Source organism: Nocardia alni (assembly GCF_019038435.1).
GTDB classification, from domain to species: Bacteria; Actinomycetota; Actinomycetes; order Mycobacteriales; family Mycobacteriaceae; genus Nocardia; species Nocardia alni.
Genome location: NZ_JAGPOX010000050.1, coordinates 1 through 57,671 on the forward strand (window position 1 = coordinate 1; position 57,671 = coordinate 57,671).

The window sequence follows — 57,671 nt, forward strand, 5'->3', positions numbered from 1 at the left end:
AATACGGCTGGACCACCAAAACCCGCACCCCCTTCGACTTCACCGCCCGCTACGGCTGCCCCCTGTCCCCCGAACCCAACGACGCCCTGGCAACCAACCGCTGGGTATTCGCCCAGAAACTGGGCACGGAATCCGCCGACCGGAGCATCTGACCAGGGGCCTCCCACGGAACGCGTTGGGCCCCCGCTCCGATTCGGAGCGGGGGCCCAACGGTGTTGTCTCCTACCGGATTACCGGTAGTCGCTGAAACCGTAATCGTCCAGCGGGACAGCCGCACCCGTGGTCTGGCCGAAGCCCTCCGGGGTGTAGTAGGTGTCGTCGTAGGACGGCACCGCGTAGGCGGCCGCGCGGGCCTCCTCGGTCGGCTGGACCTGGATGTTGCGGTAGCGGTTGATACCGGTACCGGCCGGGATCAGCTTGCCGATGATCACGTTCTCCTTCAAGCCGATCAGCTTGTCGGAACGGCAGTTGATCGCGGCATCCGTGAGCACGCGGGTGGTCTCCTGGAAGGAGGCCGCCGACAGCCACGAATCCGTCGCCAGCGACGCCTTGGTGATACCCATCAGCACCGGACGACCCGCGGCCGGCTCGGCGCCCTCGGACACCACACGGCGGTTCGAGTTCTCGAACTCCGAACGCTCCACCAGCGAACCGGGCAGGAACTCCGTCGCACCCGAATCGATGATCGTCACGCGCCGCAGCATCTGCCGCACGATGACCTCGATGTGCTTGTCGTGGATGGACACACCCTGCGACCGGTACACCTCCTGGACCTCATGGACCAGGTGGACCTGCACCTGACGCGGACCCATCACACGCAACACCTCGTGCGGATCGGCCGAACCCTCCAGCAACTGCTGACCGACCTCGACATGGTCGTTGTCGGTGAGCAGACGCTCGGACCCGTCCTCGTGCTTGAACACCCGCAGCCGCTGACGCTTCGACAGCTTGTCGTACACGACTTCTTCCGAACCGTCGTCCGGAATGATCGTGATCTTGTAGAAGCGGTCGTCGTCCTCCAGCCGCACCCGGCCGGAGACCTCCGCGATCGGCGCCTTGCCCTTGGGCACACGAGCCTCGAACAGCTCCTGCACGCGGGGCAGACCGCCGGTGATGTCGTCACCCGCGACACCACCCTGGTGGAAGGTGCGCATGGTCAGCTGGGTGCCGGGCTCACCGATCGACTGCGCGGCGACGATACCCACAGCCTCACCGATGTCGACCAGCTTGCCGGTCGCCATCGAGCGGCCGTAGCAGGTCGCGCACACGCCGGTACCAGTGGTGCAGGTCAGCACGGAGCGGACCTTCACCTCGGTGATACCGGCCTCGAGCAGCGCGTCCAGCGACGGGTCGCCGAGATCGTGACCCTTCTCCACCACGACGTTGCCCTTGGCGTCCACCGCGTCCGTCGCCAACGTGCGGGCGTACGTGGAGGTTTCGACGTGAGCATCGCGAATGATGGTGCCGTCGGCCAACTTCTCCGCGATCGGCACGATGATGCCGCGCTCGGTGCCACAGTCGGTCTCGCGCACGATGACGTCCTGCGACACGTCCACCAGACGACGGGTCAGGTAACCCGAGTCGGCGGTGCGAAGCGCGGTGTCGGCCAGACCCTTTCGCGCACCGTGGGTGTTGATGAAGTACTCCAGCACCGTCAGGCCCTCACGGAACGAGGACTTGATCGGCCGCGGGATGAACTCACCCTTCGGGTTCGTCACCAGGCCCTTCATACCCGCGAGGGTACGAGTCTGAGTGAAGTTACCCGTGGCGCCCGAGTCGACGATCGTGATGATCGGGTTGTCGGCCGGGTAGTGCCGCCGCAGCGCCTGGCCGACCTCTTCGGTGGCCTCCTGCCAGATCTTGACCAGCGCGTTGTTGCGCTCCTGGTGATCGAGCGCACCACGCTGGTACTTCTTCTCGATCCCGTCGGCCAGACCCTCGTAGCGCTCCATGATGTCGGCCTTCTCCGGCGGAACGAGCACGTCCGACATGGAGACGGTGACACCCGAACGCGTGGCCCAGTAGAAGCCGGCGTCCTTGAGCTTGTCGACGGTCTGCGCGACCACGATCATCGGGTAGCGCTCGGCCAGATCGTTGATGATCGCGGCCTGACGCTTCTTGGGCATCGGCTCGTCGATGAACGCGTAGTCCACCGGCAGCAGCTCGTTGAACAGCACCCGGCCCAGCGTGGTCTTGAGGATCCACGCGTCACCGCGCTGCCAGCCGTTCTCCGGGAACAGCTCGGTCTCGAGGTCCCTCGGCGGACGCTGGTTGGTCACGCGGATCTTGACCAGCGACCGCACGGTCAGCTCGCCGCGGTCCACGGCCATCTGCGCCTCGGCGGGCGAGGAGTAGACGCCGAACTCCGCGGAGTCCTTGGTGGCCGCGCGGTATTCGCCCTTCGCGCCCTCTTCCAAGCGGGTCAGGTAGAACAGGCCGGTCACCATGTCCAGGCGGGGCATGGCCAGCGGGCGACCCGAGGCCGGGGACAGGATGTTGTTCGAGGACAGCATCAGGATGCGGGCCTCGGCCTGCGCCTCCGCGGACAGCGGCAGGTGCACGGCCATCTGGTCACCGTCGAAGTCGGCGTTGAAGGCCTCACACACCAGCGGGTGCAGCTGGATGGCCTTACCCTCGACCAGCAGCGGCTCGAAGGCCTGGATACCCAGGCGGTGCAGGGTGGGCGCGCGGTTCAGCAGCACCGGGTGCTCGGCGATGACCTCTTCGAGGACATCCCACACCTGGGGGCGCTGACGCTCGACCATCCGCTTGGCGGACTTGATGTTCTGCGCGTGGTTCAGGTCGACCAGGCGCTTCATCACGAACGGCTTGAACAGCTCCAGCGCCATCAGCTTGGGCAGACCGCACTGGTGCAGCTTGAGCTGCGGGCCGACCACGATGACCGAACGGCCGGAGTAGTCGACGCGCTTACCGAGCAGGTTCTGACGGAACCGGCCCTGCTTGCCCTTGAGCAGATCCGACAGCGACTTCAGCGGGCGATTACCCGGTCCGGTGACCGGACGACCGCGACGACCATTATCGAACAGCGCGTCAACGGACTCCTGAAGCATGCGCTTCTCGTTGTTGACGATGATCTCGGGCGCACCCAGATCGATCAGTCGCTTCAACCGGTTGTTGCGGTTGATCACGCGGCGGTACAGGTCGTTCAGGTCGGAGGTCGCGAAGCGGCCACCGTCCAGCTGCACCATCGGGCGCAGCTCCGGCGGGATCACCGGCACCGCGTCCAGCACCATGCCCATCGGCGAATTGCCGTTGGTCTGGAACGCCGCGACGACCTTCAGTCGCTTGAGCGCACGCAGCTTCTTCTGGCCCTTACCCGTGCGAATGGTCTCGCGCAGATTCTCGGCCTCGGCCGGGATGTCGAACTGCTCCAGCAGCTTCTGGATCGCCTCGGCGCCCATCGCGCCGACGAAGTACTCGCCGTAGCGGTCCTGCAGCTCGCGGTAGAGCACCTCGTCCACGATCAGCTGCTTGGGAGCCAGCTTGGTGAACGTCGACCAGATCTCGTCGAGCCGGTCCAGCTCGCGCTGGGCGCGGTCGCGCAGCTGACGCATCTCGCGCTCGCCGCCGTCCTTGACCTTGCGGCGCACGTCGGACTTGGCGCCCTCGGCCTCCAGCTCGGCCATATCGCCCTCGAGCTTCTGCGCCCGAGCCTCGAGATCGGCATCGCGCTGATCGGCGACGGCCTTCTTCTCGACCTCCATCTCCGCCTCGAGCGTGGACAGCTCGTTGTGGCGCAGATCGTTGTCGACAGCGGTGATGACGTACGCGGCGAAGTAGATGATCTTCTCGAGATCCTTCGGCGCCAGGTCCAGCAGGTAGCCCAGGCGCGACGGGACGCCCTTGAAGTACCAGATGTGAGTGACCGGAGCGGCCAGCTCGATGTGGCCCATCCGCTCGCGACGCACCTTGGCGCGAGTCACCTCGACGCCACAGCGCTCACAGATGATGCCCTTGAAGCGCACGCGCTTGTACTTGCCGCAGTAGCACTCCCAGTCCCGGGTGGGACCGAAGATCTTCTCGCAGAACAAGCCGTCCTTCTCCGGCTTGAGCGTGCGATAGTTGATGGTCTCCGGCTTCTTGACCTCACCATAGGACCAGTTGCGAATGTCCTCGGCGGTGGCCAAACCGATCCGGAGTTCATCGAAGAAGTTGACGTCTAGCACGTAACTTCCTTTCCCCTGTTCGGGTTGAGTATGAGCATAAGAAGAGTTGATTTCGTTGCCCCGCAGCCCGCTTCGTTCGAATCAACTCAGCAGGGCTGCGGGACCTCATCGCTCTACTGCGCCAGGTCGTCGACCGTCGCAGCCTCGTTGCGGGACAGGTTGATACCGAGGTTCGCCGCGGCGCGCTCCAGATCCTCGTCCTCGCCCTCGCGCAACTCGATGGCCGCGCCGTCCGAGGACAGCACCTCCACGTTGAGGCACAGGGACTGAAGTTCCTTGAGCAACACCTTGAACGATTCCGGAATACCCGGCTCGGGAATGTTCTCGCCCTTGACGATGGCCTCGTACACCTTCACACGACCCACCACGTCATCGGACTTGATCGTCAGCAACTCCTGCAGCGTGTACGCCGCACCATAGGCCTGCATGGCCCAGCACTCCATCTCACCGAAACGCTGACCACCGAACTGCGCCTTACCACCCAGCGGCTGCTGCGTGATCATCGAGTACGGACCCGTCGACCGCGCATGGATCTTGTCATCCACCAGGTGATGCAGCTTCAGGATGTACATATAACCCACAGCCACCGGATACGGGAACGGCTCACCGGAGCGGCCGTCCAGCAGGATCGCCTTACCGTCGGCGTTGACCATGGTCTCGCCGTCACGGTTCGGCAGCGTCGAGGCGAGCAGTCCGGTCAGCTCCTCCTCACGCGCACCGTCGAACACCGGGGTGGCGATGTTGGTGTCGGATTCCTGACCCCACATCTCCTCCGGCAGGTTCTGCGCCCACTCGGGCATGCTGTCCGTATCGGAGCCCTCGACCTTCCAGCCGGTCTTGGCGATCCAGCCCAGATGGGTCTCGAGCACCTGGCCGATGTTCATACGACGCGGCACACCGTGCGTGTTCAGGATGATGTCGACCGGGGTCCCGTCGGGCATGAACGGCATGTCCTCCTTGGGGAGGATCTTGCCGATGACGCCCTTGTTGCCGTGCCGACCGGCGAGCTTGTCGCCGTCCTGGATCTTGCGCTTCTGCGCCACGTACACACGCACCAGCTCGTTCACGCCCGGCGGCAGATCGTCGTCGTCGTCGCGCGAGAACACGCGGATGCCGATGACCTTGCCGGACTCGCCGTGCGGCACCTTCAGCGAAGTATCACGCACCTCACGCGCCTTCTCACCGAAGATCGCACGAAGCAACCGCTCCTCCGGAGTCAGCTCGGTCTCACCCTTCGGAGTGACCTTGCCGACCAGGATGTCGCCGTCACGAACCTCGGCGCCGATCCGCACGATGCCGCGCTCGTCGAGATCGGCCAGCACCTCGTCGGAGACGTTCGGGATATCCCGGGTGATCTCCTCGGCGCCGAGCTTGGTGTCGCGAGCGTCGATCTCGTGCTCCTCGATGTGGATCGAGGTGAGCACGTCTTCCTCCACGAGGCGCTGCGACAGGATGATCGCGTCCTCGTAGTTGTGGCCCTCCCACGGCATGATCGCCACGAGCAGGTTCTTGCCCAGGGCCATCTCACCGTTCTCGGTGCACGGGCCATCAGCAAGGACCTGACCGTTCTCGACGCGCTGGCCCTCGTCCACGATCGGGCGCTGATTGGAGCAGGTGCCCTGGTTGGACCGGTTGAACTTGCGCATGCGGTAGCTGCGGCGGGTGCCGTCGTCGTGCATGACGGTCACGTAGTCGGCCGAAACCTCCTCGACCACACCGGGCTTCTCGTTCACCACGACATCGCCCGCGTCGACCGCGGCGCGCAGCTCCATACCGGTGCCGACCAGCGGCGACTCGGAACGGACCAGCGGCACGGCCTGACGCTGCATGTTCGCGCCCATCAGGGCGCGGTTCGCGTCGTCGTGCTCGAGGAACGGAATCATGGCGGTCGCCACCGACACCATCTGGCGCGGCGAGACGTCCATGAAGTCCACCTCGCTCGCGGGAACGAGCTCGTTCTCCTCGTTGCCCTTGCGAGCGAGCACCCTGTCCTCGAGGAAGTTGCCCTCCAAGTCGACCGGCGAATTCGCCTGGGCGCGAACGTGGCGATCTTCCTCGTCGGCGGTGAGGTACTTGACCTCGTCGGTCACCCGACCGTCGACGACCTTGCGGTACGGCGTCTCGATGAAACCGAACGGGTTCACCCGCGCGTACACCGACAGCGACCCGATCAGGCCGATGTTCGGGCCTTCCGGGGTCTCGATCGGGCACATGCGGCCGTAGTGCGAGGTGTGCACGTCGCGGACCTCGAGGCCCGCGCGCTCACGGGACAGACCACCCGGGCCCAGCGCCGACAGGCGGCGCTTGTGGGTCAGACCCGACAGCGGGTTGTTCTGGTCCATGAACTGCGAGAGCTGCGAGGTGCCGAAGAACTCCTTGATCGCCGCCACCACGGGACGGATGTTGATCAGGGTCTGCGGGGTGATGGCCTCGACGTCCTGAGTGGTCATGCGCTCACGCACGACACGCTCCATACGCGAGAGGCCGACGCGGATCTGGTTCTGGATCAGCTCGCCGACGGTGCGCAGGCGACGGTTGCCGAAGTGGTCGATGTCATCGACCTCGACGACGACCTCCGAGCCGCCGGGGGCGGTCATCAGCTTGTCGCCCTGGTGCAGGCGGACCAGGTACTCGATGGTGGTGACGATGTCGTCGCGCGTGAGCACCGAGCCGATGACCGGCTTGTCGAGGTTCAGGCCGAGCTTCTTGTTGACCTTGTAGCGGCCGACACGAGCCAGGTCGTAGCGCTTGTCCTTGAAGAACAGGTTCTCCAGCAGGGTCTGCGCCGACTCCTTGGTCGGCGGTTCGCCCGGACGCAGTTTGCGGTAGATGTCCAGCAGCGCCTCATCCTGACCGGCGGTGTTGTCCTTCTCCAGCGTCGACATCATGATCTCGGAGAAACCGAAACGCTCGGCGATCTCCTCGGTGGTCAGGCCCAGGGCCTTGAGCAGCACGGTGACAGGCTGACGACGCTTACGGTCGATGCGAACGCCGACGGTGTCGCGCTTGTCGACGTCGAACTCCAGCCACGCACCGCGGCTCGGGATGACGCGCACGCTGTGCAGCGTCTTCTCGGTGGTCTTGTCGATGGAATCGTCGAAGTACACACCGGGCGAACGAACCAGCTGCGAGACGACCACACGCTCGGTGCCGTTGATGATGAACGTGCCCTTGTCGGTCATCATCGGGAAATCACCCATGAAGACCGTCTGAGACTTGATCTCACCGGTGTTGTTGTTGATGAACTCCGCGGTGACGAACAATGGCGCCGCGTAGGTCATGTCCTTGTCCTTGCACTCCTCGATGGAGGCCTTGACCTCTTCGAAGCGCGGATCGGAGAAGGACAGTGACATCGAACCCGAGAAATCTTCGATCGGCGAGAGCTCCTCGAGCACCTCCTCGAGCCCGCCGACGGGATCGACGTCACCGCGGGCGATCGCCTTCTCCCGCCACAGCGGCGAACCGACCAACCAGGCGAACGAGTCGGTTTGTAGATCGAGAAGACCCGGAACCTCCAGAGGCTCTCGGATCTTCGCAAAAGACACCCTCTTCGGGGCTCCGGGAATACCGGCCTTGGTCTGGGTGGAGACTGCCAAGATGCGTCCTTCCAGCACCTCACGCGCGTCGCATGTGGGCCTGCGACCGTCGCTTGTCTGCTACGTTCTCGTTGAGATCATTGCTGGTCGCAACCCGAACGAGCCCAGACAGCCAACAACGGAAGTAACACCGGTCGGTGGAACTTTCGTCGTGTGCGATCAAGGTGTGGACAGGAGGCAGCCAGCGCAAAGTCTAAACGTACACCCAACCAGAAGGGGTGTCAAACGTACCACCAAGCAACAGTTCCGGGTGGCTGGCGCGCCGTACCGATTATCGCTGGCTGCGTTCGGTATGACATGTCGCTCGCTACCTGGGTGCTGACGCCCTGTGACAGCTGACGCTGCTGTGAATAGCGTGACTGCTCGAGCGAGCGTCGTCAAGTGGCGAGGCCGAGCCGTAAGCATCGAGATCGCCTGTGGCGCTGCGCCTTCACGTGATCAGGTATATTATCTTGGCCCGAATATGGCCCTGAGCAGGCGTTTAACAGTGATTACAGGCTCAGCGGTCGGCAATCTCGCTGGCCAGCCAATGTCCGTTGACCTTCTGCATGCGCAGCACGATCGGACCCGAGGCACTCTCCTGCGGGACGCCGTCCTTCGTCGCGGCGACGGTCAGGTCGACCAGCAGTTCGGCGCGGTCGTCGGTGAGTAAGGTCACACCGATCGGATCGGGGGTCGCCGTCGCGGTGGACTGGGCCTGCTGCACGGCCGAGACGGTGGTGTCGGCGAATTTGTCGAAATCGCCCAGCATCTTGCCGGTGACGACCTTGTGCACCGCGGCCTTGTAGCCGCCGATGGTCTTGACGTCGTAGGAGTAGATCGTCTTCAGGGCGTTGACGCCGGCGGCGCTGACCTCCTGCGTGGCCTGCGTGTCCACGAACGCCTTGTTGCTGTCCTCGACGCCGGGACGCAGGGCGGCGACCACGGCGAATGCGGTGACCACCACCGCGGCGACCAGCAGCCCGATCGCCATGGACCAGGAGGAGGCTCGGGTACGGCCGAGCGAGGGCAGGCGCGGTGAGCGGCGGACCTTGGGCATGTCGGACACGTCCGAGTGCCGAACCGTGGGCGCGTCGACCGCAACGCCCTGCTTGACGGTCGCCTCGTCGGCGACTGTCTCGGTGGCTGTCGTGGCCGCTGCATCGCCCGAGGCGGCCGCGGTCTCGTCCGTGACAGCCGACTTGTCGTCCGTGACGACGGCGTCGGTATCGGTCTCCGCTACGGTCGCGTTCTTCTCCTCGACGGCCGCGTTGCCGGCCTCGACAACGGTCTCGGACTCCACAGGCTGGTCACGACGCGTATCACTGTCCTGACCGGCGGTGACGCGCGTGGCACGCCGACGGGTCGAATCGTTCGCACCGGGACGCCGCAGGCCCGAGGAAGCCTTGTTGACGACACGACGAGGTTTCTTGTTCTGCTCGCTCATGCCTCCGCTCCGCTCCGGCACGAGCGAGGGCTCGGCTGTGTCATCGGTCGCTCGCTTCGCTCGCTCATTGTGATCTCCTACGACCCCGGAGGGCCCTGCGGCGCGGGAGCCGCGGAGGGGGCGGGCGTACCGGCCGAGGGGCCGGGCTGCGGCTGCCCCGGCTGTTGCTGACCCGGCTGTGACGAGGACGGGCCGGTATTGTCCAGCGGCACCAGCTGCCCCAGCGAATTCGCCTGATCGGCCTTCCAGGTGCCGCCGACCTTGGTCATATCCAGCGTCCAGGTCGCCCGGAACGACTGCACCGGAGTGTTCGGCGCGGTCTGGGTCTGTTTCACCACCACGATCGCCGACGCCTTGTCCCGCTCGCTGTCCAGCGTGGTCAGCGACGCGCCGAGCACCTGCGAGCCCAGCCGGGTCTTGGCCTGTTCGGCCGTCTGCTTGATGCGGTCGTGGTTCTGGTTGAACTCGCCCAGCATCTGCCCGGTCATCGAGGATTCCATCAGTTTCATGGAGCCCTCGATGTCGTCCGGATTCATCGAGGTCAGATTCAGCGCCGCCTGACGCGCCGCGTCCAGCGCGCTGTCGCGGGCCGCGGCGCGCGGGGCGTCGGTGAAGAAGCCCGCGCGCACCCAGCCCACGCCGAACCACGCCGCGGCGACGACTGCGAGGATGAGCCAGGCGGCGGCCACGTAGGTCACCACCGTGCGCAGCGTAGAGGTAGTCACAGCGGCCACCCTAGGGGTCGTCGGATTTCCGGACTCACCCGCATCACTCGCTCATCGCTTCGGGGTCACCCCGATGAGCGCGGCCATCTGGGTGGCGACCGGGTTCAGATTCAGTCGGTCCGGATCGGTCTTGGGCTTGTGATCCCACGGCTGCGGCACGTTCGGATCGGCGAGATCCGCGCGGGCCCCGCCGCGCACATCGGCCGGATTGCCCTGCGGCGCGGCACAATGCGCGCCGGTGTTGAACGGGAAATCGTCGCGCGTGTCGTCGAAGTCCGGATTCTTCGCCTTCATCTCCTTCAGGATCTTCTGGGTGCCCTCGTAGCCGAGCGTGCAGGCGGGCGGGTTGTTGGTCTCGAGCACCAGGCCGAAGTGGCTGGTGCCGTCGGGGTTCGCGGTGGCCGAACCACCCCACGACAGCAGCGGCAGCATCTGCAGCAGCGGCCTGAGCGCGTAGTACTTCGGCGACACCGCGAGCAGCAGGCTGCGCAGATTCGTCAGATCCGTGGTCAGCGGGTCGCCGCTGGTCTTCAGCAGATTCGAGATCGAATTACCGGCGTCGGTGCCGGTGCCGATCAGCCTGCGGATATCGGGATCGTTGGCGCGCAGCTGCGTGGCCACCTTGTCCAGGCCGTCGCTGAACTCCCGGATGTCCCCGCCCTGATCGACCTGGGTCTGCAGGACCGTCTGCGCGTCCTTGATCAGCTGGATCGTCGGCTGTATCGAATCCGCGCCGGTCACCGAGAACTTGTTCAGCGAGTCGACCAGGACGCGCAGGTTGTCGCCCTGGCCGTCGAGCGCCTTGCCGAGTTCGGTGACCGTCGTGGTCAGATCCTTCAGATCCGTGGTGGAGGCGAACGTGTTCACGCTCGCCAGCAGGTCCTGTACCGGCATGGGCGTTTCGGCGCCGTCGATGACCGAACCGTTGCGCAGGTACGGACCGCCGGCCCGCGAGGGCACCAGATCCACGTACTGCTCGCCGATGGCCGAGCGATCGGCGACGACCGCCTTGGCATCCGAGGGCACCTTGGGCTTGGACGAGTCCATCTCCAGGATCACCACGACACCGTCCGGGGTGATGTCCGACGTGCCGACCGTGCCGACCGGGACGCCGCGGTAGGTGACCTCGGAGCCCTTGGAGACGTTTCCGGTCTCCTTCATCGTCACCTTCACCTGGTACTGGCCGAAGCCGAGCATGTAGTTCAGGTGGACGTACCGCGCGCCGACATAGACCACGCCGAGCACGGCGATGACCACGAACGCGATCAGCTGATAACGCACAAGCTTGCTCATCGCGGCTTCACTCCCAACTGATTCAGGATCGAGCCGATCGGGTCGCCCGGCTTGCCGTCGGCCGGAGACACGACGGTCGGGGGCAGCGGCAGCACTCCCAGCAGCGGCCGCGGGCCGTTGCCGTTGTAATACGGATTGCTCGGGTTCACCGCGACGGGCGGGCCGTACTTCGGCGGAACGTACACCGGATTCGGTTGTCCCACACCGAGACTCTTCAGCGTCGTGGCGATCTGCAGATCCACCGACAGCCAGGTGTTGACCGAGCCGCCGAACGCGGACTTGATCGACTCGTCGGGGAACGGATAGGTCGGGATCAGCGGCAGGGAGGTCACCACGTCCGGCGCCGCACGACCCAGCTCCTGCAACGTCGGGCGCAGCGCGACCAGGTCGTCGATCAGGTTGTCCTTGGAGCGGTCCAGGATCGTGACGCCGGCCTGGCCGACCCGATCCAGCTGCTGCAGCATCCCGATCAGTTCGGGACGCTGCTGGTCCAGAATGTGGATACCCGCGGGCAGTTCGTCCAGGACCTTGGCGATCTGATCGGTCTGCTGGCCCACGCGCTCGGACAGCGTGCCCAGGCCGTCCAGGGAATGCTGGATGTCGTCGACCTGCTGATTCAGGCCGTCGATGAGGGTGTTGGCCTGGGTGAGCAGATCGCGGACCTTGTTCTCGCGCCCGCCGAGGGTCTTGTTCAGCTCGCTCACGATCGGCTGCAGCTGGGCCACACCGCCACCGTTGAGCAGCAGCGACAGCGCACCGAGCACCTGCTCCACCTCGGTGGCGTGCATGGTGTTCTGCACCGGGATGACCGAGCCGTCCTTCAGCGGCTCCGCCGACGGATTCACCGACGGCGGATCCAGCTCGATGAACTTCTCGCCCAGCAGGTTGGTCTGCTTCACCTCGGCATGCGCGTTGGCGGGCAGCTGCACCGAATTGTTGACCACGGCCTGCACGCTGGCCGTCCAGCCGTCGGGCGCGATGGTGATCTTGTCGACCCGGCCGACCGCGACGCCGTTGACCTTGACCGCGGACTGCGGCACCAGATCCAGCACGTCGTCGAAGCGGATATCCAGATGCATCGGATGGGAGCCGACGTTCGCGCCGCCGGGCAGCGGGATGCTGTAGATCCCCTGCGAGCCACAGGAGGTCACCAGCAGCGCGGTGACGCCCATGACCGCCGAGCCCACCATGACGCGAGCGGCCGTGCGCCTGCTACCGCCGAATGCGTTGCGGCGGGCGCTCATCGTGCTCCAGCGTGCGATCATCGCGTGCCACCCGGGGTCTGTGACTGCGGCTTCTCATTGGACGGGGTGCCCGGCACCGTGCCCGGAACCGGGGCGCGCTCCTGGTTCTCACCGGACAGGATGCCGAACGGCAGGATCAGCGAGGGCGTGACGACGCCGGACCTGATCTGGTCGGTGATGTTGCGGCACTGATTCAGGATCGGGCCGAGCTGGTGGCTGATCGCCTCGAACTTCGGATCACCCGGACGCAATTGGCCCAGATCGAGCAGCTTGCAGATCGTGCCGAACGGGTTCTGCAGATCGGTGAAGTTGGTGCGCATGTCCAGGGTTCCGGACTCGCCGTTGTGCACGTTGATCAGGTCGCTCAGCGCGGTCGGCAGCACCGGCAGCGCATTGGCCAGATCGTCGCGCTGATTCGCCAGCGTCTGGGTGAGCTTGGTCAGCGCCTGCGCGTTGCTGGCCACCAGATCCCGGTTGTTGTCGACGAATCGGGCCACATCGCCCAGCGCCACCGACAGCAGGTTCAGCGCCTGCCCCAGATCCTGACGCTCCGAGGCCAGGAATCCGGCCAGATCCGCCAGCTGTGAGTTGAAATCGCGCACCTGGGCGTCGTTCACCGCCAGGGTGTGCACGAAGACCTGCAGGTTCTTGATGGTGCCGAAGATGTCGCCGCGCGCGTCGGACAGGTAGCTGGCCGCGTGCGAGAGCTGAGTGATGCTGTTGGCCAGCGCGTCCCCGTTACCGGCCAGGTTGGCGGCGCCGGTGCGGACCAGCTGATTCACCGCGCCGTTCTTGTTGGCGCCGTTGGGGCCCAGGTCGTCCGAGAGCTTCGCGATCGACTTGTAGAGCTGATCCACCTCGACCGGGGTCGCGGTGCGATCCTTCGGAATGGTCGCGTCGCGGCCCATCTTCGGACCGCCCTTGTAGACCGGGGTGAGCTGGATGTACCTGTCGGACACCACCGACGGGGTGATCTGCGCGGCCTCGGCGTCGGCCGGAATGCTGTACTTGCGGTCCACGCTCATGACGACCTTCACCTGGTCGCCCATCGGTGTCACCGAATCCACCTTGCCCACCGGCACACCCAGGATCCGCACATCCGAACCCTGGTAGATGCCGATCGACTTGTCGAAGTACGCGGTGATCCGGGTGGTCTCCAGGGTGTCGAACATCCACCAGAGCACCCCGGCCAGCACGATGACCAGGACCAGGCCGCCGGACATGAGAATCTTCGCACCCCGGGAGGATCGGCGAATCACGGCCAGTGGGTCGAAGCGCCCGGATCCGCCGGACCCGGACGCACCCCCGCCGCCCGAGGTGGGCGGCTGTCCGCCCGACCCCGATGCCGTCACCGGAAGCAGTTCGGTGGGCGATTCGGCGTTCTCCGGCTCGTGCGACGCGTCCGCGGCGCTCGACGCGGCGGACTGCACCGCGAACTGCTGGGTCGGCGCGTCGTCGGAGTTCGCCGCAGCCGCCCCGGCCCCAGCCGATGCGGCCGCACCCGTCTCGGCTGCCGCGGCCTCGTTCGCCTTCGATCCCGCACGGGCACCCGATGCGGACGGCCGCACCCGGAACTGCTCGGTGGGCGGGTCGGCGGAGCCCACGTCGGACCCTAACTCGGGTTCCATCAGTTGCCTCCCACGTTCAGGTTCCGGATCGGCGGGCGGTCACCCGGGATCTCCGGCAGCGCGGGCGGGATCAGGTTGACGATCACCGCGTCGAACCAGCGACCGGTGCCCAGCACGTTCGCGTACAGGTTGTAGAACGGTGCGGCCAGCGTCAGCGTCTTGGAGATGTTCTGCTGGTTGTTGTTCAGCAGGTTGATGGCCCCGAGCAGGTTGGTCAGCGCCGGGCCGATCTGCTGCTCGTTGTCGTGGACCAGCGTTTCCAGCTCGATCGCGATGGTCTTGGCGCCCTTGAGCAGCTGTGCGATGGCCTGCTGGCGAATGTTCAACTCGGCCAGCAGCTGACCGCCGTTGGCCAGCAGCCGCTCGAATTCCGCGTTGCGGTCGGCCAGCACCTTGGTGGTCTTGTTGGTCGCGGCGAACAGCTGCTTGAGCTGCTCGTCACGCTTGGCCAGGGTCGCCGACAGTCGCGCGACGCCGTCGATCGAGCCGCGGATCTCCGGCGGGGTCTCGGAGAACGCGTCCGAGAGCACCTCCATGCTCTTGGCGAGCTGGGCGGTGTCGGTCTGCTCGATATCCCGGGCGGTCTGCTCGAACGCCTCGGTCACGTCGTAGGGAGATACCGTGCGCGACAGCGGAATCGCCTTCGAAGGGTCGGCGGTGCCGGAACCCTGCGGGTCCAGCGCCAGATACTTCTGCCCGAGCACGGTCTTGATCTGGATCGAGGCCGTGGTGTCGTTCCCGATCCAGGCGTCCTTGGTGCGGAAGGTGACGACCACGTGATCGCCGTTCAGATCCACACCGCTGACGTCGCCGACCTTGACCCCGGCGATGCGCACCTCGTCGCCCTTCTTCAGCCCTGCGGCCTCCGAGAAGTCGGCGGTGTACTTGGTGCCCGCGCCCAGCAGCGGTAGCTGATTCAGATAGAACACGGACAACGTGATCAGTAGCACCAGGAACAGGCTCAGCGCGCCCATGAACGCGGGGCTGCGCTTGCCCAGCAGAGTCCGCTCGTCCATCAGCGACCACCCTGCCCATGGCACCGCGGCGCGGGGTTGGTGTAGACCGGCTGGTTGACCGTCGGCATATTCGCGATGGCCGGAGGCATGTTCAGGTTCCCGGCGTCCTTCATTCCCGGTCCGGCGACGACGTCGATGCCGCACAGATAGAACTGGAACCAGGAGCCGTAACTGGCCGCTCGGCCCAGCTTCTCCATCTTGATCGGCAGATTAGTCAACGTCTGGTTCACATCGTCGGAGCGGTTGTCGATCGTTCCGGTGAGCTGGCTCAGTCCGGCGATCGACCCCTGCAGGGTCGGCACGGTCGGCCTGAGCAGGTCCGCGGTCGCCGAGGCCAGGTTGCCCAGCGAGCTCACCGCGGAACCGATGGTGCCTCGCTCGGCGTTCAGCCCGCTGACCAGCGCCTCGGTATTGACGATCAGATCGTTGAGGGCGCCGTCCTTCTTGTTGACAGCGTCCAGGATGGCATTGAGGTTCTGCACGATCTCGCCGATCACCGCATCCTTGTCGGCGATCTTGTTGGTCAGGATCGCGGTATTGCCCACCAGATCCTTGATGGTGCCCTTCTCCCCCTGGAACACCTGGATGATCTCGTAGGACAGCTTGTTCACGTCATCGGCCGACAGCGTCTGGAACAGCGGGCGGAACCCGTTGAACAGCGTGGTCAGGTTCAGCGCCGGACGGGTGTGGTCCAGGCCGATCGTCGCGCCCGAGTTGAGCTTGCGGCCCTGTTCGCCGGTGCCCTCGCTCAGTGAGATGTAGCGCTGGCCGACCAGGTTCCGGTAGCGGATGGTGGCGATCGTCGAGGCGGGCAGCGAGTCGCGATCGTTGAGCTGGAAGTCCACCTTCGCCTGATCGCGATCGACCACGGCGATCTTGGTGACCTTACCCACCCGCACTCCGGCGATACGCACCTCGTCACCTTTGTTCAGCGAGGTCACATCGGTGAACATCGCGTGGAAGGTGGTGCCGCCGCCGGTGTAGTTGGCGATCGTCAGGCCCAGTACGGCCGTCAGGAAGACCGTCACCACGATGAAGATGACGAGTTTGGTCAGCGGTCCGCTCATGCCGCGCAGTGCGTCCTTCACTTCACACTCACCTCACTCCCACGCAGTGCGGGTGCGCCGATCCGCGACACCCAGGCCGGTACCTGACTGGGCGACACTCCGTTCGCCGCACCATAGATCGCGCCGAGCGCGTGCTCTTCCGCCGGCGAGCCGGCCAGGCTGGCGGGTTGCGCGCCGAACACGGAGAACTGAGCCGGCGGGAGCTTGCCGATGTTCGGATCACCCGGGAAGCGGGTCGGCGTCTGGTAGGAGCCGTCGTTGAGCGAGCTGCCGGTCGGGTACTGGCCGGAGTCCTCACCGTTCGGGAACTCCGGAAAGCAGACCGGCGGCGCCGAGCCGTTGAACCAGCGCGGCTCGTCCTGATTCGGCAGATACTTGCCGCGGGTGTTGACGAACTTGATCGAGACGCGCGAGCCGGGCATATCGGTGCCCTTGCCGAAGATCGCGTCGATACGCGGCTTCTGCTGCGCGAAATTCTTGAAGGTGCAGGCGTATTCGGGCGAGTAGTAGGCCAGCATCTGCAGCGCCTCGTGCGAATCGGCGGCCACGTCGATGATGTTGTCGCGGTTGGCGTTCAGGAAGTCCGCCGTCTGCGCGGAGGCCGGGGTCAGCGTCTGGTACAGCGTGTCGAGCTGCGAACGCTTCTGCACCACCGTGGCGTTGAGCGCGCGCAGGTTGTCGAGCGAGTCGACCAGCTGCGGCAGCGCGTCGGCGTAGGTGTCCGCGACGGTGGCGAAGTTGTGGATATCGCCCTGCAGCGCGGGCATGACGGAGTTGAGCCCGTGGAAGATGGTGTCCAGCCGGTCCACCGTGTGGCCGAGCTCCTCGCCCTGCCCACCGAGGGCCTGCGACAGCGCGCCCAGGGTGGAGGACAGGTACTGCGGCGGAATCGCCTGCAGCAGCGGCATCACGCTGTCCAGCAGCTGGCTGACCTCGACGGCGTTACCGCTGGCATCCTGATGCAGGGTCATCCCCGCCTCGAGATGCCCGGCCGGCTGCTTGGGCCACGTCAGATCCACATAGCGCTCGCCGAACAGCGTCTTGGGCAGCAGCCGCGCAGTGACGTTCGACGGGATCTCGCTCGCCTTACTCGGATCGATCGCCAACTGCAGGGTGACCTGATCACCGGAGGGCTCGCTGCCGCGCACCTCCCCGACGACGACCCCACGCACCTTCACGTCCGCGTCGCGCGTCAGCGCGTTGCCGACCGAGTCCGTGATCAGATCGACCTTCACCACGGGGGTGAAAACCTTGTTGTAGATGGCGATCGTCGTCCAGAGGAATAACGCCATCACCACGAAGAACAGCACCCCGAGCGTGCGCGTGCGCAGTTTCTCGGTCGACCGCCAGAACTGCACGCCGGCCGCGCTCATGCTTGTCCGCCTCTCCGCGACTTAAGCGCACAGCTAGGAGCCGTCGACTGGCGTGCATGCGTGCCGGCGGTTGACAGCCGAGCCGATTTCGGGGGTACCCGGCAGCTTGCCGTTGTCCCGACCGCGGTGGTTTCTCTGGCATTGCTCATCCGGCGACCCTCACAGTCGTCGTGGTTCCCCAGATGGCGAGGCTCAGGAAGAAGTCGAGGATGTTGATCAGGACGATGGACGCGCGGACTGCGCGGCCTACCGCTACGCCGACGCCCGCTGGGCCGCCGGTGGCGGTGAAGCCGTAGTAGCAGTGGATCAGGATGATCACGAAGGCGAATATGAGGACCTTCAGGAATGAATACAGGACGTCCTGCGGTGGCAGGAACAGGCTGAAGTAGTGGTCGTAGGCGCCGGAGGATTGGCCCTCGAACCACACGTTGATCTGGCGTGAGGCTACGAACGTGCCGAGCAGACCCACGATGTACAGCGGGATCACCGCCACGAATCCGGCGATCACCCTGGTGGTCACCAGGAACGGCACGCCCGGCACCGCCATCACCTCGAGCGCGTCGATCTCCTCGGAGATCCGCATCGCGCCCAATTGCGCGGTGAAACCACAGCCGACCGTCGCCGACAACGCCAGGGCCGCGACCAGGGGCGCCAGCTCACGGGTGTTGATGTAGCCGGTCAGGAAGCCGGTCAGGACCGAGGAGCCCAGGGCGTCCAGCGCCTTGAAGCCCTGCAGGCCCACCACGACGCCGACCGAGGCCGACATCATCACGACCACGCCGATGGTGCCGCCGATGACCGCGAGCGCACCGGAACCGAAGGTGACCTCGGCCAGCAGCCGCGTGACCTCCTTGCGGTAGTGCACAAGGGTGCGCGGAATCCACGCGATCGCCTTGGAGTAGAAGGCCATTTGATCGCCCGCGCGGTCGATGAGATCGACCGGCGAACGCACGATACTGCCGATCCGGCGCAGACTCTTGGAGGATCGGTGCGCAACAACCATGTTCAGGAGCCCTTAGCCGGGACGATCTGCAGGTAAACCAACGTCAGCACGAGATTGACGAAGAAGAGAACCAGGAAGGTGATCACCACGGATTGGTTCACCGCGTCACCTACTCCTTTCGGTCCCCCCTTGGGATTCAAGCCTTTGTATGCGGCGATGACCCCGGCGAGCAGGCCGAATATCAGCGCCTTGATCTCACCGATCCACAGGTCCGGCAGCTGGGCCAGTGCGTTGAACGACGCCAGGTAGGCGCCGGGCGTGCCGCCCTGCAGCAGGACGTTGAAGAAGTAGCCACCACAGATGCCCACAACCGACACCATGCCATTGAGCAACAGCGAAATCAGCATCATGCCCAGGACACGCGGGACGACAAGGCGCTGGATCGGATCGATGCCCAGCACCTCCATCGCGTCGATCTCCTCGCGAATGGTGCGCGAGCCCAGATCGGCGGCCACGGCCGAACCCGCGGCGCCGGCGATGATCAGCGCAGTGACCACGGGTGCGGCCTGCTGGACGGTAGCCAGCACGCTCGTCGCACCGGTGAACGACTCGGCGCCGAGCTGTTTGATGAGCGAACCGGTCTGCAACGCCACCACGGCGCCGAACGGGATTGCCACCAGTGCCGCGGGCAGAATCGACACACTCGCGATGAACCACGACTGCCCGATGAACTCGCGCCACTGGAACGGACGGACGAACGTCTTACGGGCAACACTCAGTAAGAGCGCAAAGATGTTTCCGGCCTGTGCAAAGCCCGACTCGACCGGGGTGCGTAGCCGCGTCAGGGTCTGATTCACGGTCGCGTATGTTACCCGTTAGTCGGGTTGTGTCGCACGGTGGCCTCGGTCGCGTTGCCCGGGTATTGTGCTGGGTTTCCGGAGTAGGCGGGCAACACTTGTGTATCGCCGTTCTCCTCCATGGATTCCTGGATCGCGACCTGGGCCGCATGCGGCAGGGTATGCATGATTTCCATGACCCTGCGGCGACGGCGATCGACGCCTTGGCGCACCGGCATACCGGGCGTGGCCTTCATCTGCGGGATGATGCCCTCGATCTCGTCGGTGCCGTTGTCGTAGTGACCCGCCTCGGCCAGAGCCTGCTCGCGGGCCATCTGGGCCTCGTCCTTCTCCTCCGACATACCGATCGGACCGACCATGTAGCCGTTGAGGAACTGCTTGACCACCGGCTCCTCCGAGGTGAGCAGCACCTCGCGCGGGCCGAACATGACCAGCTGGCGGCGGAACAGCATGCCGATGTTGTCCGGGACCGAGCGGGCCAGGTTGATGTTGTGCGTGACGATCAGGATCGTCGCGTCGATCTGCGCGTTGATATCGATCAACAGCTGCGAAAGATAGGTGGTGCGCACCGGATCCAGGCCCGAGTCCGGCTCGTCGACCAGGATGATCTGCGGGTCGAGCACGAGCGCACGGGCCAGGCCGGCGCGTTTGCGCATACCACCGGAGATCTCGCCGGGCAGCTTGTTCTCCGCGCCCAGCAGACCGGTCAGTTCGAGCTTCTCCATGACGATCTGGCGGATCTCGGATTCGCTCTTCTTGGTGTGTTCGCGCAACGGGAACGCGGTGTTGTCGAACAGATTCATCGAGCCGAACAGCGCGCCGTCCTGGAACAGCACACCGAACAGCTTGCGAATTTCGTAGAGCTCCTTGTTGGAGCAGGTGGTGATGTCGGTCCCGTCGATGAAGATCGACCCGCGCTCGGGGCGCAGCAGGCCGATCAGCGACTTGAGGAACACCGACTTACCGGTACCCGACGGGCCCAGCAGGGCGCTGACCTCGCCGGACGGCAGCGTCAGGGTGACATCCTGCCAAATACGCTGGGAGCCGAAGGATTTGGTAACACCCTCGGTCCGGACTTCGACGCCCACGCCAACCTCCACTATTTCTTCGCTACGAGCGACCCCCCGACGCGCCGAGCGACCGATCGAAAGGACTCGACCGGAAACCGCCGCCGAGCTGGGGCGATCCATCACAGAGCGATGTGACGCGTCGCACTGGGTGCGGTCACTGTATCGCATGAAATCCAGCAATCCCAGACCAACCTACCGGTGAGTAAGAAGTAATCTACTCCTTTTTATTGCCTCGGCAGATCTGACCTGCGAGAACGTGTTTCAATCAGGAAAACGCCGAGGCGGGCGGCTCCCCCATAGGGAACCACCCGCCTCGTGAGGTTTCACACCGGGGGTTTCAGAGCAAACCTCCAGGTGAATCCTAAATGCCTTCTGTCCCGGGGGTTTCAGGGGTGAAGCCCCATGAGAGTCCGAGAGTTGGAGACAGTCCTACTTGACCGAGACCTTGGCGCCGGCCTCTTCCAGCTTCGCCTTGGCAGCCTCGGCGGCATCCTTGGCGACCTTCTCCAGGATCGGCTTCGGGGCGCTCTCGACGAGGTCCTTGGCCTCCTTCAGGCCCAGGCCGGAGACGATCTCACGCACGACCTTGATGACCTGGATCTTCTTGTCGCCGGCGCCCTCGAGCACGACGTCGAACTCGTCCTGCTCCTCGACGGCGTCGACCGGAGCAGCGCCACCGGCGGCAGCGGCCACCGCGACCGGAGCAGCGGCGGTAACCTCGAACTTCTCCTCGAACTTCTTGACGAAGTCCGACAGCTCGAGCAGGGTCATGCCGCCGATGGTCTCCAGCAGCTCGTCAACGTTGGCCATGTTGGCTTCCTTTCGATGTAATTCCCGCGTGAACGGGAAAAGTATTGGGGTGGTGGGTTATTCGGCGGCGTCGACCGGAGCGGCTTCGCCGCCGGCAGCGCGCTGCTTGTCCTCGAGCGCGGCGAACAGGCGCACGACCTGCCCGGCGGGCGCGGCGAACAGACTGGCAGCCTTGGACAGGTTGCCCTTCATGGCGCCCGCCAGCTTGGACAGCAGGACCTCGCGGGACTCCAGGTCGGCGATCTTCTCGACCTCGGACACGGACAGCGGCGCGCCGTCCATGTAGCCGCCCTTGATGATCAGCGACTTGTTGTCCTTGGCGAAGGTCTTGAGCGCCTTCGCGGCGTCGACCGGCTCACCCTTGATAAAGGTGATGGCGGTCGGCCCGACGAACAACTCATCCAGGCCAGTGACGCCGGCCTCGGCCGCCGCACGCTTGACCAGGGTGTTCTTGGCGACGGAGTAGGTGGCGTTATCGCCCAGGGCACGACGCAGCTCGGTGATCTTGCCGACCGACAGGCCACGATATTCCGTGACAACTGTGGCGGTAGAGCCCTTGAAATGCTCCGTGATCTCCGCGACTTCCTCGACCTTCCAGCTTTTAACCATACTTCGCCTCCTCTCTGGATGTCGGTTCGAATATGTTTCGTCGTCCCGGCGAACCAGGACCCAGCTACCGATTCACGCAAGAGGTGGCGGTACGAAAAACGCCCCGAACGCAGAGCGTTCCGGGGCGCACAAGAATTCACGGACCTCGAGCCCGTAGCCTTCCCGACCTCGGCTCTCCCTGCGTGGGCCGCCAGCGATAACGCCGGACCTTCAGCTGCCTGCACTGGAACCAGCACCGGCAGCGACCAACGGTCTTCGGTAGAACGATTGGGGGTGATCGCCGGACGAGCCAACGACCGTCGACCAGCATAGCAGCGACCTGTCTATCCAGCCAAAACGAGGTTCCGGCAAAGACTCGGACCCTCTTGTCATCCCGGCATACTGTTGGCCGTGATCTCGAAACACGAAGGGCCGGTACGAGATTCGTACCGGCCCTGACGAGTCTTACGCGACTACGCGTCCTCTTCGGTAAAGTTGCGGGTGCGGTTCGGGTCCACCGGGATGCCCGGGCCGGTGTTCGTCGAAATCGTCACCTTCTTGACGTAGCGGCCCTTCGCGGTGGAGGGCTTCACACGCAGGATCTCCTCGAGCGCGGCGCCGTAGTTCTCCACCAGCTTGGCGTCGTCGAAGGACGCCTTGCCGATCACGAAGTGCAGGTTGGCCTGCTTGTCGACGCGGAAGTTGATCTTGCCGCCCTTGATGTCGTTGACGGCCTTGGTCACATCGGGGGTGACCGTGCCCGTCTTCGGGTTCGGCATCAGGCCTCGCGGGCCGAGCACGCGCGCGATGCGGCCGACCTTGGCCATCTGGTCCGGGGTGGCGATCGCGGCGTCGAAGTCCAGCCAGCCGCCCTGGATGCGCTCGATCAGATCCTCGGCGCCCACGGCGTCCGCACCGGCGGCCTCGGCCTCGGCGGCCTTGTCGCCGACCGCGAACACGATGACGCGGGCGGTCTTACCGGTGCCGTGCGGCAGGTTGACGGTGCCGCGGACCATCTGGTCGGCCTTGCGCGGGTCGACACCCAGGCGCACGGCGACCTCGACGGTGGCGTCGGTCTTCTTGGTGGAGGTCTCCTTCGCCAGGCGCGCGGCCGTCAGCGGGGAGTACAGCGCGGCGCGGTCGACCTTGGCGGCCGCCTCGAGATAAGCCTTGCTTCGTTTTGCCATGATTATCTGTCCTGTTCTGGAGTCAGCAGTGGTACGGGACTGGCCGTCCCTCCCACCTTTCGTCATCCCGGCATACGTGTGGCCGGGCGGCGAATCAGTCGGCGACGGTGATACCCATCGAGCGAGCGGTGCCCGCGATGATCTTCGACGCCTGATCGAGATCCTTGGCGTTCAGATCTTCCTGCTTGGTCTTGGCGATCTCCCGGATCTGATCCATGGTGACCTTCGCGACCTTGGTCTTGTGCGGCTCGGCCGAACCCTTCTGCACACCGGCGGCCTTGAGCAGCAGCCTGGCGGCGGGGGGGGTCTTCAGCTTGAAGTCGAACGAGCGGTCTTCGTAGACCGTGATCTCGACCGGGATGACGTTGCCACGCTGCGACTCGGTCGCGGCGTTGTACGCCTTGCAGAACTCCATGATGTTGACGCCGTGCTGGCCCAGCGCGGGACCGACCGGCGGAGCCGGGTTCGCGGCGCCGGCCTGGATCTGGAGCTTGATGAGCCCAGAGACCTTCTTCTTCTTGGGGGGCATCTTTCTTCCTTGGTTAGGTTCCTTACGAATTCCCGTAAGCCTTATCCGGGATGTGCGCCCACGGCCCAGCCGAGACGCAACCCGACAAGTCTAGTAGGCGACCGACCAGGGCAACGAATTGCCCCGGCGTCAGATCTTGGAGACCTGGGTGAACGAGAGTTCGACCGGGGTCTCGCGACCGAAGATCGACACCAGCACCTTGAGCTTCTGCTGCTCGGCGTTGATCTCGGAGATGCTGGCGGGCAGCGTAGCGAACGGGCCGTCCTGCACCATGACCGACTCGCCGATCTCGAAATCGACCTCGATGGCCGGCTTGGTCAGCGGCTCGACGGCCGAATCGGAGGCGGCGGCACCCGCCGAGGCGGCGGGCTTCTTCTGCTGCTGATCGGCCGGGACCAGGAACTTCACCACGTCGTCGATGGACAGCGGCGAGGGACGCGAGGTGGCGCCGACGAATCCGGTGACGCCCGGCGTGTTGCGCACCGCGCCCCACGATTCGTCGTTCAGATCCATGCGGACCAGGATGTAGCCCGGCAGCACCTTGCGCTGCACGTTCTTGCGCTGGCCGTTCTTGATCTCGGTGACCTGCTCGGTGGGCACCTCGACCTGGAAGATGTAATCCTCGAGGCCGAGGTTCTGCACGCGAGTCTCGAGGTTGGCCTTGACCTTGTTCTCGTAACCGGCATACGAGTGGATGACGTACCAGTCGCCGGGCGCGCGACGCAGCGCGGCCTTCATCGCGGCGACCGGGTCGATCGTCTCGTCGGCGGATTCGGCGGGTGCGGCAGGTGCCTCCTCGACGGGCTCGGCCTCCGGGGCCTCGTCGACCTCCGGCGCGGCGAATTCCTCCACGTCGTCGATCGCGAATTCCTCGGTTGTGCCGTTCTCCGGGGTGCTCACTGCGCACTCGCTCCTTGTGTCGTCACTAACTTCCTCCGTGCGTGCCGGAAATGGACTATACCTATTCCCACCTGGGTGGGATGGTATCCGGCGCCGACGGTCAGCTAGCCGAACAGCCAGTTGACACCCTTGATGAGCGCCAGATCCAACCCGGCGATGAACGCAACCGTGAAGATCACGAACACCAAGACCACAGTCGTATAGGTGACCATCTGCTTGCGGTTCGGCCAGATGACCTTGCGCAGCTCCTGGAAAACCTCTTTCAGGAACTTCACCAGGCGTTTGAGCGGATTACCACCGCCCTTGGCCGTCTTCTTCTTGTCGGACGGCTTGGACGTCTTCGGCTTGACCGCGTCGTCCCGGGAACCGCGCTCGATCGTGGCGACCGAACCCGTGTCGTGTTCCGACGAGGCAGTGCGAGCCCGCCGAGACGACCGCTTGCCGCTCGGACGAGTCACCGCGTCGGTGTCATCGTCATCGGACACGTCGATCCTCTCTCGTCGCTGGCGTGCTGACCCTTTCGAGCGACCTGCAAGCAGTCACTACGAGTGCAGGGGCGACAGGACTTGAACCTGCAACCTGCGGTTTTGGAGACCGCTGCTCTGCCAATTGAGCTACGCCCCTTCGGCTGGATCTATTCCAGCACCGTGCTATTCAGTTGTCTTGCATGCAGTTGTACACGCCTGGCACACAACACGCGCGCCGCCCCTGCGGTTACCGGCCCCGACGAACTATCCGCCGGAAACCAGCCCCTTCAGAGCAGCGCGCAGCGGCTGGTGATCCCCAGAGTCCCGAGTGTACGGTACGCCGCCCGCGCATTGCCAATCCGGGTGGTCGGGCGGCGAAACACCTCAGCCCAGCTGCACTGTCGCCGTCGCGCGCCCGAAGATCTTGCGCCCTTCGGACTTGGCGACGATCGCGACGACGGCGGTGCGAGTCTCGGGATCGACCGACTTGATCTTGCCGGAGTACTCGATCTCGGCCGGCCGATCGGCGCCCACGTAGACCGGGCTGGTGAACCGGACGTTGTACTCCTTCATCGCACCCGGATCGCCCAGCCACGAGGTGACGAAACCGCCGCCCAAGCCCATGGTCAGCATGCCGTGCGCGACCACGTTGTCCAGGCCGACGAGCTTGATCACGTCGTCGCTCCAGTGGATCGGGTTCGCATCGCCCGAGACACCCGCGTAGTTGACCAGATCGCCGCGGGTCAGCCTGACCACGCGCGTCGGCAGTTCGGCCCCCACGACCGCGTCCTCGAAACGCACAGCGTGCTTACTGGGCCGCACCTCCGGGACGCTGGCGACCGGCACCGGCGGCTCGCTGACCGGCGGCGTGGCGCGCTGCTGATCGTCCGGCCCCTGCCCGATCCCGTGCATCAGCAGTCCGCGCACGGCCTGGTCGATATTCGGGTCGACATCACCGCCGCTGCGCCCGACCAGGGTGGTGTAGGTCGTCATCACCAGCTCGTCGCGCGAGGTGACGATGTTCTTGGTCACGATCATGTCCGCGCCGCCGGGGGCCTGGCGGAACGAGTGCAGATACACGTCGCACACCAGCTGGTCGCCGACCCGGATCGGGCGGTGGAATTCGAGAATCTGGTCGGCCTGCATGATCTGGCTCAGGTCATAACCCGTCACGATCTGCTCGAACAGCTTCTGCTGGGCCAGGATGCCGACCAGCGAGATGAAGGTCACCGGCGCCACCATGCCGTCGTAACCGTATTCGGCGGCGGCGGCCTCGTCCCAGTGCACCGGGTGGTAGTCCTGCACGGCGCGGGCATATTCGCGCACCTTCTCGCGGCCGACCTCGTAGTAGTCGTCGACGCGGTAGTGGTGACCGACCATGGCCGCGGCGTGGGCCGCAGGATCGAACTTCTCCTCGGTGGGCGCGGCAGTGTCGGCTTGTGTTGTCACGGAGGCAAACCCTATCTGACCCGTTTACGGGATCGGCCGGAGCGCCGACGACCACGGATACGCCAAATGCCGGAGCGGGATTAAACCCTGCTCCGGCAGTGAAGATCGGCTCTCGTCACGACGCACGCGGGGACCTGGCGGCTACACGAGCTTCCTGTTCGGTCCGTCACCGGCGTCGCGCGCGGAAGTCGCACGCGAGTTGGAATACTAGCGAGATTCGCGGTGCGCGCGGTGCGTGCCGCAGTTCGGGCAGAACTTCTTCAGTTCCAGCCGATCCGGGTCGTTACGCCGGTTCTTCTTGGTGATGTAGTTGCGGTGCTTGCACTGCTCGCAGGCCAAGGTGATCTTTGGCCGGACATCAGTGGACTTCGCGGCCACGATATGCCTTCTTTCGGGTCAACCTGACGGGGAGGTATCGGTTGTTGTAGCGATGGCCGGACTTGAACCGGCGACACAACGATTATGAGTCGTTTGCTCTACCGACTGAGCTACACCGCCATAGGGTCGGCTTGCGATGGCGCCCGGGCCCTGGAGATGCCGACGGTCACCACCGGCAATCCGGCGAGCCCCCTAACGGAATCGAACCGTTGACCTTTTCCTTACCATGGAAACGCTCTGCCGACTGAGCTAAGGGGGCATGGCAACTCGCGCTCCTGATGTCGATCACTCACATCCGGGGCGCCGAAGCCTTGAACGAGGTTACACACTGACAAGCCCTCTCACCAAACCGTGAGGTCAGGCCCGGTTTCGCCGATCATCGCAGCGGGTGGCCGGATGCGGTGAAACGAAAGACCCCCCGTGGACTGGTCCACGGGGGGTCTTCGGTGGCGGATGAAGGATTCGAACCTCCGAAGCTTGCGCGGCTGATTTACAGTCAGCTCCCTTTGGCCGCTCGGGCAATCCGCCGAACACGCTCGATGAGCGCGCAGAGCAGAATACAACGATGAGGACCCCTGGATGCAAACCGGCAGGCCAGGGGCGTATTCTCAGGCCGTTCGCGACGATAACACCGATACGTTGACGGCGATAACGACAAGCTGGTCGAACGAACTAGCGCGCGGTCGTTCGCGCCAGTAGCGTCGAACCTCAACCCCCTAGTGAGACAGGAGCGCAGTGTGGCCGATTCCTCATTCGATGTCGTCAGCAAGGTCGACCGGCAGGAGGTCGACAACGCCCTCAACCAGGCCGCCAAGGAGTTGAACACCCGCTACGACTTCCGGGGCACGGAGGCGAGCATCGAGTGGTCCGGTGAGGAAAAGATCGTGCTCTCCGCCGCGTCGGAGGACCGCGTCAAGGCCGCCTTGGACGTGTTCAAGGAGAAGCTGATCCGCCGCGACATCTCGCTCAAGGCCTTCGAGACCGGCGACCCGCAGGCCTCGGGCAAGGTGTACAAAATCACCGGCACCCTGGTGCAGGGCATCTCGTCGGAGAACGCCAAGAAGATCGCCAAGAAGATCCGCGACGAGGGCCCCAAGAGCGTCAAGGCCCAGATCCAGGGTGAGGAACTGCGCGTCACGAGCAAGAACCGAGACGACCTCCAGGCCGTCATCTCCCTGCTGAAGAACGGCGACTTCGAGGTGGCCCTGCAGTTCGTCAACTACCGCTGACGGACCTCACCGTCAGTGCCGGGGGCCGCCCGCCATCGCCTCCAGCCGGGCGATTCGCTCGGCCATGGGCGGGTGTGTCGAGAACCAGCGAGCCATGCGGTCGCCGGCCCGGAACGGGTTGGCGATCATCAGGTGTGATTGCGCGGTGAGCTGCGGCTCCGGCGGGAGAGGAGCCGCGGCCACGCCGCGCTCCAGCTTGCGCAGCGCCGAGGCCAGTGCCAGCGGGTCGCCGGTGAGCTGCGCGCCGTCCTGGTCGGCCTGATACTCACGCGAGCGCGATACGGCCAGTTTGATCAGCGTCGCGGCGATCGGGCCGAGCAGCGAAACCAGCAGCACGCCGATAACGCCCGGACCTTCGCCGTCGCGGTTGTTGCCGCCGCCGAACATGCCCGCGAAGAAGGCCAGGTTGGCCAGGCCGGAGATCACCGCGGCCAGCGCACCGGCCACCGAGGAGATCAGGATGTCGCGGTTGTACACATGCGACAGCTCGTGCCCCAGCACCGCGCGCAGCTCCCGCTCGTCCAGGATCTGCAGGATGCCGCTGGTGCAGCACACGGCCGCGTGACGTGGGCTGCGACCGGTCGCGAAGGCGTTGGGTGCCGCGGTCGGGCTGATGTACAGCCGCGGCATCGGCTGGCGCGCGGCGGTGGCCAGTTCGCGCACGATCTTGTAGATGACCGGCGCCTCGAGTTCGGACACCGGCTGGGCGTGCATCGCCCGCAGGGCCAGCCGGTCGCTGTTGAAATAGGCGTAGGCGTTCATACCGACGGCCAGCACGATCGCGATCACCAAGATCGTCGGGTTACGGAACAGCGCGCCGATGACTACGATCAGCGCGGACATACCCACCATCAGCGCGAAGGTCTTGAATCCGTTCGCAAAGCCACCGTGCATCGCCGCCACCTCTCACCGAAATGCGTTACACCAGGTCAACGACTGACAACGGGATCAGGTTTCCGAACTGCGGCAGATCCTGCTCACAAACTCGCACGATACATCGACAACGTAACCACCGGAGAACGCGCCCGGCGGCGAAGGATGGGAACTTCCAGGCGGGTGCGGATCCAGCTCTAGCCGACCCGTTCGATGGTGTAGCGGACCAGTCGCTCGAGGGCCTCGTTGGCCGGGCCCGAGGGCAGGGCGGACAGCTCGGCGTGCGCGATATCGGCGTAGCCGTGCAGCTTCTCCTTGGCCAGCACCATGCCGCGCGAGCGCGACAGCAGATCCAGCGCCTCGGCCACCTCCGCATCGGATTCGAGGGGTTGGGCAAGCAACTTGCGCAGCCGGTCGCCCTCGGCGCCCTCGTCGCGCAGCGCGTAGAGCACCGGCAGGGTATGCACACCCTCGCGCAGATCGGTGCCCGGCGTCTTACCGGACTGCTCGGACGCCGAGGAGATATCGATGATGTCGTCGGAGATCTGGAATGCGGTGCCGACCGCATCGCCCAGCCGCGCCAGCCGTTCGACGTGATCGCGATCCGAGCCGGAGAACGTGCCGCCGAACCGCCCGGACGCGGCGATCAACGATCCCGTCTTCTCCCACACCACCCGCAGGTAGTGCTCGACCGGATCCTGGGACTGCTGGGCGCCGAGAGTCTCGCGCATCTGCCCGGTGACCAGCTCGGCGAAGGTCTCGGCGATGATCCGCACCGCGTCGGGGCCCAGGCTGGACACCAGCCGGGAGGCGTGCGCGAACAGATAGTCGCCGGACAGGATGGCCACACTGTTGCCCCAGCGCGAATTCACGCTGTCCGCGCCGCGCCGCATGGACGCCTCGTCCATCACGTCGTCGTGGTAGAGCGTGGCCAGATGGACCAGCTCGACCACGGTGCCCGCGGTGATCAGATCCGGACTGGTCGGATCCGGGCCCAGTTGCCCGGTGAGAATCGTGAACAGCGGCCGGAATCGCTTGCCGCCGGCGCGCGCCAGATGCAGCGCGGCCTCCAGCAAGAATTCCTCCCCGTCCGACAGCTCGGCGATCATGAGCTTCTCGACCTGGGCCAGACCGTTGCGCACGGTCGACGCGAGCTCGAGGTCACCGAGGTCCACCCCGCCAACCACAGTGCCCTCATCACCCTGTGCCCAATGGTCGCTCCGCTGCGCTCCGCTCTGGGCCGATGCACTCATTCCGTCTCCCACTGCCGCGTCTGTCCCCACACCCAAGAACCTAGCGGGTAATTCCCAGCGTTGACCGTTGGCATCCCGGGTTACCGAGCGAGTTGTCGCTTTGGCAGCCAATTACACACCCCAACGATAAGAAAAGCTGTGACCGCTGTGACACGCCACAGACGACCCGGCCCGCCCGTCGAGCGCTCGGCGACCTGATACACCGCGATTCACCGAGTGCTGCGAGTATTGACCGCATGGGTTCTCCGGGTGACGTTCCACTGCCAGCGCACGCCGATGTGCTCGTCGTGGGTGCGGGTCCGGCGGGATCGGCGGCCGCCGCGTGGGCGGCCCGGGGCGGCCGCGAAGTGCTGCTCACCGATGCGGCGGTATTTCCGCGCGACAAGACCTGCGGGGACGGCCTGACCCCGCGCGCGACCGCGGAGATGGAGCATCTGGGCCTGGGCGAGTGGCTGCGCGGGCATACGGTCAACCATGGACTGCGGATGGCGGGATTCGGGCGGGAGGCGCTGCTGCCCTGGCCGGGCGGGTCGTTTCCGGCCTATGGGAGCGCCTGTCCCCGGATGGAACTCGACGACAAATTGCGGGAGACCGCGGTGCGTTGGGGTGCTCGCATGGCCGACGGGGCACGGGTGGTGAGCGTCGCACGCGACGGCGATCGGGTCACCGGAGTTTCGGTACAGACCGGTAGTGATGTGCGGGAAATCACCTGCCGGACATTGATCGTTGCCGATGGCGTCCGGTCGCCGGTCGGAAAAATGCTGGGCCGCACCTGGCATCGGCGATACGCGTACGGCGTGGCCGCCCGCGCCTACATCACTTCCACGCGCAGTGATGACGAATGGATCACCTCGCATTTGGAATTACGCGATGCCGACGGCGCCCTCGTGCCCGGATACGGCTGGGTGTTCCCGCTCGGCAATGGCGAGGTGAATATCGGCGTCGGTTCGCTGGCAACCGAGCGCAGGCCGTCCCATATTTCCCTGAAACCACTTCTTCAGCACTATATTTCGCAACGTCGCACGGAATGGGAATTCGAGGGTTCGGCGCGGGCGGTGGCCTCGGCGCTACTGCCGATGGGCGGGGCGGTCTCGGGAATCAGCGGACGTAATTGGGCGCTGGTCGGCGACGCGGCGGGATGCGTGAATCCGCTCAACGGGGAGGGCATCGACTACGGCCTCGAGGGTGGGCACCTACTGGCCGGGCTGCTGGACGAACCCGATCTGTCCACGGTGTGGCCGGATCTGCTGCGCGCCCGCTACGGCCGCACGTTCTCCGTCGCCCGGCGCATCGCCGGCCTGGCCACCCACCCGCGCATGGTGCCCGCCGGCGGGCCGCCGATGATGCGTTCGAAGCTGTTGCAGCACACAGCGGTTCGCGTGATGGGCAATCTGGTCACCGAGGAGGACGCCGACCTGACCGCCCGCCTGTGGCGCACTGCGGGCCGCGCCTCCCTGCGATTCGACGAACTCGCCCCCTTCACCTGATGGCCGCCGCGCGGGATGCCGAGCGGCCCGGCCACGCCGGGCCCGGATCGTCCCGCCGCCCGGCGGTCCCGGAGGATCTGCTCCCCCACCTGCGGCGGGCGAAGGATCTGGCCGATCGCCACTACGCCGAACCGCTGGACCTGGACGGGCTGGCCGCCGCGGCCGGTGTGTCCAAGTACCACTTCCTGCGGTGCTTCGCGGCCACCTACGGTAAGACGCCCGCGCTGTACCTGGCCGAGCGGCGCATCGAGCGGGCGCAGGATCTGCTGCGCGCCACCAACGTCACGGTCACCGAGGCCTGCATGCTGGTCGGCTACAGCAGCCTGGGGTCGTTCAGCCGCAGGTTCACCGAACTGGTCGGCATGTCACCCTCTGCCTATCAGGCGAAGTTCGTCGCGCAGGGTGCGCCGCATATCCCGGGCTGCTACGTGTTCATGCACGGCCTGTCCGATCGCCGGTAGATTCCGCAATTTCGGAGAAGCGGGCCCGGGGCGCGGCCCCATAGCCTGAGCTCATGACGACCATCACCCATGTCTCACTGGCCACCGTGTACGTGACCGACCAGACCGAGGCCAAGAACTGGTACATCGACAAGCTCGGCTTCGTGGAAACCACCGACGTCACCATGGGCGACAACGGTTTCCGCTGGGTCACCATCGCCCATCCCGACCACCGCGAACTCGAGATCACGCTCATGGTCCCCGGGCCGCCACTGAGCGAGGAGCTGGCCGGGGTCATCCGCCGCGCACTGGCCGACGGCACGCACGGCGCGCTGGGCCTGGCCACCGACGACTGTCACAAGGCATTCGAGGAGCTGACCGCCAAGGGCGTGGAGTTCATCCAGCCGCCGTCGGAGCGGCCCTACGGCGTGGAGGCGATCATCCGGGACAACTCGGGGAATTGGCTCGTCCTGGTCGAGCAGCGGGAGTACACCGGCGGTGATTTCGGGCCCGGCGCACAGTAGTAGTCGGCCCCGTCATTCCCGCATGCTTTTGGCGGAAACCCACTGGTGCACAACGGTCCCCGTGGATCCCGGCCAAGAGCACGCCGGGATGACAAGGGACCTACGCCGGGGTGCCAGGGGCAGCTACACCAAGAGACAGGGCACCGATCAGGCGTCGGCCCTGGCGGCGAACCACTTCTGGATGAATTTGCGCTCGCTCTCGACCACGCGGTGCTGCACCTGCTCGGCCAGCGGCTCGATCGCCCCACCGACCAGCGGCACCTTCACCGCCACGGTGCCGGCCACCTCGACCTCCGACCCCTCTGCGGTAGAACGCATCTCATAGGTTCCGGCCATTTCGGTGGTGATGCCCTGCGACGTGGCGGCGAAGGTGCCGCGCGCGCTCTCACCGTCCAGCGGGCCCCAGTTGTCGGTGCGTTCGAGCACGAGATCGTTCTTGAGCACCTTGCGCACGATCGCCGGAATCTTGTCCGGTCGCGCCTTTTCGGTCATCCGGATGTGGATGGTTCCCGGACCGTCGGGATGCGACAGGTTCAACGTGGCGGTCTCGGCCCCCTCGAAGCGGGACTGCCACAACTCGTCGCTGGTGATCGCCCGGTGAAGCTCCTCGACCGGGACGCTGTATGACACGGTGAAGCTGAATTTTCGGGACATGGGCGCACACGCTATCGGAGCCATGCAATAGCCTGGTGACGTGTCGGAAACCAGCCAGTCTGCTCACCGGCGTTCGACCCGATTGCGGCGGATCCGGATCGGCGTGCTCATCGCCGCGACGGCGATCAGCGTGCTGTCGATCCTGCTGGTCCTGGCAGCCTGGCGCGACGACATCACGATCAACTCCGATAAGGGCACGGCCAGTGCGGAGGTCCTCTCGGCGGGCCGGTTACGCTCGGCGGTGACCTTCGTCACCCCCGACGGCGTCACCCACAACCCCCGTCTCGGCGTCCTGTACCCCACCAAGCTGACGGTCGGCGAACGAATCAACGTCGAATACAGCCGAGCCGACCCGGAGCTGGTCCGCGTAGCCGGCCGCGACGCCCGCGTAGCGATCATCCCGTGCCTGTCGGTAATCGTGGTGGTATGGCTGATAGCACTGCCGACGCTATGGATAGTGCGTCGAGTTCGCCTACTCGCCGCCCCTCCGCGCCTCCAGCCAGCAACCGAACACCATTGACCATCGTTTATGCGTGCGATGCCAAAGAAACCACCACGGTCGAGACAGCGGCAAGCTGCCGGGCACCCCCAAAATCGGCTCGGCCACCAGCCGCCACCACGCATGCACAACGGTCAACGGCTCTCAGCCGCGCGCTGAGTCGCGGAGAGGCGGAACCGAACCACCACGGTCGAGACAGCGGCAAGCTGCCGGGCACCCCCCAAAATCGGCTCGGCCACCAGCCGCCACCACGCGTGCACAACGGTCAACGGCTCTCAGCCGCGCGCTGAGTCGCGGAGAGGCGGAACTGTTTGCCGGATTTTCGGTTGCCTGTCACGCATGTGTGACTGCTGTGAATCGCCCGAAGATCACACTTGAAGTGTGCGTGTAGCGATCGTTTCGGAGTCATTTCTGCCGAATATGAACGGCGTCGTGAACTCGGTGCTTCAGGTCCTCAACCATCTGGACCGGCACGGCCACGACGCGCTGATCATCGCCCCCGATACGGTGCACGGCCAGCCGCCGGCGCCGCGTACCCACGGCCGGTTCCCGGTGGTGCGGGTGCCCGCGGTGATGGCGCCGAAGATCAGTTCGCTGCCCGTCGGGCTGCCGCAACCCGGCATCACCGCGGCGATCGAGCGATTCGACGCCGATATCGTCCACCTCGCCTCGCCGTTCCTGCTGGGCGCCGGCGGGATGTCGGCCGCGCTGCGCCTGGATCTTCCGGCCGTCGCGGTGTACCAGACCGACGTCGCCGGATTCGCGCAGAGCTACGGACTCGGACCGGCGCGCCGGGCGGCTTGGGCGTGGACCCGGCGGATCCACCAGCGCGCGGCCCGCACCCTCGCGCCGTCCACGGCCGCCGTGGAAGACCTTGTCGAGCACGGGATTCCGCGAGTGCACCGGTGGGCGCGCGGCGTGGATATCGCCCGCTTCAACCCCTCGGCCCGGCGCGCGGAGCTGCGCGAGGCCTGGGCCGCTGACGAGCGGCTGGTGGTGGGCTTCATCGGGCGCCTGGCCCCGGAGAAGCATGTGGAGCGGCTGGCGGTCCTGGACGCCGTCCCGGATGTGCAGTTGATCATCGTGGGCGACGGCCCCGAACGGGCACGTCTGCAACGCATGATGCCCTCGGCGATCTTCACCGGCGAACTGGGCGGCGGGGAGCTGGCACAGGCCTACGCCAGCCTGGATGTCATGGTTCACGCCGGTGAGCACGAGACGTTCTGTCAGGTCGTCCAGGAGGCCCTGGCCAGCGGCGTGCCGGTCGTGGGCCCCGACGCGGGTGGCCCGCGCGACCTGATCGCCCACTGCCGCAACGGATATCTGCTTCCGGTCGACCGATTCAGCGAGTTGCTGCCCAGCGCCATAGCCTCGCTCCAGGATCCGAACCTACGCACCCGATTCGCCACCGCCGCACGCAAATCCGTCCTGCACCGAACCTGGCCCGCGATCTGCGCCGAACTGATGGGCCACTACGCCGAGGTACTGGACTCAGGTCCCGCCCAGATCTCCCGAACCGCCTGAGTTCGGCCGCCGACCTGTCTCCCCATCACCGAGAACACTCTGTTCTGCCTGGCTCGATCGCCGAGATCTTCACCGCGTGGGTCACGCGGACGACCGGTCATACCCGGCCGCCGGGTACCGGTTAGGGTCGGGACGTGGCGAAAACAGAGTCGTTTCGGGCCTCGCTGGACAAGCAGCCGCGCGAGGTCGCGTCGATGTTCGATGGGGTCGCGAAGCGGTACGACCTGACCAACACCGTGCTCTCCGCGGGGCAGGACCGATACTGGCGGTGGGCCACACGCAAGGCGCTGATGTTGCGGCCGGGCGAGCGAGTGCTGGATCTGGCGGCCGGTACGGGGGTGTCCACCCTGGAGTTCGCCAAATCCGGGGCGTGGTGCGTGGCCGCGGACTTCTCGCGCGGCATGCTCGAGGCCGGGAGATTCCGCGCCGTGCCGATGGTTGCCGCGGACGGTACGGCGCTGCCGTTCGCCGACGAATCCTTCGACGCGGTCACCATTTCCTACGGGCTGCGCAATATCTCCGATTCCGATGCCGCGCTGCGCGAGCTGCTACGGGTGACCAAACCGGGCGGACGACTGGCGATCGCCGAATTCTCCACACCGGTATTCGGGCCGTTCCGCACCGTGTACATGGAATATCTGATGAAGGCGCTGCCGCGGGTGGCGCGGGCGGTCAGCAGTAATCCGGACGCCTACGTCTACCTGGCCGAATCCATCCGGGCCTGGCCCAATCAGCCGCAGCTGGCACTGCGGATCGCCGACGCCGGCTGGTCCTCGGTGAAATGGCGCAACCTGACCGGTGGCATCGTGGCACTTCATCGCGCGTACAAACTCGGCTGAGTAGCACTCGCACGGCCCGGTTTCCACCGGAATTCGCCGACTTTCGGTGACTTCGCTCACTCCTCACAGTGCCGTGGGGCGGCGGTGCGGAGCTTCGTCACCTGTCGATAACGTTCGGTAAATCCGGCGCAATGGGCAGTGGAGATGATCAGCTCATGCCGGAAAAATCCGCGGGCCCCACGAGTATCGACACCACGTGTTCGTACTGTGGCGTGGGCTGCGGAATAACGGTCGAGACCACCCGCGACGAGCAGGGCGCACCCGTCATCGCCCGAGTTCGCGGCACGAAGCCGCATCCGGTCAACGCGGGCCGCCTGTGCACCAAGGGCGCGGCCCACGCGGAGCTGATGCGCACACCGGGCCGGATGAGTACCGCGTGGCGGCGTCCCGAACGGGGGCGTGAGCCCGAGGCGCTGGGGATCGACGAGGCCGTGCGCGACGCGGGTGCGCGGCTGCGGGCGATTCTCGACGAGCACGGGCCCGACGCGATCGCGCTCTACGTTTCCGGCCAGATGTCGCTCGAGGCGCAATACCTGGCCACCAAGCTGGCCAAGGGGCATATCCGTACGGTGCACATGGAGGCCAATTCGCGGCTGTGCATGGCCAGCGCCGGGACCGGATACAAGCAGTCCCTCGGCGCGGACGGTCCGCCGGGATCGTACGAGGATCTCGACAACGCCGATCTGTTCCTGGTGATCGGCGCGAATATGGCCGACTGCCATCCGATTCTCTATTTGCGCATGGCCGATCGGCGCAAGAGCAGCGGGGCCAAACTCATCGTCGTCGACCCGCGCCGCACCGAAACCGCCAAGGACGCCGATCTTTTTCTGCAGATCGCACCCGGCACCGATTTGGCGCTACTCAACGGGATATTGCATCTCCTGGTCGAAAACGGCGATATAGACGAAGAATTCATCGCCGCACACACCCAGGACTGGGAGGCCATGCCGGAATTCCTGGCCGACTACCCGCCGCAGCGAGTCGCCGAGCTGACCGGCCTGGCGCAGGACGACATCCGCACGGCCGCACGGTGGATCGGCGAGGCCGGAGAGTGGATGTCGCTGTGGACGATGGGCCTGAACCAGTCCACGCACGGCACCTGGAACACCAACGCGCTGTGCAACCTGCACCTGGCCACCGGCGCCATCTGCCGGACCGGCAGCGGTCCGTTCTCGCTGACGGGCCAGCCCAATGCCATGGGCGGCAGGGAGATGGGCTACATGGGCCCCGGCCTGCCCGGCCAGCGCAGCGTGCTGTCCGAGGCCGATCGCGCCTTCGTCGAAACCGCCTGGGGCATCGCGCCGGGCAGCATCCGGACCGAGGCCGGACCCGGCACCATCGAGATGTTCCACAGCATGGCCGACGGGAAGATCCGGGCCTGCTGGATCATCTGCTCCAATCCCGTTGCCTCGGTCGCCAATCGCAAGACCGTCATCGCCGGGCTGGAGGCCGCGGACCTGGTGATCGCCCAGGACGTGTACACCGAGACGGCCACCAACGCCTATGCGGATGTGCTGTTGCCCGCCACGCTGTGGGCCGAATCCGAGGGCGTGAGTGTGAATTCCGAACGCACCGTGAGCCTGCTGCAACGCTCGGTCGACCCGATCGGCGACGCGCGACCGGACTGGCAGCTGATCGCGCAGGTGGCCATGGCAATGGGATTCGACGGCTTCGACTTCGCCTCCAGTGCAGAGGTTTTCGAGGAGATCCGCGGATTCGCCAACCCCGCCACCGGATACGACCTGCGCGGCATCACCTACGACGGATTGCGGGAGGGGCCGATGCAGTGGCCGTGTCCCGACCCTGCCCAGCGCCGCAACCCGATTCGCTATCGCAACGACGGCGTGAGCCAGAGCCCGCACACCGACTCCTCCGGGCGCCGGCCGGAGCTGGCGTTCGCGACGCCGAGCCGCCGGGCGGTGTTCTGGCCCCGGCCGCATATGCTGCCCGCCGAGATGCCGGACGACGACTATCCGTTCGTGCTCAACACCGGTCGTCTGCCGCATCAGTGGCACACCATGACCAAGACCGGCAAGATCGCGAAACTCGACAAGCTGAACGGTCAGCCCTTCGTCGAGGTACATCCGGACGACGCCGAACGGCTCGGTGTGTCACCCCAGGACCGGCTCGAAATCACCTCTCGCCGTGGGCGAGCCGTCCTGCCGGTGCAGATCAGCGATCGGGTGCAGCCGGGCGTGTGCTTCGCGCCGTTCCACTGGAATGACGAGCAGGGGGAATATTTGACCGTCAACGCCGTGACCAGCGATGCGGTCGACGCCGACTCGCTGCAGCCGGAATTCAAGGCCTGCGCGGTCGCGTTGCGACGCGTCGCGGTGGAACCCGCGGCGCCCGCGGCGGAACCGTCGGCCCCCGTCCACTCGAACGGTGCGGCGGCGCACCCGCTGGCCCGCATGCTGGGGCTGGACACCGCCGCGGCGCCGATGCTCAGCGATACCGAACGGATCTACCTCGGTGGCTATCTGGCCGCGCTGAACACGATTCCGGTGCAGGGCCAGCCGGTGCTCCCCGACTCCGCGCCGATCTCGCAGCGCAGTCGCGTGTGGATCAACGGGATGCTCGCGGGCATGTACTCGCGGACCGCCGCAACCTCCTCGGGCATCGAGATCGGCGACGGCATGACGGCTACCGGCGATCTACCGGACGCGACCACGCAGACCGCACGCCCGATCACCGTGCTGTGGGCCTCACAGACCGGCACCGCCGAGGAGTTCGCCGCCGAGGCCGCCCAGCGACTGTCCGAATCCGGGTACGCGCCACAGCTGGTGGAGATGAACTCCTGTGCGGTCACCGAGCTCGCCGGCGACGCCCTGGTGATCACCAGCACCTTCGGCGACGGCGGACCTCCGGACAACGGCGCGGAGTTCTGGGAGCAGTTGTCCGACGGCGCGATCCGGCTGCCCCGCCTGCGCTACGCGGTGTTCGCGCTCGGCGACTCGTCCTTCGACGATTTCTGCGGCCACGGCCGCAAGCTCGACGAGGCCTTCGCGAGATCCGGTGCCACCCGGCTGCTTCCGCGCGTCGACAGCGAACCCGATCACGAGACGCAGTCGTCGCGATGGCTCGACGACGTACTCTCCGCGCTCACCGAGACCGGGGATGGACAGGCTTCGACCGCGCCCGCGGGAGGACCGACTCACGCGCCCCTGCTGCCCGATACCGGCGGCACGGCTCGTAGCGGCGTAGCGGTACTCGATCCTGTTCTGGTCCAGCCGGTTTCGCAGCCCGGCGCTCGGACCCGCACGCAGGCCCCGGCCTTCACTCGCGGCGCCCCGGCCCTTGCCCCACTGGTCCGCAACGAACTGCTGTCCAGCCCCGGCTCGGCGAAGGAGGTGCGGCAGTTCGGATTCGACCTGCGGGACCAGGACGCGGCCTACGAGGTCGGCGACTCCCTGGGCATCTGGCCGGTCAACGACGAGGCGCTGGTCGCCGAATGGCTCGAGGTGAACGGCCTCGACGGGCAACGGACCGTCGAACTCGACGGCCGGGAACTCCCGCTCGCGCAGGCGCTGCGCACCCACTACGACATCACCAGGGTCAGCCGCGACCTGCTGACCTTCGTCGCCGCGCACAATCCGAGCCCGCGCCTGGCCAAGCTGATGCGCCGGGACAACGGCATCGAGATGGACAGCTACCTCTGGGACCGTCAGGCGGTCGACATGCTGCGCGATTTCCCGGTGCGCGCCGACCCGATCGAGTGGCTCGACGTGCTGAAAAAACTTCAGCCACGGCAGTATTCGATCTCCTCCAGCCCTCTGGTCAGTCCGCACGAGGTGCAGCTGACCGTCGGGGTGGTGCGCTACGGCGGGGAGCAACCCCGCCGCGGCGGGGTCTGCTCGACCTATCTGGCCGACCGGGCGCAGCAGGCGGCGGTGCCCGTATTCCTCCAGCGCGCACCGCATTTCCGGCCACCGCTGGACCCGGACGTACCGATGATCATGGTGGGACCCGGCACCGGAATCGCGCCGTTCCGGGGATTCCTGCACGAGCGGCGCGCGCTCGGCGCGCGCGGGCGCAATTGGCTGCTTTTCGGCGACCAGCACGCCGCGGACAACTTCTACTACCGCACCGAACTCGAGGACATGTTCCGCGACGGCTTCCTGACCCGGTTGGATCTGGCCTTCTCGCGCGACCAGCGGGAGCGGATCTACGTGCAGCACAGAATGCTCGAGCACGGCGCGGAGCTGTGGTCCTGGCTGCAGGCCGGCGCGCACGTGTACGTCTGCGGCGACGCCGCCCGCATGGCCCGCGACGTCGACCATGCCCTGCTGACCCTGATCCAGGACCACGGCAAGCTTTCCGCCGACGCCGCCGCCGCGTACAAGAAGCAGCTGACCACCGAGAAACGCTACGTCCGCGACATCTACTGATTCGCTCGCTCAGACCGCAGGCGGATTCAGCCTGGCGAAGTCCGGCAGGCGGTAGTACGGATAGTACGGATACGGCGGGGTCGTGGCGCTGGCCTTGTCCAGACGGGCGATCTGCTCGGCGTCCAGTTGCCAGCCGACCGCGCCGAGGTTCTGACGCAACTGATTCTCATCGCGCGCCCCCACGATCACCGTGGCCACCGTAGGGCGTGACAGCAGCCAGTTGAGTGCGATCTGCGGCACCGTGTGGCCGGTCTCCGCGGCGATCTCGTCCAGCACGTCGACCACCGTGTAGAGCAGTTCGTCGTCGACGGGCGGACCGGCCTGCGCGGTCTTGTGCAGCCGGCTGCCCGCCGGAAGCGGTTGCCCCCGGCGGATTTTCCCGGTCAGCCGCCCCCACCCCAGCGGGCTCCACACCACCGCGCCGACGCCCTGGTCCAGGCCCAGCGGCATCAACTCCCACTCGTAGTCGCGCCCGGCCAGCGAGTAGTACACCTGATGCGCGACATAACGCGGCAGCCCGTGCCCGTCGGCCACCGCAAGGGATTTCATCAGCTGCCAGCCCGCGAAGTTGGATGCGCCGACGTAACGGATCTTCCCCGCGCGGACCAGATCCCCGAGTGCCGACAGTGTCTCCTCGACCGGGGTCCCCGCGTCGAAGGCGTGCAGCTGGAACAGGTCGATGTAGTCGGTGCCCAGCCGGCGCAGCGCGGCCTCCACCGCGCCGATCAGTCGCGCGCGACCCGAACCCGCCTCGTGCGCCCCGGGCCCGGTGGGCAGGGATGCCTTGGTGGACAGGAGCACTCGATCCCGCCGGCCCCGGATGGCCTCGCCCAGCACCTGTTCCGAGGCGCCGTCGGAGTACACGTCCGCCGTGTCGAACATGCTCACACCCGCCTCCAGCGCGATATCGACCATTGTGCGGGCCTGCCGCGCATCGGTATCGCCCCACGCGGCGAACAGCTCGCCGCGACCGCCGAAGGTGCCCGCGCCGAAGGTGCCCGCGCCGAAGCTGAGCGCCGGAACCATGAGGCCCGAAGCCCCCAACCGCCGATAATGCATGCCTATCCGCCTCTCCGCGACTTCAGCGCACGGCTGAGAGCCGTTGACCGTTGTGCATGCGTGCCGGCGGTTTACTGCCTGTCCGATTCTGGGGGTACCCGGCAGCTTGCCGCTGTCCGGACCGCAGTTGTCGCCTTGACCTTCACATGCTTAACGGGAATTCAGTTTTATTAACATAGGAGACGTTACACTCATTTCGTCGCTAACGGAACCGGAGGCCCATTATGAGTCAGAACACACCCGGATCGGGTCTGCTGCGGCCCGGTGGCCGCACCGCCCGCGTGCGCGAATCCGTCCTGCGCGCGGCCGGCGATCTTCTGAGTCGGAACGGGCTGGCCGATCTGGACCTGGCCGAGGTCGCGGCGCACGCGGGCGTCGGCAAGACCACGGTGTACCGGCGCTGGCGCACTCCCACCGGCCTGGTCACCGATCTGCTGACCGAAATGGCGGAAACCTCGCTGCCGCACGCCGATACCGGTTCGCTGCGCGGTGATCTGCTCGCCAACGCCCGCTTGGTGGTTAAGACCCTCACCGACCCTCGCCAGGGCCCTCTGTTCAAATCCCTTGTCGCGGCGGCGATCTGCGATCCCGCCGCAGCCGAGGCCCTGCGCCACTTCTACGACACGCGCCTGTCCGAATGGTCACCCTGTGTCGCGGCGGCGATCGGGCGCGGCGAACTCGCGCCCGAAACCGATGCCCGCGCGGTTCTTTCCGCCGTGTCCGCACCGCTGTACTACCGGCTGCTGACCACCGGCGACCCGATCGACGACCATGCCGCGACCACGGCCGCAGAGGCCGCCACACTCGCCGCCGAGGCAGGGCTGTTCGCCCGGCTCGGGTGAAACGCGGCCGACCCCGCCGCGTCGGCACGCCGCGATGATGCATGTGCACCGACAGTTCGCAACACACTCGTTAGCGACGGAATACGCTGGTAGCGAGGACAATTGGGGGATGAAGGGTGATCGTGTGGAAATCGTCGTCGATGTCGGCGACGCCAGTCGAAGCTATGAGATAGCCGCGACCCGGGCGGGCCGCCGGGTCGATGTACGGATCGCGCGCGGTGTGGTGGAGGTGAGCGAGGTCACGCGGACCGGAACGGCAGTGCGGACCGCGCGGTTCATGGCCGGGCGCACCCTGGCTGTAGTGGAGTTCCCTGCCGACAAGGGCCCGATCCCCGGCGAATGATCCGACCCCCGATGGACGCCACCGGGTTGCCAGCCACACGCACACGGAGGATTCTCGGTAGTGCCGCAGTTCCGGCATCGGCCCACGAGGGACAGGAGGCACTCGATGACCGACCCCACCGTTGACGCGGTTCCGGACGCCGATCTCGCCGAGCAGTCGACCCCGGCCTACCCCAGCGACGACGACTACGAGCCCGACCCCACCGTCACCGCAACCGACCACGAGGCCGCCGAGGCCGACCTGATCGAACAGGCCATCCCGGCCCCGCTGCCCGACGACGACTACACCGAGCCCGCCGAACCCGGCTACTGAGATCTCACCGCCGCCGAGATTCCACCGCGGCGTCTGAGACCTCACCCCGCCGTGTGAGATCTCACCCCCGTCATCCCGGCACGTTGTTGGCCGGGATCCACGATTCGAAGATGCATTCCCGCCAAGAGCATGCGGGAATGACGATGACAATGCGGGAGCGACGGCACGGCATCGGATGACGGCGACAACGCAGGATGACGGCGATCGGAGTACCTACCCGCCGATTCCCGCTTTCACGCGAGCGTGCAGCTCGCGCAGGCTGGACCGCTCCGTCGCGACCTCGAGCACTCGCATACCGTGCGCGTGCCCGGACAGCTCCCTGGCCAGCTCGGCCGGGTCCACCTGCCGATGCGGTACCCGGTAGGCCGCGCACATGGCTGCCAGATCCATTCCGTGCGGCGTGCCGAACACCCGCTCGAACACCCCCGCGTACTGCGGATCACCCTGTTCCAGCAGTTCGAAGATGCCGCCGCCGTCGTCGTTGGCGACCACGATGGTCAGATCGGCGGGACGCGGCTCGCCCGGACCGATCAGCAGCCCGGACGCGTCGTGCAGGAAGGTCAGATCACCGATCAGTGCGACGGTCCGGCCCGGATGGCTCAGCGCCGCGCCGACCGCGGTGGACACCGTGCCATCGATTCCGGCCACGCCGCGATTGGACAGGATGGTGACGCCCGGATGGGGATGCGAGACCAGCGCGGCGTCCCGCACCGGATTCGAGGCGCCCAGCAGCAGCTGATCACCCTCGCGCAGCGCGTCCATCACGACCGCCGCCACATGCAGGCCGGTCGGCTTGGGATGGTGGGCCAACTCGTCCCGCACGACTCCGGTGGCCTTGGCGTTCATCGCGCGGCAGTGCTCGAGCCATTCGGCGCGGGGACCGCCGCTGGTGATCGCGCGGGTGCCGGTGCCGATCACATTGCCCGAGACGTCGGGCCAGCGCGGGCCGGTGGTCAGCGCGTACACCGTCACCTCCGGATCCGCCAGCACCCTGGACACCTCGCGGTGCAGGGTGGGCCGTCCGGTGATGATCGCCTGGCGGGGGCGCAGCAGCCCCAGCGCCATCGGATGCAGGGCGGGGCCGTGCATCGGTGCGGTCGGCTCGGCCACGGTGGGCAGTTCGGCCAGTTCCGGCCGACGCCCGGCGCCGTGGCCGGAGACGACCACGGTGTCCGGGGTCAGATCGATCTCCAGCGGCACGTCCAGTGTCGCGTATTGCGTTGCGGTCCAGGCCGATCCGTCGGGGCGACCCTCGGGGATCAGCTCGCCCGGCGCCAGATTCGGGACCAGCGGTTCGCGAAGCGGGATATCGAGCTGCACCGGACCGGCGTTGCCGCTTCGGGTGCCGCGCGCGGCCGCGAGCACCCGGCACACCGCCGCGCGCCACACGCTGTTCTGCCGCAGGTACCCGTCGCCCTCGTCCTCGGCCAGACCCAGGCTGTTGGCCAGGCGCACCTGGCTGCCGAACAGGCCGAACTGCTCGACGGTCTGATTCGCGCCGCTGCCGAGCATCTCGTAGGGCCGGTTGGCCGACAGCACGATCAGCGGCCGGCGGGCGTAATTCGCCTCCAGAACGGCCGGGCCCAGATTCGCCACGGCGGTACCGGAGGTCATCACGACGGGCACCGGATGGCCACTGGACAGGGCCAAGCCGATCGCCAGAAATCCGGCGGCGCGCTCGTCGATGCGCATGTGCAACCGCAGCCGGCCCGCGACGTCGGCGGCCTGCAGGGCGAAGGCCAGCGGAGCATTGCGCGAGCCGGGGCACAGCACGACATCCCGCACGCCCCCACGTGCCAACTCGTCGACGACGACCTGCGCCTGTGCTGTCGAAGGATTCACACCCCCACCCTGTCAGACCACGGGCGGTCGTGGGGCGTCGCCCCGCTCACACTCCACGATAAGTGAGGGTTCACTAACCTGACAAAGCGAATATCGGCGCCCGGTGCTGATCGACCGGCAATGCCGGTCGATCAGCTTCGCGAACCAATCAGCCCGCGTGTTTCTGGACCAGGTCACCGACCCGCGGAAGCGCCTCGGCGACATTCTTTTTCGCCGAGGAGCGCAGCGAGGAGTAGACCTTCTTCAACGCCGGGCGCGAGGAGCTCTCGGCCCGCACGTCGGTCACCGACAGAAGCGCCTCGGCGACCTCGTCCTGCTTGGACACCAGCAGATCGGCGAACGAGCCGGCGCCGTTGCCCTTGTACTCAGCCCAGAACGGCTCGAGCTTCTCGACGAACTTGGGCACGAACGACTCGAGCGCATCCCCGATGATGGTCGGGCTTACCTTCTTCACCGCGGCGTATCCGCCCTTGACGGCAAGCCCGGACGCGCCACCCTTATCCGACACCTCGGCGTCCAAAACTTCCTGGGCATCGGCAAGGAAGGCCGAGCGCTTGGTGTCGTCGAGCAGGGATTCAGACAGTGCAGCAACCACTTTCAGGTTCCTCCGGATAGATATTCGATGAGCGAGCGCACGCAACTATACGCACCGGACGATACCGGCACACGGCACTGTTACCACTATGGCTGCCAAGGCAGCAACTGGACCATAAGTCCTTCAGAATCGGCGAGCAGTGTTTCGGATTCGTCTCGGAGCCTTGCGCTTACAAAAGTCTTGCGCCCCTCGACGCGATCGATGGTGCCCTCCACCACGAGCGGAACGTTCAGCGGCGTGATCTTACGGTAGTTGACGTGCAGAAACGCGGTACGGCTGATCGGTCGACCGGCATAGTGCATCAGCGCCCCGAACAGATCGTCGAACAGTAGTGGCAGCACCCCGCCGTGTGCGGCCCCGTTGCCGCCGAGGTGGTAGCGACGGAACTCGCCGCGCATCCGCACACCAGTTGGCCCCGCCTCGACCAGAATCCACGGCGGCATGAGCAGACTGCCGCGCCCCGGCAGCGCGCTCACCCGCCCCGCGGGCCCCTGACGTTCCGGCGCGTCGTAGGGCGCGAGCAGATCGATCATCTGCTGCGCCAGTGCGGTCGCCTGCCCGAACACCTCGTCCGGAGGATCCACCGACACCGCCAGATCCTGCAGTGTGCGCATGGCCTCGAGGAACGGCGCGAAATTCGGCCCCGGCTCGGCCTGCTCGACCTTGGGAAACCCGCCGTGCCCCTCGTACCGATCAGGGTCGGTCGCACTGCGATCGACAACCGGTTCCGCTCGTTCGCTCATACCTGCACGCTAACGTGCCTTCTTACGCCGTCAAACCAAACTCTCCGGTAGGCCCCGCGTACATCGCTTACATACCTGTCGCAACCACCGACACGCCTTCGGGCGCCGAAAACCGCCCGGAGCGAAGCAAAGGGCAAAATCAGCACAGTGACTTTCAATCCGAAATTGTGGGAACCCGTGGCGGGGTTCGAGGATCTGACCGACATCACCTATCACCGGCATATCGAGCAGGGCACGGTCCGGGTGGCGTTCGATCGGCCCGAGGTGCGCAATGCGTTCCGGCCGCACACCGTGGACGAGTTGTATCGCGCGCTCGACCACGCGCGGATGAGCTCCGATGTGGGCGCGGTGCTGCTCACCGGCAACGGGCCCAGCCCCAAGGACGGCGGGTGGGCGTTCTGTTCTGGCGGCGATCAGCGCATCCGCGGCCGCAGCGGCTACCAGTACGCCAGCGGAGAGACGGCCGAGACCGTCGACAAGGCTCGCGGGGGACGGCTGCACATCCTCGAGGTGCAGCGACTGATCCGGTTCATGCCCAAGGTCGTCATCGCACTGGTGAACGGCTGGGCCGCGGGCGGCGGGCACAGCCTGCACGTGGTGTGCGACCTCACCCTGGCCAGCCGCGAGCACGCCCGCTTCAAGCAGACCGACGCCGATGTGGGCAGTTTCGACGCCGGATACGGCAGCGCGTACCTGGCCAAGATGGTCGGCCAGAAGTTCGCCCGGGAGATCTTCTTCCTCGGCCGGCCCTATACCGCCGAGCAGATGCACCTGATGGGCGCGGTCAACGCCGTGGTCGACCACGACCGGCTCGAGGACGAGGCCCTGGAGTGGACCGCCGATATCCTCGGCAAATCCCCGCAGGCCCAGCGCATGCTCAAGTACGCCTTCAACCTCACCGACGACGGCCTGGTCGGCCAGCAGCTGTTCGCCGGAGAGGCCACCCGCATGGGCTACATGACCGACGAGGCCGTCGAGGGCCGCGACGCGTTCCTGGAAAAGCGCGCGCCGGACTGGAGTCCGTACCCCTGGTACTTCTGACGCCTACTCTCGGTCGGGTGGAGATTCTGAGCAGCCGGACGCTGCTGCGTCCGGCGAACTACGAGCTGACTCTCGGCTTCTACCGGGACGCGCTGGGCCTGGCCATCGCGCGCGAATATCCGGGCGGCACCGTGTTCTTCGCCGGACCGACGCTGATCGAGGTGGCCGGGCACGGCCGGGAGCCGGACGCCCCGGCCGGGTTCGCCGGGGCGCTCTGGCTCCAGGTGCGCGACGTCAACAACGCAGCGGCCCAGCTCGCCCTGCGCGGAGTCCGGATCGATCGCGGGCCGGTGCAGGAGTCGTGGGGACTGATCGAAATGTGGGTGCGCGATCCGGACGACGTGCCGATCGTGCTGGTGGAGGTGCCCGACGGTCACCCGCTGCGCCGCGACGCCAGGCCGCCCAAATTCAAATAGCAACCAGATAGCAAACATTAGGAATACCACTCGTAAATTTCGGAACAACCGGGGACCTATCGGTCTGTTTTACGGACCGATCGCGCACACTGGGTGAGTGACCGCCGAACTATTCGTGCTGCTCATCGTTATCGTCACCGCCCTGGCCTTCGACTTCACCAACGGTTTCCACGACACCGCGAACGCGATGGCCACCTCCATCGCCACCGGCGCCCTGGGGCCGCGTACCGCCGTCGTACTGTCCGGTGTGCTCAATCTGGTGGGCGCGTTCCTGAGCGTGAGCGTCGCCGCGACCGTGGCCGAGGGCATCGTCCGCCTGAACGCGGTGCACGGCCAGGCACTCCTGGACATCGTGTTCGCGGGCCTGGTCGGCGGCATCCTGTGGAATCTGCTGACCTGGCTGCTCGGGCTGCCGTCGAGTTCCTCGCACGCACTGTTCGGCGGGCTGATCGGCGCCACCGTCGCTGCGCTGGGCTGGAACGGGGTGATCTGGTCCGCGGGCCAGAAGGGCGTGCTCACCAAGATCATCGTGCCCGCGGTGCTCGCGCCGATCGTCGCCGCGCTGGTCGCCGCGATCGGCACCTGGCTGATCTACCGCATCACCCGGGGCATCGAATCGGGCGCGGTGAACCGCGAATTCCGCTGGGGCCAGATCGGCTCGGCCTCGCTGGTATCGCTCGCGCACGGCACCAACGACGCGCAGAAGACGATGGGCATCATCTTCCTGGCCCTGATCGCCCACGGATCGGTGTCACCGAACAGCGCACTGCCGCTGTGGGTGATCCTGGCCTGCGGGCTGGCCATGGCGCTGGGCACCGCGCTGGGCGGCTGGCGAATCATCCGCACCCTCGGCAAGGGCCTTGTCGACATCACACCACCGCAGGGCTTGGCCGCCGAGGCCACCAGCGCGGCAATCATTCTCACTTCCGCGCAGTTCGGCTTGCCACTGTCCACGACGCACACGGTGACCGGCTCGATCCTGGGCACCGGTCTGGGCAGGCCCGGCGCCGAGGTCCGCTGGAGCGTGCTGGGACGGATGACGATCGCGTGGCTGGTCACCCTGCCACTGGCCGGGCTGGTGGGCGCGTGCTGCTGGGGACTGGCCGATCTGATCGGCGGGCTTGCCGGGGTGCTGGTGGTGTTCGCACTGCTGGTGGTGCTGTCGGCGTACATGTACATGCGCTCGCGCCGCTCGCCCGTGCACGCGGGCAACGTCAACGACGAGTGGGCGGGGGCATCCGGCTCACCCGGCAGCGATTCGACCGGTGACGGCATATCCCCGAACGGTGCCTCCGGCACGATCGGTGACGGAGACTCGGCGGTACGGGACACGACCGCGCCGGCGGATTCGCCAGGCGTCGCACGAACGCCCCAGGACGGTGAACCACCGCTGCACGATTCGGAATCGGCCGGGAGGACCTGATGCACACAGTGGTGACCGATCTGCAGCAACTGTGGCGTGTGGCCCTGGCCGCACTTCTGTTCGGCGCGGGACTACCCACGATCTTCGCCGTCGGCGTCCGATTCCAATCCCTCAGCCGGGCCGCGGTCGTGGGTGCGCCCGGCGGCACGAATGCCTCCGGGATCCCGCTCTCCCGCCGCCGCGCCGCCCTCGCCGCGGCCGTGGCGTGCTACGCGGTCGTCCTCGCGATCGTGATCGCGGGCGTGCTCTACGTCGCCAAGGCATTCATCGCCTCCCATTTCGGCATCCACCTGTTCGATTGAGATTTGACGGAAAGGATCATCGGTGACAGCGCAGACACCACAGCCACCCGACCCGTCGACGGCATCCGGGTCGATGTTGCAGAAGGTTCTCGGCTGGCTCAAGGCCGGATATCCGCAGGGCGTCCCGCAGTCCGACTATGTCGCGCTGCTGGCGGTGCTGCACCGACGGCTCACCGACTTCGAGGTACACGTCGTCGTGGACGAGTTGGTGCGCGAGCGCGCCGGTGACGACGAGATCGCCCGCCACGAGATCGAGGAGGCGATCAGCCGAGTTGCCAAAGAGCAGCCGGGCGAGGACGATATCGCCAGGGTGACCGCCCGGCTCGAGTCCGGTGGCTGGCCACTTGCGACACCGGCGTCCGAGACACCCGATCCCTCGAGTTAGCCGAAGGAGGCTCGGGACCCGTTAGCGGGTCGTCGGCCCAGACATGACACGATCGCTACAGTGAGTACCCTGCGGACCCTTCCCATGCCGACCGGCGCCGGGGTGGGTGATGTCCTTCCCCACCTGCGCGATGCCCTGGAGGGTAGCGGTCCAGCCTGGCTACCGGTGCCCGGCGGCGACCGCCGGGAGACCCATCGCCTGTCCAGCGCCCTGCGCCCCGGCGAGCCCATCGACGACGATATCGCCCTGGTGGTGACCACATCGGGCACCACCGGCGTGCCCAAGGGCGCGATGCTGACCTCGGCGGCGCTGCGGGCCAGCGGCGAGGCCACACACGAGCGGCTCGGCGGCCCGGGCCAGTGGCTGCTGGCCCTGCCCACCCACCATATCGCCGGGTTGCAGGTGCTGATGCGCGGCGTCCTGGCCGGGACCGAGCCCGCGGTGCTGGATGTCTCGGACGGTTTCCTGACCAGCGGCCTGACCAGTGCGATCTCCGGGATGAGGAGCGCGCGCCGCTATACCTCGCTGGTACCGACACAGCTGATCAAGACCCTCGACGATCCGGCCTGCGTCGAGGCCCTGGCCTCGCTGGACGCGGTGCTCGTCGGCGGCGCGGCCACCCCCCTGCCGGTGCTCGAGCGCGCCCGCGCCGCCGGGATCACCATTGTGCGCACCTACGGCATGAGCGAGACCTGCGGCGGCAGCGTCTACGACGGCGTGCCGTTGACCGGGACGACGGTCCGCATCGAGAACGGCCGCGTGCTGCTGGGCGGCGACATGCTCGCCAGCGGCTATCGCGGGATCCCGGAGCATCCGGCCTTCGCCGAGCCCGGCTGGTTCCGCACCGACGACGCCGGGGTGGTCGAGGACGGCGTCCTGCGCATCACCGGCCGCCTGGACGAGGCCATCTCCACCGGCGGTCTGCTGGTGATCCCGCAGGTGGTCGAGGCCGTCCTGGTCGAACACCCGGACGTGCGGGAGTGCGTCGTGCTCGGCCTGCCGGACGAACGCCTGGGCCAGCGTGTGGTCGTGGTGGTGGTCCCGGAACCCGGCGCCCGGCCGACCCTGGACGACCTGCGCGCCCACGTCGTCGCCGCCCTGGACTCGACCGCCGCCCCCCGCGAGCTGGCGATCGTGGAAGAGATCCCGATGCGGGGGCCGGGCAAGCCCAACCGAGCCGCCCTGCGCGAGCACCTGCTGACCAGCACGACCCGCTGAAAGGATCTTGCGTAGGCGTGCAATAGCGGCGCAAGGGGTGTGCAAGACGCGGGCCGCACTGTTACCGCATGACTTCTTACACACCCTCCAACAGTCTCGCGATCGAGGCGGACGGGCTGGTCAAGGTCTTCGGGGAGCAGCGAGCCGTCGACGGCGTGAGCCTGACGGTGCCGCAAGGCGCGGTCTACGGCGTGCTCGGGCCCAACGGAGCCGGTAAGACCACCACCATCCGCATGCTGGCCACGTTGCTGCGCCCGGACGGGGGCAGCGCGCGCATCTTCGGCCGCGACGTCGTCGCCGAGCCGACCGCGGTCCGCTCCCTGATCGGCGTCACCGGACAGTATGCCTCGGTGGACGAAAAGCTCAGCGCGACCGAAAATCTCATCATCTTCTCGCGCCTGCTCGGGCTGAGCCGATCGGCCTCCCGGCGCAAGGCGGCCGAACTGCTCGAGGAATTCGGGCTGACCGAGGCGGCGAACAAGGCCCTGGAGAACTTCTCCGGCGGCATGCGCCGGCGCCTGGACCTGGCCGCCAGCCTGATCGCCACGCCTCCGCTGCTGTTCCTGGACGAGCCGACCACCGGCCTGGATCCGCGCACCCGCGCCCAGATGTGGGAGACCATCCGCCGCCTGGTGCGCGAGGGCGCGACCGTCCTGCTCACCACCCAGTACCTGGACGAGGCCGATCAGCTGGCCGACCGGATCGCGGTGATCGACCGCGGCAAGGTGATCGCCGACGGCACCTCGGACGAGCTGAAGGCATCGGTCGGCCTGTCCGCCCTGCAGCTCACCGTGGCCGATCCGAGCACCCTCGAACCGGCCCGCGCCCTGGTCAGCGAATTCCTCTCGCGTGCCGCGGGACGGCTCATCGAGGCCACCGTCAGCCCCGAAGCGGGACGGATCACCGTGCCGCTGGACGATCCGAGCCTCACCGCAGATCTCTTGATCCGTCTGCGCGACAACGACATTCGGATCGAGGAGATCAACGTCAGCAAGCCCAGCCTGGACGAGGTGTTCTTCTCCCTGACCGGCCACGGGGCCGAGTCCGGCGACTCCGAGGGCGCCACCACCGATTCCGAAAGGAGTGCGGCATGACCACCACAGTCACCGCCCCCGCACAACCCGCGGCCGTCCGCCGCCCCGCCGCGATTCCCAACGTCAGCAACCACATCAGCGTGCGCCAGACCATCGCGAATTCGCTGACCATGGCCTACCGCGGCATACTGAAGATGCGGCACAACCCCGAGCAGCTGTTCGACGTCACGATCCAGCCGGTGCTGTTCACGGCGCTGTTCGCCTATATCTTCGGCGGCGCGATCGGCGGCAGCGTGCACAACTACCTGCCCGTGCTGATCCCTGGAATTCTGGTGCAGACCGTCGTGCTGACCTCGGTAGTCACCGGTACCCAGCTGCGCGAGGATATGGACAAGGGCGTCTTCGACCGATTCAAATCCCTGCCCATCGCCCGCGTCGCGGCGCTGTCGGGCGCACTGCTGGCCGATATGGTCCGCTACGTCATCGCCACCACGCTGACCGTCGTGGTCGGCCTGATCCTGGGCTACCGTCCGCACGGCGGCGTCGCCGGCGTCGTGGTGGCGGGCCTGATCGTGGTGTTCTGCTCGTTCGCGATCAGCTGGATCTGGGCCCTGGTCGGCGTGACCGGCAAGAGCGCCGCCTCGGTGCAGGGCATCTCGATGATGATCATGTTCCCGCTGACGTTCATGTCCGGCGCCTTCGCACTGGTCAAGACCATGCCAGGCTGGATGCAGGCGATCGACAAGGCCAATCCCGTGTACTACATGGTGAATGCGGGCCGTGAACTGATGAACGGCAACATCTACTCCAGCAATATCGTGTGGTGCCTGGTCGGTTCACTCATCGTGATCGCGATCTTCGCCCCACTGGCCATCCGGGCCTACATGCGCCGAGCCTGAAACCCGAACGATCCCAACCCGATCCCGCCGGATGCGTCATCCGGCGGGATCGGCGGCTGCTCGAGTCCGCACAGTCAGCCGGGCAGATATTCGGCCGCGACCCGTTGCGCTGCTACAGCTTCCCCGAAAGCTGTTCGAACAGTGCCAGAATGCGGTCGCCCGCACTGCTCCGGCCCAACCGGGCGACGCGCTCGCGGACCGGTGCCATCAACTCCTCGGTGGTCGCCGCCGCGTGCCGGGCCAGATGTCGGTCGATGCGTGCCGACGGGACGTCCTGCCGCGCTTTGACCTTGAGGCCGAGCACGATCAGTTCCCGGCCGGTGTCCGGAAACTTGTCGACGGTGAGCAGGTACGAGCCGATGGCCACCGCTACCGAGCCGATCTGGGGACGGTCGATGTACATGAGAAACTGATCACGAGTGAAGTCGACGAGTTCCTGTGGCAACCTCGGTACGGCGTCCAGGCCGTCGTTCAGCAGGTGCGCATGTAGTACCGCGGCGGCGGTGACGGCCGTGCCCGGTCCGGGCACCTGCTCAGCGGCGGGCCAGGCCAGCAACTCCAGCGCCCGGCGCGCGCGTCGCAGCCCGGCCTCGACATCGCCTTGGGCCAAGGCTAGTTCGAACCAGCCGACCTGAAGCGCGGCGCGGCGCTGGTTCGGGCGCAGCACCGGATCCTCGGGCCCGGCATCGCCCTCGACGAATCCGGCCGCCTGCTCGAGTACCTGCCTGGCCTGCTCCGGCTCACCCGCACCGACCAGCGAAATGGCAAGGTAGCTGGATATTTCGGCGACCTCGTCGAAACATCTGAACTGCTGCAGGGCGTCCACGGCACGGCGATAGTGCTCGGCCGATTCCCGGTATCGGGCGGTCTGCGCGGACAGCTGGGCCAGGTGCTGATACAGCATCGCCGTGCTCCACACGTCGGTATCGGGAACATCCCGCTTGGCGCACTGCGCATCTCGCATCGAGCCGTAGAGGTCACCGGCATTCTCCCGGAGGTTCGCCCGCAGCATCAAGGCGGACGTGCGGGTCTCCAGGTCGGGCGAACGCACACCCTCACTGAGCTTGCGCGCCACCCGCATCGGCGTGGGCCGCAGGCACAGCATCTCGCCGATGAACCTGGATCCCGGTGTCAGCGTGGTGGATCCGCGCAGCAGTCGCCGTATCCTGGTGCGCAATACGGCTCCGTCGCGCAGCCCGAACCCGCCGAAGGTCATATGCATGGCCAACATCGCCTGCGCGGACATCTGGAGATCGTCCAGGGGCTCCTGCGACTGGGCCGGTGGCGGCGGTACCGCCAGCACCCGGGGCATCCAGCCGATCAGTTCGCCATGTGCCCCGCGCAGGGCCCACAGCATGCCCACGAGCGGGAACACCGTGTACACCGTCTCGGCACGGCCCCTGTCCAGGGCGTGCCGAAGGACCGCGAGAAGGTTGTCCAGTTCCACGCCCACCTCGAGCACCACCGGAACCTGGTCCTTGCGGATGGTATAGCGGTGATACGCGGCGATCGCTAGATCCTTGGCCCACAACGCCATTCGATCCATCACCAGATCCGTCTCACCGGCCTCGGTCAGGCGTTCCTCGCCGAATTCCCGGACGGTCTCCAGCATTCGGTAGCGAATGCCACCGAATTCGTCGTCCAGTACCGACAGCAGCGACTGGCCGACCAGGCCGTCCACGGCGGCGGCGATATCGCCGACCTCCGGCCCGTCGGCGACGAGTTCGGCTGCGGTGAAGGTGAATCCGGCCGGAAACCGGCACAGCCGTCGCAGCGCGATGCGCTGCGGTTCGTCCAGCAGATTCCAGCTCCAGTCGATCACCGCGTGCAGGGTGCGATGGCGTTGCGGGGAGCTGCGATCTCCGCTGCGCAGCAGCGTGAATCGGTGTTCGAGCCGCGCCTCGATCTCCTCGGCGCTCATGGTCCGCACACGCGCCGCGGCCAGTTCGATCGCCAGCGGCAGCCCGTCCAGGGTGCGGCACAGCCGGGCCACCACCGCCGGATCCAGTCGCACCGACGGCCGCACGGCGCGGGCGCGCGCAGCGAACAGTTCGGTGGCGGGCGAGCCGTGCTCATCGATGGTCAGCGGCGGCAGCGGATACACCGCCTCGGCGGTGATCTCCAGAGGTGCGCGACTGGTGGTGAGCACGGTGAGCCGATCGCAGGCGCCGACCAGGTCGGCGACCACCTCGGCGACCGCGTCGATGAGATGTTCGCAGTTGTCCAGAATCAGCAGCATCGGCCGGGCGGCGACCGCGTCGCGCAATCGCTGGCGCGCGTCGATCCGGAAGCCCGGGCGCAGACCCGCGCCCTCGCGAGCCACCTCGGCGACGCCCAGGGCCGCGCCGATGGCGGTCTCCACCTCGGCGCGGGCCTCGTCCGGCGCGGCGCGCACCGAGGCCAGCTCGACCAGGACGACCGGCAAATGCTGCGCGGTCCGCTGACCCAATTCGTTTGCCACCCTGGTCTTTCCGGTACCGCCCGGGCCGAGCACCGTGGTGACCCGGCTGGCGATGAGCAGATCGTCGAGCGCGACGAGATCGGTGGCACGACCCAGCAGTTGATTCGGCGCGGCACGCAGACCGATCGTCCCGAAGGGCTGGGGTGTGTTCTGGGACAACGCGTTCGGGGACGCGGCATCCGAAGACGCCGCGGGCGATAGCGGACTCGGCGACGCATCGGAGGCCGACGAATCCGGTGGTGCCGCGAAGCCCTGGGAAGGGGAGGCCGAATCCACGGGCCGGCTCGCCGCCGCCGATCGCGAACCGTTCACCGGCGCGACGCCATCGACCGACCGGTCACCGTCCTTCGCCGACCGGCCACGCGAGATCATCGATTCCCCGCGCAGGATCGCCATGTTCAGCTCGGCGAGCGCCGGACCGGGATTCGCCCCGAGTTCGGCCGCCAGCCGGGCCCGAACGGATGCGAAGACCTCCAATGCCTCATTGCCGCGGCCTGCCGCGGCCAGCAGCCGCATCAGGGTGCCGTGCGCCGGTTCGTCCAGCGGCCGGGCCGCCGCGATCCGCCGCGCGATCCGCACCGCACCGTCGAAATCGCCGGACTTCTCCCGGGAGGCCGATTCCAGTTCGTCCAGGGCGTGCCATCGGGTCGCGGCCGCTTCGGCCAGATCCTCGGCGGCCGGCCCGGGCGGCAGATCCGCACCCGGCTCGCCGCGCCACAGCGCCCGCGCCCGCACGACCAGCTCCAGGCAACCCGCATCGTCCCCCGCGGCGTGCCGCTCGCGGGCCTGCCGCTCGAGGCGGCGGGCCAGGGTGAGATCGATCTGCTCCTCGGTCAGGGTCAGCCGATATCCGGCCGGACCGACCTCGAGCGCACCGTCCGGCAGCAGTGAACGCAGCCGGGAGACCTGGGTGTGCAGGGCGTTCATCGGAGCGCGCGGGGGCTGCTCACCCCAGACGTCCTCGATCAGCGCCGTGGCGCTGCGGCTACGGCCCGAATGGGTGGCCAGGGCGGCGACCAGCAGACGGGCCCGCGCACCGGGCACCGCGACCGGACCGGCGCCGTCGCGGCTCACCGCGATCTCGCCCAGCAGCACTACTCGCACGGTCCCTGTGGGCACCGCTACGTCCCGGCCGTCGCCCGACCGGATACCTGTCGCCGCTGCGCCCGCCGAACCACTGTGATCAGGAATCATTCCGAATGCCATCGTAAATGGGTGGTCCACCGATTATCGGGCACGCGGCATCGTGACCACCCACACCGAGCCGCGGGATACTCCCCGCACAGAATACTCCGATATATCGAAATAATGCTAGCGATAGGGTGGCGCGCGGCTTGTCGATTCCGGGGTGACGATTAGGCTTCCGATCATGGCTAGTGCAGCACAGTGGTTGGAGGGTGCGCGGCCGCGCACCCTGCCCAACGCCATCGCCCCCGTCCTGGTCGGCACCGGCGCGGCGGCTTCGCTCGGCGGTGCGGTCTGGTGGAGGGCGGTGCTCGCACTGGTGGTCTCGCTGGCCCTGATCATCGGGGTCAACTACGCCAACGACTACTCCGACGGCATCCGCGGCACCGATGACGAGCGGGTCGGGCCGTTGCGGCTGGTCGGGTCCGGTGTGGCCTCGCCGCGCGCGGTGAAGACCGCCGCGATCGCCAGCCTGGGCGTGGGCGCGGTGTTCGGTCTGGTGCTGGTGTTGACCACCGCGTGGTGGCTGCTGCTGGTCGGCGCAGCCTGCCTGGCCGGGGCGTGGTTCTACACCGGCGGCCGGAAACCCTATGGCTACAGCGGTTTCGGCGAGATCGCGGTATTCGTGTTCTTCGGGCTGATCGCGGTACTCGGCACCGAATTCGTGCAGGCGCGGCGGCTGGACTGGGCCGGCCTGGTCGGCGCGGTGGCGGTCGGCGCGTTCTCCAGCGCGGTGCTGGTCACCAACAATCTGCGCGATATACCCACCGATACGGTGACGGGCAAGACGACGCTGGCCGTACGGCTGGGCGATACCCGCACCCGCACACTGCATCTGGTGTTGATGGTGGCGCCGTTCGTGGCGTCGCTGGCGCTGGCCGCGCGCACCCCGTGGGCACTGCTCGGGTTGCTGGCGATTCCGCTCGCGGTGCGCTCCAACGGACCGGTGCGCGGCGGACAGCAAGGGCCCGGATTGATTCCGTCGCTGCGGGATACGGGCCTGGCGATGCTGCTGTGGTCGATCCTGACCGCGGTCACGCTGGCGATCTGAGAGCCCGGCAGGTTCTAGTCCCGGCCGCCCTCGGGCACGAAGATGCCCAGTATCCAGTTGATCACGGTGATGATGAT

Annotated in this window: 50 protein-coding genes and 4 tRNA genes (1 of these 54 running past the window's edge); 20 read left to right on the forward strand and 34 right to left on the reverse strand. The window is 66.7% G+C overall.

Annotation, left to right across the window (positions count from 1 at the left end; all coding sequences use genetic code 11):
- Positions 1-230 precede the first annotated feature (230 nt).
- The 25 genes from JZ791_RS19980 to JZ791_RS20100 all read right to left on the reverse strand — a co-directional run bounded on the left by JZ791_RS19980 (position 231) and on the right by JZ791_RS20100 (position 27,261).
- On the reverse strand, positions 231-4,187 hold the full coding sequence (locus JZ791_RS19980) for a DNA-directed RNA polymerase subunit beta' (RefSeq protein WP_216896680.1): 3,957 nt from the start codon (positions 4,185-4,187) through the stop codon (positions 231-233).
- A gap of 113 nt (positions 4,188-4,300) precedes the next feature.
- Positions 4,301-7,801 carry a DNA-directed RNA polymerase subunit beta gene (gene rpoB, locus JZ791_RS19985; RefSeq protein WP_216896681.1) on the reverse strand — a complete coding sequence of 1,167 codons (3,501 nt, stop codon included), beginning with the start codon at positions 7,799-7,801 and terminating at the stop codon, positions 4,301-4,303.
- 481 nt (positions 7,802-8,282) lie between these two features.
- On the reverse strand, positions 8,283-9,209 hold the full coding sequence (locus JZ791_RS19990) for a hypothetical protein (RefSeq protein ID WP_216896682.1): 927 nt from the start codon (positions 9,207-9,209) through the stop codon (positions 8,283-8,285).
- A 77-nt stretch (positions 9,210-9,286) separates the two neighbouring features.
- Positions 9,287-9,934, reverse strand: coding sequence for a hypothetical protein (locus JZ791_RS19995; protein ID WP_216896683.1), 648 nt, complete (start codon positions 9,932-9,934; stop codon positions 9,287-9,289).
- 51 nt (positions 9,935-9,985) lie between these two features.
- Complete coding sequence (locus JZ791_RS20000; RefSeq protein WP_216896684.1) at positions 9,986-11,227, reverse strand: MCE family protein; 1,242 nt, start codon at positions 11,225-11,227, stop codon at positions 9,986-9,988.
- Positions 11,224-12,471 carry an MCE family protein gene (locus JZ791_RS20005; RefSeq protein ID WP_438804543.1) on the reverse strand — a complete coding sequence of 416 codons (1,248 nt, stop codon included), beginning with the start codon at positions 12,469-12,471 and terminating at the stop codon, positions 11,224-11,226. Before JZ791_RS20005 ends, JZ791_RS20000 begins: the two co-directional genes overlap by 4 nt.
- A 17-nt stretch (positions 12,472-12,488) precedes the next feature.
- A complete protein-coding gene (locus tag JZ791_RS20010; RefSeq protein ID WP_216896721.1) occupies positions 12,489-13,694 on the reverse strand; it encodes an MCE family protein in 1,206 nt (401 codons plus the stop codon).
- A 404-nt stretch (positions 13,695-14,098) separates the two neighbouring features.
- Complete coding sequence (locus JZ791_RS20015; RefSeq protein ID WP_438804541.1) at positions 14,099-15,115, reverse strand: MCE family protein; 1,017 nt, start codon at positions 15,113-15,115, stop codon at positions 14,099-14,101.
- Positions 15,115-16,191, reverse strand: a complete 1,077-nt coding sequence (locus JZ791_RS20020) for an MCE family protein (RefSeq protein WP_216896723.1) — start codon at positions 16,189-16,191, stop codon at positions 15,115-15,117. Before JZ791_RS20020 ends, JZ791_RS20015 begins: the two co-directional genes overlap by 1 nt.
- A gap of 8 nt (positions 16,192-16,199) precedes the next feature.
- Positions 16,200-17,555 (reverse strand): MCE family protein, encoded by a 1,356-nt coding sequence (locus tag JZ791_RS20025; RefSeq protein WP_216896685.1) that lies wholly within the window; start codon positions 17,553-17,555, stop codon positions 16,200-16,202.
- A 145-nt stretch (positions 17,556-17,700) separates the two neighbouring features.
- Positions 17,701-18,465, reverse strand: coding sequence for an ABC transporter permease (locus JZ791_RS20030; RefSeq protein ID WP_438804544.1), 765 nt, complete (start codon positions 18,463-18,465; stop codon positions 17,701-17,703).
- Positions 18,466-18,560: 95 nt separating this feature from the next.
- On the reverse strand, positions 18,561-19,355 hold the full coding sequence (locus JZ791_RS20035) for an MlaE family ABC transporter permease (RefSeq protein WP_216896687.1): 795 nt from the start codon (positions 19,353-19,355) through the stop codon (positions 18,561-18,563).
- Between the two features lie 11 nt (positions 19,356-19,366).
- Positions 19,367-20,443, reverse strand: a complete 1,077-nt coding sequence (locus JZ791_RS20040) for an ABC transporter ATP-binding protein (protein WP_216896688.1) — start codon at positions 20,441-20,443, stop codon at positions 19,367-19,369.
- A 411-nt stretch (positions 20,444-20,854) separates the two neighbouring features.
- Positions 20,855-21,235, reverse strand: coding sequence for a 50S ribosomal protein L7/L12 (gene rplL / locus JZ791_RS20045; RefSeq protein ID WP_216896689.1), 381 nt, complete (start codon positions 21,233-21,235; stop codon positions 20,855-20,857).
- 57 nt (positions 21,236-21,292) lie between these two features.
- On the reverse strand, positions 21,293-21,844 hold the full coding sequence (rplJ, locus tag JZ791_RS20050; RefSeq protein WP_216896690.1) for a 50S ribosomal protein L10: 552 nt from the start codon (positions 21,842-21,844) through the stop codon (positions 21,293-21,295).
- A gap of 452 nt (positions 21,845-22,296) precedes the next feature.
- Entirely contained in the window at positions 22,297-23,010 is a 714-nt protein-coding gene (gene rplA, locus JZ791_RS20055) for a 50S ribosomal protein L1 (RefSeq protein WP_216896691.1), read from the reverse strand.
- Between the two features lie 94 nt (positions 23,011-23,104).
- A complete protein-coding gene (gene rplK, locus JZ791_RS20060; RefSeq protein ID WP_216896692.1) occupies positions 23,105-23,539 on the reverse strand; it encodes a 50S ribosomal protein L11 in 435 nt (144 codons plus the stop codon).
- A gap of 129 nt (positions 23,540-23,668) precedes the next feature.
- Positions 23,669-24,439, reverse strand: a complete 771-nt coding sequence (gene nusG / locus JZ791_RS20065; protein WP_216896693.1) for a transcription termination/antitermination protein NusG — start codon at positions 24,437-24,439, stop codon at positions 23,669-23,671.
- 104 nt (positions 24,440-24,543) lie between these two features.
- On the reverse strand, positions 24,544-24,924 hold the full coding sequence (secE, locus tag JZ791_RS46560; protein WP_308163000.1) for a preprotein translocase subunit SecE: 381 nt from the start codon (positions 24,922-24,924) through the stop codon (positions 24,544-24,546).
- 66 nt (positions 24,925-24,990) lie between these two features.
- Positions 24,991-25,063, reverse strand: a tRNA-Trp gene (locus tag JZ791_RS20075).
- A 227-nt stretch (positions 25,064-25,290) separates the two neighbouring features.
- Positions 25,291-26,286 (reverse strand): fused (3R)-hydroxyacyl-ACP dehydratase subunits HadA/HadB, encoded by a 996-nt coding sequence (locus tag JZ791_RS20080; RefSeq protein WP_216896725.1) that lies wholly within the window; start codon positions 26,284-26,286, stop codon positions 25,291-25,293.
- A 276-nt stretch (positions 26,287-26,562) separates the two neighbouring features.
- Positions 26,563-26,733: a 50S ribosomal protein L33 gene (gene rpmG / locus JZ791_RS20085; RefSeq protein ID WP_011211653.1), complete on the reverse strand. Its 171-nt coding sequence runs from the start codon at positions 26,731-26,733 to the stop codon at positions 26,563-26,565.
- Positions 26,734-26,780: 47 nt separating this feature from the next.
- Positions 26,781-26,853 (reverse strand) — tRNA-Met (locus JZ791_RS20090).
- A gap of 66 nt (positions 26,854-26,919) precedes the next feature.
- Positions 26,920-26,992: transfer RNA gene (locus JZ791_RS20095), tRNA-Thr, on the reverse strand.
- Between the two features lie 188 nt (positions 26,993-27,180).
- A tRNA-Tyr gene (locus tag JZ791_RS20100) sits at positions 27,181-27,261 on the reverse strand.
- Positions 27,262-27,470: 209 nt separating this feature from the next.
- On the opposite strand from JZ791_RS20100, the gene JZ791_RS20105 reads away from it, so the two are divergent.
- Entirely contained in the window at positions 27,471-27,962 is a 492-nt protein-coding gene (locus tag JZ791_RS20105; RefSeq protein ID WP_216896694.1) for a YajQ family cyclic di-GMP-binding protein, read from the forward strand.
- Between the two features lie 12 nt (positions 27,963-27,974).
- On the opposite strand, the gene htpX is transcribed toward JZ791_RS20105, so the two are convergent.
- Both htpX and JZ791_RS20115 read right to left on the reverse strand, forming a co-directional pair.
- The gene (gene htpX / locus JZ791_RS20110; RefSeq protein ID WP_216896695.1) at positions 27,975-28,856 is read right to left on the reverse strand and encodes a zinc metalloprotease HtpX; all 882 of its coding nucleotides are present in this window, start codon (positions 28,854-28,856) and stop codon (positions 27,975-27,977) included.
- Positions 28,857-29,032: 176 nt separating this feature from the next.
- Positions 29,033-30,088 (reverse strand): polyprenyl synthetase family protein, encoded by a 1,056-nt coding sequence (locus JZ791_RS20115; protein ID WP_216896696.1) that lies wholly within the window; start codon positions 30,086-30,088, stop codon positions 29,033-29,035.
- A 236-nt stretch (positions 30,089-30,324) separates the two neighbouring features.
- On the opposite strand from JZ791_RS20115, the gene JZ791_RS20120 reads away from it, so the two are divergent.
- Genes JZ791_RS20120 through JZ791_RS20130 form a run of 3 tightly spaced genes read left to right on the forward strand, consistent with a single transcriptional unit; the run spans position 30,325 to position 32,539 of the window.
- Positions 30,325-31,575 carry a geranylgeranyl reductase family protein gene (locus JZ791_RS20120; RefSeq protein ID WP_216896697.1) on the forward strand — a complete coding sequence of 417 codons (1,251 nt, stop codon included), beginning with the start codon at positions 30,325-30,327 and terminating at the stop codon, positions 31,573-31,575.
- Positions 31,575-32,036 (forward strand): helix-turn-helix transcriptional regulator, encoded by a 462-nt coding sequence (locus JZ791_RS20125; RefSeq protein ID WP_438804542.1) that lies wholly within the window; start codon positions 31,575-31,577, stop codon positions 32,034-32,036. The genes JZ791_RS20120 and JZ791_RS20125 overlap by 1 nt, the downstream gene beginning before the upstream one ends.
- Before the next feature lie 53 nt (positions 32,037-32,089).
- Positions 32,090-32,539, forward strand: a complete 450-nt coding sequence (locus JZ791_RS20130) for a VOC family protein (protein ID WP_216896698.1) — start codon at positions 32,090-32,092, stop codon at positions 32,537-32,539.
- Between the two features lie 147 nt (positions 32,540-32,686).
- Here the strand turns inward: JZ791_RS20130 and JZ791_RS20135 are convergent, their stop codons facing one another.
- The gene (locus JZ791_RS20135; protein WP_216896699.1) at positions 32,687-33,193 is read right to left on the reverse strand and encodes a DUF2505 domain-containing protein; all 507 of its coding nucleotides are present in this window, start codon (positions 33,191-33,193) and stop codon (positions 32,687-32,689) included.
- A 40-nt stretch (positions 33,194-33,233) separates the two neighbouring features.
- Here JZ791_RS20135 and JZ791_RS20140 point away from each other — a divergent pair, with 40 nt between their 5' ends.
- The 4 genes from JZ791_RS20140 to JZ791_RS20155 all read left to right on the forward strand — a co-directional run bounded on the left by JZ791_RS20140 (position 33,234) and on the right by JZ791_RS20155 (position 40,443).
- The gene (locus JZ791_RS20140) at positions 33,234-33,713 is read left to right on the forward strand and encodes a DUF3592 domain-containing protein (RefSeq protein ID WP_216896700.1); all 480 of its coding nucleotides are present in this window, start codon (positions 33,234-33,236) and stop codon (positions 33,711-33,713) included.
- Positions 33,714-34,073: 360 nt separating this feature from the next.
- Positions 34,074-35,216, forward strand: a complete 1,143-nt coding sequence (locus JZ791_RS20145; RefSeq protein ID WP_216896701.1) for a glycosyltransferase family 4 protein — start codon at positions 34,074-34,076, stop codon at positions 35,214-35,216.
- Positions 35,217-35,350: 134 nt separating this feature from the next.
- Entirely contained in the window at positions 35,351-36,055 is a 705-nt protein-coding gene (locus JZ791_RS20150; RefSeq protein ID WP_216896702.1) for a demethylmenaquinone methyltransferase, read from the forward strand.
- A gap of 155 nt (positions 36,056-36,210) precedes the next feature.
- On the forward strand, positions 36,211-40,443 hold the full coding sequence (locus JZ791_RS20155; RefSeq protein WP_216896703.1) for a bifunctional nitrate reductase/sulfite reductase flavoprotein subunit alpha: 4,233 nt from the start codon (positions 36,211-36,213) through the stop codon (positions 40,441-40,443).
- A 9-nt stretch (positions 40,444-40,452) separates the two neighbouring features.
- Here the strand turns inward: JZ791_RS20155 and JZ791_RS20160 are convergent, their stop codons facing one another.
- Complete coding sequence (locus JZ791_RS20160) at positions 40,453-41,502, reverse strand: aldo/keto reductase (protein ID WP_216896704.1); 1,050 nt, start codon at positions 41,500-41,502, stop codon at positions 40,453-40,455.
- 224 nt (positions 41,503-41,726) lie between these two features.
- Here JZ791_RS20160 and JZ791_RS20165 point away from each other — a divergent pair, with 224 nt between their 5' ends.
- The 3 genes from JZ791_RS20165 (at position 41,727) to JZ791_RS20175 (ending at position 42,999) form a co-directional block, all read left to right on the forward strand.
- Positions 41,727-42,344 carry a TetR/AcrR family transcriptional regulator gene (locus tag JZ791_RS20165; protein WP_216896705.1) on the forward strand — a complete coding sequence of 206 codons (618 nt, stop codon included), beginning with the start codon at positions 41,727-41,729 and terminating at the stop codon, positions 42,342-42,344.
- A 109-nt stretch (positions 42,345-42,453) separates the two neighbouring features.
- The gene (locus tag JZ791_RS20170) at positions 42,454-42,687 is read left to right on the forward strand and encodes a DUF8836 family protein (RefSeq protein ID WP_216896706.1); all 234 of its coding nucleotides are present in this window, start codon (positions 42,454-42,456) and stop codon (positions 42,685-42,687) included.
- 105 nt (positions 42,688-42,792) lie between these two features.
- A complete protein-coding gene (locus JZ791_RS20175; RefSeq protein ID WP_216896707.1) occupies positions 42,793-42,999 on the forward strand; it encodes an Rv3202a family protein in 207 nt (68 codons plus the stop codon).
- Between the two features lie 213 nt (positions 43,000-43,212).
- On the opposite strand, the gene menD is transcribed toward JZ791_RS20175, so the two are convergent.
- From menD to JZ791_RS20190, 3 genes are all read right to left on the reverse strand, one after another.
- Entirely contained in the window at positions 43,213-44,841 is a 1,629-nt protein-coding gene (menD, locus tag JZ791_RS20180; protein WP_216896708.1) for a 2-succinyl-5-enolpyruvyl-6-hydroxy-3-cyclohexene-1-carboxylic-acid synthase, read from the reverse strand.
- A 148-nt stretch (positions 44,842-44,989) separates the two neighbouring features.
- Positions 44,990-45,436 (reverse strand): DUF6918 family protein, encoded by a 447-nt coding sequence (locus JZ791_RS20185; RefSeq protein WP_216896709.1) that lies wholly within the window; start codon positions 45,434-45,436, stop codon positions 44,990-44,992.
- 86 nt (positions 45,437-45,522) lie between these two features.
- Positions 45,523-46,179 (reverse strand): PaaI family thioesterase, encoded by a 657-nt coding sequence (locus JZ791_RS20190; protein ID WP_216896710.1) that lies wholly within the window; start codon positions 46,177-46,179, stop codon positions 45,523-45,525.
- Positions 46,180-46,326: 147 nt separating this feature from the next.
- Here JZ791_RS20190 and JZ791_RS20195 point away from each other — a divergent pair, with 147 nt between their 5' ends.
- The 8 genes from JZ791_RS20195 (at position 46,327) to JZ791_RS20230 (ending at position 52,897) form a co-directional block, all read left to right on the forward strand.
- Entirely contained in the window at positions 46,327-47,220 is an 894-nt protein-coding gene (locus tag JZ791_RS20195) for a 1,4-dihydroxy-2-naphthoyl-CoA synthase (RefSeq protein WP_216896711.1), read from the forward strand.
- A gap of 17 nt (positions 47,221-47,237) precedes the next feature.
- Positions 47,238-47,636, forward strand: coding sequence for a VOC family protein (locus JZ791_RS20200; RefSeq protein WP_216896712.1), 399 nt, complete (start codon positions 47,238-47,240; stop codon positions 47,634-47,636).
- 97 nt (positions 47,637-47,733) lie between these two features.
- Positions 47,734-49,059 (forward strand): inorganic phosphate transporter, encoded by a 1,326-nt coding sequence (locus JZ791_RS20205; protein ID WP_216896713.1) that lies wholly within the window; start codon positions 47,734-47,736, stop codon positions 49,057-49,059.
- On the forward strand, positions 49,059-49,361 hold the full coding sequence (locus JZ791_RS20210) for a hypothetical protein (RefSeq protein ID WP_216896714.1): 303 nt from the start codon (positions 49,059-49,061) through the stop codon (positions 49,359-49,361). Before JZ791_RS20205 ends, JZ791_RS20210 begins: the two co-directional genes overlap by 1 nt.
- 73 nt (positions 49,362-49,434) lie before the next feature.
- Positions 49,435-49,746, forward strand: coding sequence for a DUF3349 domain-containing protein (locus JZ791_RS20215; protein ID WP_216896727.1), 312 nt, complete (start codon positions 49,435-49,437; stop codon positions 49,744-49,746).
- A 60-nt stretch (positions 49,747-49,806) separates the two neighbouring features.
- Positions 49,807-50,964, forward strand: a complete 1,158-nt coding sequence (gene menE / locus JZ791_RS20220) for an o-succinylbenzoate--CoA ligase (protein WP_308163002.1) — start codon at positions 49,807-49,809, stop codon at positions 50,962-50,964.
- A gap of 68 nt (positions 50,965-51,032) precedes the next feature.
- The gene (locus JZ791_RS20225) at positions 51,033-52,058 is read left to right on the forward strand and encodes an ATP-binding cassette domain-containing protein (RefSeq protein WP_216896715.1); all 1,026 of its coding nucleotides are present in this window, start codon (positions 51,033-51,035) and stop codon (positions 52,056-52,058) included.
- Positions 52,055-52,897 carry an ABC transporter permease gene (locus tag JZ791_RS20230; RefSeq protein WP_216896716.1) on the forward strand — a complete coding sequence of 281 codons (843 nt, stop codon included), beginning with the start codon at positions 52,055-52,057 and terminating at the stop codon, positions 52,895-52,897. Before JZ791_RS20225 ends, JZ791_RS20230 begins: the two co-directional genes overlap by 4 nt.
- 112 nt (positions 52,898-53,009) lie before the next feature.
- Here the strand turns inward: JZ791_RS20230 and JZ791_RS20235 are convergent, their stop codons facing one another.
- Positions 53,010-56,477: an AfsR/SARP family transcriptional regulator gene (locus JZ791_RS20235; RefSeq protein ID WP_308163003.1), complete on the reverse strand. Its 3,468-nt coding sequence runs from the start codon at positions 56,475-56,477 to the stop codon at positions 53,010-53,012.
- 250 nt (positions 56,478-56,727) lie between these two features.
- Between JZ791_RS20235 and JZ791_RS20240 the strand changes: the two genes are divergently transcribed.
- Complete coding sequence (locus JZ791_RS20240) at positions 56,728-57,594, forward strand: 1,4-dihydroxy-2-naphthoate polyprenyltransferase (RefSeq protein WP_216896717.1); 867 nt, start codon at positions 56,728-56,730, stop codon at positions 57,592-57,594.
- 14 nt (positions 57,595-57,608) lie between these two features.
- On the opposite strand, the gene JZ791_RS20245 is transcribed toward JZ791_RS20240, so the two are convergent.
- On the reverse strand, positions 57,609-57,671 hold the 3' portion of the coding sequence (locus tag JZ791_RS20245; RefSeq protein WP_216896718.1) for a phage holin family protein. It continues 327 nt past the right edge of the window; the window shows 63 of its 390 coding nt (coding positions 328-390); its start codon lies beyond the right edge, outside the window; the stop codon is at positions 57,609-57,611.

Excerpts from the sequence above, each read along its gene's own strand:
- JZ791_RS19990 (WP_216896682.1), bottom strand. The coding sequence starts at position 9,209 with ATGAGCGAGCAGAACAAGAAACCTCGTCGTGTCGTCAACAAGGCTTCC.
- JZ791_RS20000 (WP_216896684.1), bottom strand. The coding sequence starts at position 11,227 with ATGAGCAAGCTTGTGCGTTATCAGCTGATCGCGTTCGTGGTCATCGCC.
- JZ791_RS20005 (WP_438804543.1), bottom strand. The coding sequence starts at position 12,471 with ATGAGCGCCCGCCGCAACGCATTCGGCGGTAGCAGGCGCACGGCCGCT.
- JZ791_RS20010 (WP_216896721.1), bottom strand. The coding sequence starts at position 13,694 with ATGTCCGGCGGCCTGGTCCTGGTCATCGTGCTGGCCGGGGTGCTCTGG.
- JZ791_RS20015 (WP_438804541.1), bottom strand. The coding sequence starts at position 15,115 with ATGGACGAGCGGACTCTGCTGGGCAAGCGCAGCCCCGCGTTCATGGGC.
- JZ791_RS20025 (WP_216896685.1), bottom strand. The coding sequence starts at position 17,555 with ATGAGCGCGGCCGGCGTGCAGTTCTGGCGGTCGACCGAGAAACTGCGC.
- JZ791_RS20030 (WP_438804544.1), bottom strand. The coding sequence starts at position 18,465 with ATGGCCTTCTACTCCAAGGCGATCGCGTGGATTCCGCGCACCCTTGTG.
- rplL (WP_216896689.1), bottom strand. The coding sequence starts at position 21,235 with ATGGCCAACGTTGACGAGCTGCTGGAGACCATCGGCGGCATGACCCTG.
- rplJ (WP_216896690.1), bottom strand. The coding sequence starts at position 21,844 with ATGGTTAAAAGCTGGAAGGTCGAGGAAGTCGCGGAGATCACGGAGCAT.
- rplA (WP_216896691.1), bottom strand. The coding sequence starts at position 23,010 with ATGGCAAAACGAAGCAAGGCTTATCTCGAGGCGGCCGCCAAGGTCGAC.
- rplK (WP_216896692.1), bottom strand. The coding sequence starts at position 23,539 with ATGCCCCCCAAGAAGAAGAAGGTCTCTGGGCTCATCAAGCTCCAGATC.
- JZ791_RS20080 (WP_216896725.1), bottom strand. The coding sequence starts at position 26,286 with ATGGTCGGTCACCACTACCGCGTCGACGACTACTACGAGGTCGGCCGC.
- htpX (WP_216896695.1), bottom strand. The coding sequence starts at position 28,856 with ATGCACGGTGGCTTTGCGAACGGATTCAAGACCTTCGCGCTGATGGTG.
- JZ791_RS20115 (WP_216896696.1), bottom strand. The coding sequence starts at position 30,088 with ATGAGTGCATCGGCCCAGAGCGGAGCGCAGCGGAGCGACCATTGGGCA.
- JZ791_RS20120 (WP_216896697.1), top strand. The coding sequence starts at position 30,325 with ATGGGTTCTCCGGGTGACGTTCCACTGCCAGCGCACGCCGATGTGCTC.
- JZ791_RS20125 (WP_438804542.1), top strand. The coding sequence starts at position 31,575 with ATGGCCGCCGCGCGGGATGCCGAGCGGCCCGGCCACGCCGGGCCCGGA.
- JZ791_RS20130 (WP_216896698.1), top strand. The coding sequence starts at position 32,090 with ATGACGACCATCACCCATGTCTCACTGGCCACCGTGTACGTGACCGAC.
- JZ791_RS20135 (WP_216896699.1), bottom strand. The coding sequence starts at position 33,193 with ATGTCCCGAAAATTCAGCTTCACCGTGTCATACAGCGTCCCGGTCGAG.
- JZ791_RS20155 (WP_216896703.1), top strand. The coding sequence starts at position 36,211 with ATGCCGGAAAAATCCGCGGGCCCCACGAGTATCGACACCACGTGTTCG.
- JZ791_RS20160 (WP_216896704.1), bottom strand. The coding sequence starts at position 41,502 with ATGCATTATCGGCGGTTGGGGGCTTCGGGCCTCATGGTTCCGGCGCTC.
- JZ791_RS20165 (WP_216896705.1), top strand. The coding sequence starts at position 41,727 with ATGAGTCAGAACACACCCGGATCGGGTCTGCTGCGGCCCGGTGGCCGC.
- JZ791_RS20170 (WP_216896706.1), top strand. The coding sequence starts at position 42,454 with ATGAAGGGTGATCGTGTGGAAATCGTCGTCGATGTCGGCGACGCCAGT.
- JZ791_RS20175 (WP_216896707.1), top strand. The coding sequence starts at position 42,793 with ATGACCGACCCCACCGTTGACGCGGTTCCGGACGCCGATCTCGCCGAG.
- JZ791_RS20190 (WP_216896710.1), bottom strand. The coding sequence starts at position 46,179 with ATGAGCGAACGAGCGGAACCGGTTGTCGATCGCAGTGCGACCGACCCT.
- JZ791_RS20210 (WP_216896714.1), top strand. The coding sequence starts at position 49,059 with ATGCACACAGTGGTGACCGATCTGCAGCAACTGTGGCGTGTGGCCCTG.
- JZ791_RS20215 (WP_216896727.1), top strand. The coding sequence starts at position 49,435 with ATGTTGCAGAAGGTTCTCGGCTGGCTCAAGGCCGGATATCCGCAGGGC.
- JZ791_RS20225 (WP_216896715.1), top strand. The coding sequence starts at position 51,033 with ATGACTTCTTACACACCCTCCAACAGTCTCGCGATCGAGGCGGACGGG.
- JZ791_RS20230 (WP_216896716.1), top strand. The coding sequence starts at position 52,055 with ATGACCACCACAGTCACCGCCCCCGCACAACCCGCGGCCGTCCGCCGC.
- JZ791_RS20240 (WP_216896717.1), top strand. The coding sequence starts at position 56,728 with ATGGCTAGTGCAGCACAGTGGTTGGAGGGTGCGCGGCCGCGCACCCTG.